Below are 57,671 nucleotides of genomic sequence, written 5' to 3' on the forward strand. Positions count from 1 at the left end.
CTTTATAAATAATGAATAGATTATTTATAAAGTTTTGTAAGTTTTCTGTAACGGATGATTATGGCAAAGCGTTTTTTGTTCATCATTGTTACAGCAATGATTGTATCATTTTCATTGCTATTTTCTTTTTTTTACTTTAATAGTATGAACAATGCTCAAAAGCAGCTGCACAATCAAGCAAAATCGCTAGCTGCCCAACTTAACGATCCGAGCACATTCATCCAAGTACATACGAATCAAATTCGTTTAACACGTGGGGATGAACTTGGTGATGGGGTCGGCTTACGTTTGCGGCAAGTTGGCGTTCCTGGCTTTATTCGCAATGAACAAAATGCCCCAGACGATTTTGAAAAACAAGCCATCCAAACATTTTTATCTAATCCGTCGACTACCGAATATGCAGCACTAGCAAAAGTAAATGATCATCTTGTTTATCGATATGTCGAGCCATTACGCATGGAGGCTGCTTGTCTTGCATGTCATGGTGAACCACGAGGGCAAACAGATATGTTTGGCTTTCAAAAAGAAGGATTGAAAGTTGGCGACTTGCGTGGAGCAATTACTGTTACTGTCCCCGCTGAACATGTCGTTCGCTCCGTTAGAGAAAATACAATGGACTTAGTCATTGGCGGCACGATAATTATTATCGTACTCATTTTCATCGTTTTTTTGACTATTCGTCGGACGATTGTTTTACCAGTCCGAAACATTGTCGGTGTATTTCAAAATATTTCAAAAGGAAACTTGACTGGAAAAGATATGATTGTTGCAGGCAATCATGAAATCGCTCTACTATCGAAAGCAGCAATTGACATGAAACGTCAATTGCGCTCGCTGATTTTTAAAGTAAAAGAAAGCTCTGAGCAAGTGACTGCTTCCTCGCAAGAATTATCTTCCATATCTCATGAGACAAGCATATTATCAAAGGAAATTTCGCAGTTTGTTGATATGGTCGCCGAGCAAGCAAATAACCAATCCGTTAAAACCGAATATGCTTCGCAACAAGTTGCTAAGCTGACCGAGCACGTTCAACAAATCGCACATAAAACGTCGGTGATGCAAACGCTCGGGTATGAAGCGGAAAAAGAAGCGATAAGTGGAAAACGCTCCGTTGAAAATACAATTCACCAAATTCATGTGATTCGCGATACAGTGAAACATTTATCGAACATCGTTATCCAATTGTCTGAACGTTCGCAGCAAATTAGTACGATCGTTTATATGATTTCAAACATTTCCGAGCAAACAAACTTGCTTGCGTTAAATGCCGCTATTGAAGCGTCACGAGCGGGTGAGCATGGGCGTGGATTTGCTGTCGTTGCTGAAGAAGTGCGCAAACTGGCAGAACAATCGTCGCAATCGGCTCGAACGATTACTGAACTGATTCAACATATTCAAAGCGATATTTCTTCTGTTGTCAAACAAATGGAAGCTGGTTTTCTCGAAGTTCAAAAAGGGGAGGAAATCGTTGAAAATACAGGCGAATCATTTGAACGCATTTTATGCGCTTTAAAAACAGTCGTTGATGAAATTACGCAAGTGGCTAATGGCGCAAAACAAATTGCTGAAAGCGCTACCATGGTAACAGAAGAAATTGATCACATTCGCTCTCAAGCAAAAGAAGGAGCCTCCAGTTCATTGGAAGTCGCTACAAACATCGATCGGCAAAATGAATCTGTTCATCTCATTAGCGAATCTGCAAAGCAACTTGCTGATTTATCAATGGATCTACTCTCTTCTGTACAAAACTTTAAAGTATAGGAAAAAAGAACTTCTTCGCTAAAGATGATAAATATATCAATGCACATTGTTTCACATGGGCAAGCATGATTTTTCGACTGTCGAGCAATCGAACAACATCGCTCCCAAGCAAATGAATTCGTCTGGGGAGCGTTCAGTTGTTCGGTGCTTTGTCACAGGAAGGCGTGACGAAAGCAAGCCAAAAGCTTGCTTTCGTCAGTCGAAAAAATGAAGTTAAACTTCCCGATTGTACGTATATAGATGAACGGAAGTATTTTTTATTTTGCAAAAAAATCACTTTCCCCTCGTAATATTTCTTCACCACGCGGCGCGATAATCGGGCCATTTAACAAATCAACATCGACAATATAGCGCGGTCGCTGTTTCGTTTCTTGATATACTTTCCCGACATATTCCCCAACTAACCCGATCGCAATGAGCTGCAGTCCTCCGACAAGCCAAATCGACATCATAAGCGACGTCCAGCCTGTTTGTGTATGACCAGTCATTTTTAAAAATAACACGTACATCGCAAACAATATGCTCACAAAAAACGAACAAAAGCCGAGAACGGAAACGAAGCGAATCGGCACCATACTAAACGATGTTAACCCGTCAAACGCAAAACGAATCATTTTCATGAACGGATATTTCGTCACGCCTGCTTTTCGCTCTTTTCGGTCATAATATACCGTCGTCGACGGAAAACCGAGAAGTGAAACAACGCCACGCAAAAACATATTCACTTCACGAAACTGCGCTAACGCTTCAACTGCCCGTCGACTCATGAGACGATAATCGGCATGATTATAAATAAGCTGTACACCGATACGATTCATTATGCGATAAAACATTTCAGCCGTCCGCCGTTTCATATACGAATCGACATTACGCTTTCTCCTTACACCATAAACGATGTCATATCCTTCATGAAATTTACGCACAAACTCACGAACGACATATATATCATCTTGTAAGTCAGCATCCATCGTCACAATACAATGCGCCATTTGTTTGGCAGCAAACATGCCAGCTAACAGCGCATGTTGATGCCCTGCATTTCCTGCTAGTTTAATTCCTTTAATTTCTTCATAGTGCAAACATGCTTTATAAATGATCGACCACGTCCGATCGCGGCTTCCGTCATCGACAAACACAATTTTACTTTTCTCCGAAATAATTCCTTCCTCAACGAGCTGTTTTCTGAGCGAAAGCAACTGTTCGATCGTCTCTGGCAACATGTCTTCCTCGTTATAACAAGGGACAACGATCGCTAAAATCGTCATGTCGTTTCACTCCTTTCTATTTCGTATAAATAAATTGTCCATGCCGATTCATCGTGTTGAAACGTGCGCAATAGCTTTAATTGATTTTGTTTCGCATTGTCAATGGGCAGGGCAGAAAATATATAGCGCCCTCCCATGTCGTACAATACGTCTGTATGAAGCTGTAAATGGCGAATGCGTTTGTTTGATTGTTTCGTAAACATATACTTTTTCCCAAGCTCAGCGACAAAGATGTAACAACGTCCGCCCCATTCATCGAAATATTCCTTTAACTTTTTATTTTTGCTTAGCTCGCTCGCAATCACTTGCCGAAATTGATGTTTGTACGAAAGCGGATAAAAATTATTGTACGTATCTAGCGTGTAAAAGCCGTTATATTGCGCAATCGCTGGATGAATGCCAATGCTGACGACGCGATACGTATGTACAGGCTTTCCGATATATTGTTTTACATCGTCAAATTGCTTTTCCGCATAAAACGCACGAAACGTCGGTTGATTGCGATACGCAATTTGCTCATGAAATAACATCGCCACAACGAGTTGAGCTGCGAGCGCAAATGAAACGATGCGCCGATCCCATGCGCGCCAAATGATACGAAGCGACAAAGCAAACAAGATGTAAATGACCATCGGGCGTAAAAAATGATAGCGCGCAAAATTAAATCGATCTAAAAACGGAAACGCTTCTGTCGCAGGTAGCCATCCTTTATAAAACCAAAACGCGTACCAAAGCGATAGCACAACATTTAGCACATGAAGTTGCCAAAATAACGTTTCGCGCTGCCACCATTTTCGTTTCCATACGATATATAGTGCGATAAACGTCACAGGTAAAATAATGAGCGTATGAATCGTCATCACATGCGTATGACCGAACATGTAGTTTTTAAATGTTAAACGAAGCGACCGCCATAACGACAGACGGGCATGGAAATATTCGTCGCGACTCGTCGGTTCTGTCGCAAATAAAAACGAATGAACGAGCCGATATTCGATCAACAAATAAAGCGTGGTCATATATAAAAGCGCCAATAAAAATGGCACGTTAGGACGGCGGCGCCACGCATCAATAAGCCAAAAGAAAAACATGGCGCTTAAAAAAAAGAAAAAGCCGAGCACGAAGCTAGAATAGAGTGGGAGAATCGTCAGCACGACATAGTTTTTCAGCGAACGATCGCCCGCACGAATGTTAAGTAACGCCCATAACGCAAGGGGCATGCCGAGCGTGCTAAGCATCCCTGACGGCCAAAACGGCGTCAGCGCAAACGCAAGCGCCACTCCAACGCGAATCCACTCCGCCTCTTTTTCCTTTAATACGTGCGTTTTCAACAACAAATACATGCCGATAAACGCAAATATGCGCGTCAATAATTGACTAAGCCCGTATGCATAAACGGACGGAAAAAGCGCATGAAGCCACACGATGCCGCTAAACTCTGTTCCGTATGCGTTGCGCGGCAGTCCATTAATGACTTGTGGAATGGTCGCATCAATGGAGCCAAATAGCTCGCCGCTTCGTGCGAGCACACGATACCAAGCGATATTGGAATCTAAATTATCGTGCACGCGCATATGCGCATCTTCGCCAAGAAGAAAATACGGCAACGCATGTAAACAAACGATCATCACGCCAAATGAAAACAGTTTCATAATGCCCCTCCATTCGCCATTATTTTTTAACAATAGATGAAAAATATGCATAAAAAAACCTAAGCTATATAAGCTCAGGCCAAAGTTGTTTACAAAATTTACGTATGAGACGCGGAACGAGATGATCGCGCCGATATACGAGCGTATGAACGAGCTGCTTTTTTTCTTCTTCCGTCATCGGCCAGTCTTCAGGCATATGTTTCATCATTTCTTCAATTAAAAGTGTCGGCATCGTTTGAATGACCGCAATCGCCTGTTCAAATTGTTGTATAGTTGTAAACGACGCCATTATGCGATGCATTTTGCTGTCTATGGGCGTTTGCGGCAATTGTTTTAGTCGTTCAACAGTCCACGCAAATGAGCCACATATATCCGCATGGTCGATGATCCATAACGTTTGGTCCGTTCCGTTTTGTTCAATAATGACATTTTTTCGCGTCCGATCGCGATTGTACAACCAATAATCAAAAACGATGACACTTGCCAATTGCGAAGTATTTTTCATGTTTTCTATCGCTATTTCATGAGCGTTTTTCCCTTCAATATACGCGCTCGCAAATTGCGTTTTCATTTTGATCACTGTCGTTTTGTCTGGAATAGGTAAAAGCGTATGTGGTAAAGAAACGAGACGAGCATGTGGAACAGGAAGGTGCATATATTTTGCAATTTGATAAGCGAGCCATTCGTTGATGAGCGCTTTCGGTTTTGTTGTATCGTAACATTTGACAACGTATTTCTTCCCATCATCAAATGTTACAAGATGGGAGTTATGTTTATGAGCCGCAAACGTTCGTTCATACTTCATGTTTGATCCCTCACGATATGATGTAGTAAATCGACATACGTTTCAGCGCAACGTTCAATTGTAAATCGGTTGAGCACATGCTCCCGTCCTGCCTCACTCATATACGTATATTGTTGTTTGTCGTCAATGATTTCAGCAATCGCGCGAACCGCTCCGCGCGTATGGTTCTCACGAAATAAATATCCTGTTTTTCCGTGAACGATAATTTCTGGCATCGCCGATACACGTGGCGCAACGACAGGCACACCGCACGCCATTGCCTCAATAAATGTATTGCCGAACGATTCGACTTTCGTTGTCGCTAATAAACATCCGCCCGATTGACGAATTTTCGCATACATCTTAGGCATGTGTTGATACGGAACAACCGGAAACCATTTTACAAATGACGTCAGTTGCTTTTCCTTCCATTCTGCTTCAAACGTTTCTTTATCTACACTATGTTGTCCGCCAATGACCCAACATTCGATATCATCCCGCTCTTTTTTCAATAGCGAGGCGATACGTAAAAATGCACGCCAATTTTTACGCCCATCTAACCGTCCGACGTATGCAATAATTTTTTTGTTCGGTACATCATCGCATGGAAACGGGCGGAAAAAAGATGCATCTAAACCGTTATAAATGACCGTAATCGGTGCACGTTCATCGCTCAATATAGAGAGAAGACGTTTTTGATAAACAGAAGGAACGATAAATTGACGCGGAGTAATCTTTTCCACTCCTTGCAAGTTTCGTTTCAACTTTAACAATTCCGGCGTGCGCGCCTCAACAATAATCGGTCCATTATATCCGCCATCGCTCAACCAATCGTACGCTTGGCTCGTATCGACGACAATTACTGCATCATATGATTTTCGTAATATGTCGTATATGTCTTTTTTCTTTTTCGCGATATAAACATTTGCGACATCTTCCATCATATGCATGCCACCGAGATCTTTCGTATATAAAAAGTCTGTCTGAATGCCATGTCGTTTAAAATATATTGCTCGATTGCGCCATCCAGCATTCACGCCACCTACGGTCAACAACCGCCAAATGACTAAAATGTTCACCTCTTCTCCCCCTCTCATATGCTCTTTTATTACTTTATGTTAAACATAGAGAAAAGTTGATGACCGTTTGAATTACCCTATTGTCGCATGAAAGATAAAACGTTAGAGTGCGTGGATTGGTATTTCTGCAAAAAAAAGCTTATAAGGATGTGACTGACGATGGCTTGCGTCAACGATAATCAAACGGTAACAGCGACTATGCAAGCAATTTTACAAGCACTTGATGCCCCGGCAACGGCGGAACAATTAGCTGAAAAAACAGCGTTACCACTATTTAAAGTACGTAGCACATTGCGCGAATTAGAGCAACGTCATATGGTGAAGCAAAACGAGGATATATATGAGAAAAACTAGGGATGCGTTCCCTAGTTTTTCGTTTTTATATACACACGCCACCCAGCAAGTAGCGGCAATATAGCTGTCAACCCAATCGCCCAACGAAACCCAAGCCAGTCGGCAATAACCCCTGCTATCATTGCCCCAATCGCATAGCCGCTATCGCGCCAAAACCGATATACTCCCATCGCCGAAGCACGCCACTGCACGGCAGTCACATCACCAATAGCCGCCTGCAACGTCGGATATACGATTGCTGTTCCAAGCCCTAACAACACCGCTCCAATGATCCATAGCACGATATGATTAGCAATAAGCATAAACCACATCGCCAACGCCTGCAACCACATACCGTATGCAATCATCTTTTTTCGTTCAAACCGATCACTCATAATACCTGTAAACAGTTGACCGATACCCCATGAAGCTGGATAGATGGCAACAATTAGCCCCGTTTGTGAAACGGACAGCCCGATCGACGTAAAATATAAAGGAAACAATCCCCATGCGACGCCATCTTTCAAATTTGTCGCAAGCCCCGCTAAACTAAAACTAGATAACGTTTTATTTTTCCATGTCGTCTGTTGAAATATTTCTTTTTGCGATAACGTTTCTTTCGGTTGTTCGTTTTTTTGTTGTCGATGCAGCTGAACATGTTGTTTCGTATCTTTGACGATGATAGATAAACTTATTCCAATAATCGCAACCACAATTCCGATGTAAAACAATTGTAGATGGAGGGAAAATGTCGAAGCGAGATAACCTGATATGGCTGCCATCGTCGCAACACCGAAATAACCAGCAAACTCATTTAAACCAACCGCTGTGCCACGTTCTGTTGGCTTGGCGATGTCGATTTTCATATTGACCGTCATCGACCACGTCAATCCTTGATTTATTCCAAGCAACACGTTCGCCAATACGACAACGAACCATTCATGCGCAACGAGCATGCAAATCGGAACGAATAGCCCGATGACCCATCCTACTAACAATATGCTTTTTCGACTAAACCGATCAGCAAGCTGACCAGCAAAATAGTTAACAACTGCTTTGGACAATCCGAAGCTCGCAATAAAAGAAACGGCCGCGCTCATCGACGTAAGTCCAAACTGCTTTTCGCCGATCATCGGCAAAACCGTTCGTTCTAAACCGACCATCGCTCCAACAAATACGTTTATGATGACTAATAATGAAAATGAAATGATATTTTCTTTCATTCCTAAACGTACACGCATCTCATTCACCTCTCGTAAAAATAAACATGGCCATTATTGACCATGTTTCACTACAATTCCATATACGCTCGGATGGAAATGAACGAGCTCGACATGCGCAAACGTTGCTTTCATTTCATTGAACAGTTGATGAGATGGAATACGTTCATGAATCGGTGGACCCATTTCACTTTCGACCGCTTCCCATTCGATCAATATAAACGTACCGTTTGGCTTTGTCATACGAGCCATTTCTGCAAATGCCGCCTCACGATCGTCAATTTCGTGAAGAACAAACGCCATCAATGCTTTATCAACAGATTGAGTAGGAATCGTTGTTGCTGTCACATCGCTAACAATGTATGCAATATTATCTACTCCTTCTTGTTCCGCATGTTGCTTCAGTAAATCAAGCATTTCTTGTTGCACATCAACCGCATATACCGTTTTTGCCGCTTTGGCGATCGGCACAGTAAAATAGCCATTTCCTGCCCCTAAGTCCGCCACGACATCATGTTCGCTTATATGCAATATGGAGACAACTTTTTCTGGCGCAATCAACTCCCGCCTTTTTGGATTCAACAACTTTTCTGCTTTCGAATGATGAAACTGATGTCCTGCCATTTATCATCCATCCTTTTCTTTTTTATACCTGTATGCGTATTTTACTCTTTTTTTCATTGCCTGTCATCTGTTTAAAAAAAGTAATTAATATACTATTTTTTTTTGTTTTTTATGAACTAAGCAAAGACGAACAAACAAAAATTGTCGTCGATCCCCCGAGATTTTTGCAAGATCGGAGGTCGACGACAGCTGTGAAATGATGAACAAATTACTTATTCCTTCTCTAACAACTCCCGTACTTCTTCTTCAGAGAGATCCGTGACGTTCGCAATGTCTTTTGCACTCATTCCTTTCCGCGCCATCGTTTGCACAAGATGCTTCATCGCCTGTATCATCCCTTGTTTGATCCCTTGTTTGATTCCTTGTTTGATTCCTTGTTTCATTCCTTCTTCTCTTCCTTTTTCCAACGCCTTTTGTTCATATGAAATAATGAGTTCCAACACTTGTTCTTTTTCTTTCGTCTCCATTTCATTCACCTCGCTTCGTAGTTTTCGTTCTTCTTCATCGGATAGTTTCACATATGTTTCAAAAAAGCCAAACAATAACCGTTGTTTCGCTTCGTCTAATTCCATTCGGACAAGCATGCGTAAAAATTGTTTTTTCAACTCTACCCGTTCACTTTCAGTATACCCCATTTTACTTAGTAGTGCAGCGGCGATCGGATTGTCTTGACGAATGTAGTTTCGCCAGTTTTGTTTGCGAAGCTCCACAGTAAAAAAGTGAAAATCAAGCACATGACCAAACGGAAATTCGAGGGTAAATGTCGATGGTTCATCGCGGATCGTATCGTAGCTAAAGACGGCAATCGGTACAATGTGTTTACGATATTTTTCAAACAAGCGGCTAAAGTAAATAAACATTCGTTCGGGAAACGACGGTTGGACGTAGCTTTGATTTTCGATATGAACGATAATCAAACTATCCTTGCCTTTCAGTTTCGTTTCGACTAACAAATCGACGCGATATTTCTCCCCTGCCGTTACATCGGTGAACAGCTCCTCCGACAAAAACGATACGTGGCGAAAGTCAATATGCTCATGCATCGTTGGGAAAAAGAGAACGATAAATTCCTCAAAAAACGTTTGGATCAACTCTTTAAACAGACGGTCGTGGTCAATGGACATACATTCACCTCGCATACTTTTTTCGACGTTTTTATTCGACAACACCAGCCATTTTCCTGCATAGCATTCTAATTTTCACAGCTGGCTCCTGTAGAAAAAACTTTTCTTTTCCATCAAAAATTCAATTTTCATCGCTAAAAATTCCCCTTCCCCCTCTAATAGTGCACAAGTTGCTTATTCCTTCAGCAACTCCTATGCTTCTTCAATAACGTGCACAATGTTCTTTTACCTTCAGATGTTCCACCTGTTCACTTATAAACACAGAAAATAAGGGTTGTGCGTCAGTGGTCTATCTTCCAAAAGTCCCCTATGATAGAAGAATACGGACAGAAACGGTTGAAAGGGGCTCTTCACCACAAGTTGTACTTGATCATTGAAGATCGGTGTGCATAGAGGAAATAGGGTACAAAAAATGCGAATTTTCCTGTATGGTAAAGGTGACCAAACCAAACCATTGGAGGAAAATTCGCATGTACGCTCAGTTTATCAAAGAACTCATCGATTTACCAGATGTTTTGATTCAAAAGGGGCGAAAAGAAGGGGAACGTTGGATTTTCGAACTTTCTCTACCCGAACAATGTCCGTTATGTCCTGTCTGCTTGAAGCGCACGACCAAAATGACAGACAAAAAGAAACAATGGATGCATGGCTATGCTGAGCGAATCGGAATCTTTTGGATTGAACTCCCTGTCGAGCGCAGACGTTGTGGTACATGTGGCATGACGTTCAGCACGTCCTATCTAGGAATCTTCCCTCGAAGTGTGGCAACAGATGCTTTTCAGAGATGGATAAATCTTGCATTGGAACATCCATTCAGGCGGTAGCTCGTATGCTCAATCTTCCTTACACGACCGTGGAACGCTGGTTTTATACCGATGCTTCTTCTTTCCTATCGAATGACATCCAACCAAAGGCGGTTTGTGTCGATGAGTTTGCGTTTCGAAAAGGGCATGCCTACGGAGTGTTGGTCATGGATGCCAAAACGGGAGAAGTGTATGCCATTGAAGCAGGAAAGAACGAGGAAGCCATTGGACGCGCATTGGCTCATGTGTCTCGTTCCGTTCAGTATGTCGTGAGTGATTTGGCTCCAGCGATGAAAAAAGCAATTCACGAGATTTGTCCAGAGGCGACACACGTGGTCGATTATTTCCATGTCATTCAGCTGTTTACGGATGCTTTAGATCGTTGTCGCAAATATTTGGACAAAGGAGGCAAGAAACACGGAAATGCTCGTTACGTTTGCCGTTTATTGAGCCAATGCCCAGAGAAATTGACGGAGAAAGAACGCCAAATCGTACGGAAATGGTGCAATGAAAGCGATGACTTAAAGTCGGTCTACCAATCGCTCCAACATTTTCGCTATGTGTCCAAAAGCAAAAACGAAAAACAGGCGAAACGACGTTTGGAGACTTGGATCCATCGGTATTCGGTTTGTCCTTGTTCGGCTGTACGCGCCATCGCAAAATCACTCGTCAAACGAACAGACGAAATGATATTGTGCATTTTATCCCCTTACTCGAATGGGAAGATGGAGGGAACGAATAACAAGATCAAGCTGATGAAACGTCGGGGATATGGATACAGAAATATCCAGCGTTTTGCATTACGCGTTCGGTTAGAAACAGCTAACATACTTTAATGGCAGGTGCAAGTACATCTTTTGGTGATGAACCTTTTTTTAAATTACACGCAAATGAATTTCCACACAAAAAAGCTGTCCGTAAAAAACTGATTAGTTGGTATTTTGCCTTTTGAATTTGATCGGTTTCCGAACGATGCGTCTTTTCCGACCAATCGCGCGTCAATCACCCTGACGCCAGCGGGCTGTACGGAATCACCGCAACCTTTTCTTCTTTACTTCTTTACAAAGCGGTATCATTTCCCGCTCTTGCTCCACGATAATACTGCACTACGATATTTTAAATTTTTGAATCAGCTCTTTCAAACTTTCTGCCATGTTCGCAAGGGCATGCGCTGAAGCAGAAATTTCCTCCATCGAGGCAAGCTGTTCTTCGGTAGCTGCTGATACTTCTTGCGTTCCTTCAGCCGTTGATTCTGCCACCTTTTTCATCATCTCCATAGCACGTACAATTTCATTCGCTCCTGCTGACATTTGTTGAATAAAAGATGACACTTCTTCAATTTGGCTATTGACCACTTCGACTGCTTCTTTAATTTCTCGAAATGATTGACCTGCGGTTTGAATGACAGAAATACCTTTTGACGTTTCATGAGTGGTCGTTTCCATCGACTGCACAGCATCGCCCGTTTCTTTTTGAATCGAGGCAATAAGTAATGAAATTTGTTGGGCAGATCGAGCAGACTGTTCTGCCAATTTCCTCACCTCATCCGCCACAACCGCAAATCCACGACCTTGTTCTCCTGCTCTAGCGGCTTCAATCGCTGCATTTAAGGCAAGCAAATTTGTTTGTTCCGCAATGGCTGTGATGGCATCAACGATTTGTCCGATCTGATTTGATCTCCCTCCAAGTCCTTTTATACTGCTAGATAAATTCACTACTGTTTCGTTAATCGTATTCATTTGCATGATAGCCGTTTGAATAATGTTACTTCCTCCAAGCGCTTTTTTCGATGCTGTTCCAGCCATTTCGGCTGCTCGCTCTGCTCGATGAGCGACATGATCAATACCTTGAGACATTTCTCGAATCGTTTCGGATGTTTCTTCGACACGTTGTACTTGCTTTTCAACTCCAACTGATACATCTTGAATAACCATTGTAATTTGCTCTGTTGCTTTGCTCGTTTGCTCAGCGCTGGCAGTTAATTGTTCCGATGAAGCAGCCACTTGTTCAGCATTCAATGCTACCTCTCGAATGATATTTCGTAAATTCGTGGACATTTCTTTAAATGAAACAGCAAGTTCCCCAATTTCATCTTTGTTTTTAATCCGTATTTCCTGTTCTGTTAAATCTCCCGCTGCCACTTGCTTTGCCATTTTCGACAAAGCACGAACAGGTCTTGAAATAAGAAAGCTTATATAAAGCGCAACCCCTATGCCAATAATCAGTGCAATTATCCCCCAAATGATCATCCAACGTTGTACAGAAGCGACTTGGGCAGAATTTACGTCACTTGCTTTTTCTAACATACGTTGCTTAAAATCTGCTAAATCATCAGCCGCATCATCGAATTGTTTCATCAATTCTCGACCTTCTGTTGCAACTAGTTTTGTATAGTGCTCCACATCACTTGCGCGCTTTAATTGGAAAACTTTCTTTCCAAACTTGTAAAATTCAATTTCCAGCTTATTTAACTGTTCTAACTTTTCTTTCACTTCTGGCTCCACTAACGTATTTGACAATTCGTCACTTAAGTGTATATATTCCTCATGTGCTTTTTCAAAGTTTGTTAACGATGTTTCATCCCCGACGATTAAATATCCTCGCATACTACCCTGTTCCTTTTTAATTGCAATTTCTAGTTGTTTAACGAGTAATAATTGCTTGACATTTTCATCAAGTAGCTGAGAATATTTCGAATCAACGGTTTTTATTTGGAAATAACCAACTGCCACAACAATACACAAAACTAGTAAAACCGCTGAAAAACCTGCAAATAATTTTTTTCTTACTGTCATTTTCAACACCCATCCCTTTCAACATATCATATTCCCTCGCAACACCCTATATGCGTTCATCTTACTATAAAGCAAGCAGACGAAACAAAACTTATGCTCGAAATGGTACATACCATAAACAAACAAAACAAAAAAACTGTCGTCGCCCCCTTGTTTCCAAGATTGGAGGCCAACGACAGTGATCACTGTTCGAGCGAATACTTCACATGCGTTTCCTAACATTGTTTCGTTGCTTTCTTCCCTTTACTCTAATTTTTCAATGGATTGCTTATATAAACAAGCTAATTGCAAATACGACCGAAAAACCGACCAAGGCAATAATGGTTTCCATTACTGTCCATGATTTCAATGTATCTTTCACTTCTAAACCAAAGTAACGATTGACGAGCCAAAATCCTGAGTCGTTGACATGCGAAAGAATCGTCGCCCCTGCCGCAATTGCAATAGTAATTAACCCTAATATCGGGCCAGTGAGTTGCAATGTTTCGATAAATGGAGCCATTAAGCCCGCAGATGTAACCATGGCGACCGTTGCTGAACCTTGTGAAACACGAACAAGTGCGGCGATAATAAACGCAAGAACAATCGGTGGCAACGAAGAGGTTGACATCATATCAGCAAGCACTTTGCCAACGCCTGAATCGACTAAAATTTGCTTAAATACTCCCCCAGCACCTGTGACAAGAATAATAATTCCTGCTGGTTCTAACGCCTTCGTTGCAATATCTTGTACTTGTTGTTTAGAGAGACCGCGCTTTCTCCCTAAGAAATAAAAAGCAAGTAACGTAGCGATCGTTAAAGCAACAAATGGATGACCTAAAAATGTGAAAAATGATCGAAACATACTTTTCTCTGGCAAAACAACACTTGAAACCGTATTCATTAAAATGAGCAACAATGGAATAAAAATGATCGTAGTAATCAAACTAAAACTTGGTAAATCTTTTTCGTCATCCCGTTCTTTCCATTCCATATATGTTGGGATCGAGGCATAAATTTTCTTTGAAATATACTTTCCAAACAACGGGCCGGCAACAATCATCGCTGGGATGCCCGCAATAAATCCAAATAAAATGACCCAACCTAAATCGGCACCAATTAAGTTGGCAACCGCGATCGGTCCTGGTGTCGGTGGAATAAAGCTATGTGTGACGGCCAAACCGGCAAGCAAAGGAATGCCGTAGTACAAAAGAGAACGTCCAGTCTTTTTTGCTAATCCGTAAACAATCGGTACGAGAATAATAAATCCAACGTCAAAAAATACAGGAATGGCAACGAAAAATCCAGTAATGCCAAGCGCCCACTGCGCTTTACTTTCGCCAAACTTTCTCATTAATGATTGTGCTAAACGTTCAGCTCCCCCTGATGCTTCAAGCATTTGACCGAACATCGCTCCTAATCCAACGACAACCGCAACAAATCCAAGCGTTCCTCCCATTCCGTTTTGAATGGACTCAATGACACTTTTTAAAGGCATGCCTGCCGCAATGCCAACAAGTAAACTGACGAGCAGCAACGCGACAAATGCATGCAACTTTGAACGAATAATGAGAAATAATAACAAACTAATGCCAGCAATAACAATAAGAATTAACGAAGACGATGCCATACACTCCACTCCCCTTTGTTTTTATTTGAGTAAACGCTTACAATTACTAAACCGATTTAGTTATGAAGTGAATCACCCCCCTTAGTTATACATATTTCCTTTGAAAAGAAGAAATGATTTGAAATTCATCTTTTAGCTGACTATATAGCCTTGTATATAAATCAAATAATTCCGCATAAATCGCTGTATGTTGTTCATTTGGTTCATGACGTGACGAAATGCGCAGCCACGATTTTACTTCTTGCAATGAAGAAATGTCTCCTATCGCATAAAGAGCTAACGACGCAGCTCCTAACGCCGATGCTTCATGCGTCTCCGGGACGAGCAACTCTTTCCCCATCATATCGCATAACATTTGGCGCCAAAACGGCGACTTCGCAAATCCACCTGATACGCGAATTTCTGATAACGATCCGATCACATCACGAACAGCAAGCGCAACAGAAAATACGCTCATACATACTCCTTCCATGATTGCTCGAATAAAATGTTCACGCTTATGTTGCAAGCTAATACCGAAAAATGTGCCACGTGCATGTGCATCCCAATACGGTGCACGTTCCCCTGATAAAAATGGCAAAAATAACAATCCTTCTGATCCTGCTGGTACACGTGCAGCATATTGCGTTAATAAATCATATGGATCGATACCGAGCCGTTTCGCTACTTCTTTTTCTTGTGCTCCAAATTCATCGCGTAACCAGCGTAATAAGATGCCTCCATTATTTGTCGCTCCCCCGACAACCCATTTATTTTCTGACAACACATAACAAAACGTTCTCCCTTGTTCATCCGTTTTTGGAGTAGATGAAATCGTTCGCACCGCTCCGCTTGTTCCAATTGTAATTGCCGCTTCATTCGGCAATACGGCACCAACCCCGACATTTGCAAGCACACCATCGCTCGCTCCAATCACAACAGGTGTGTTTCGAGAAATTCCGAGTTGTTCAGCCCACCTTCTCCCTATTTCTCGAAATGTATATGTCGTCGGAACAAGTGATGACAATTGGCTACGTTCAATGCCAAGAAACGTCAAAATTTCTTCGTCCCAATCAAACGTCTGTAAAGAAAATAAGCCGGTTGCCGAGGCAATTGAATAATCGACAACATACTGATGAAACCACTGATGTAATACATATTCTTTAATCGAAATAAACTTATGGGCTCGTTCGAATACATGTGGCATATGCTCTTTGAACCACATTAATTTTACAAGCGGTGACATCGGATGAATCGGTGTGCCAGTTTTTTTATATATTTCGATTCCTTTTTCGTTGTTTCGCAATTGTTCTGATTGTTTACTGCCGCGATTGTCTGTCCAGATAATACAGTTCGTCAATGGGCGATGATGCTCATCAACTAAAATGAATGAATGCATCGCTGCACTAAATCCTATCGCTTTTACTTGTTCCGCTGAAACATTTCCTTTGTACATAGCTCCTCGTATACTTTGCATGACAGCTGAAAAAAGAACATGTGGGTCTTGTTCCGCCCACTCTCGTTGGGGATGAAGCATCGGATATTCTACCGCATGCATCGTGCGAATACGCCCGTCTTCTTCAAAAATGACAGCCTTTGTACTTGTCGTACCGATATCTATTCCGATGACTACTTGACTACTATTCACCTTTATCTCCTCTTTTCTTTGCTGAATCTCTTTCTATTAGCTTTGGAGCAAGACGAAACATTTGTGGACAAGTTCCACCATCCATTTGCATAAACAATCGTTCGACCGCTTTTTTGCCCATGTCAAAAGCTGGCTGGGCAATCGTTGTTAATGAAGGAGTATAAACGGATGCAAATGGAACGTCGTCAATACTAATGAGTGCCACGTCATTTGGGATAGAAAGTTGATGTTTTTTAACAAACGTCAACACTTCCATCAATGTTAAGTCATTAATCGCAAATATCGCTTCAGGAAGTTTGTTTTGTCGCAAAAGCGCATCCAATCGCTCTGGAATACGTTTCACTTGCTCGGTAACAATCCATTCTTCTTCAATTGGAAGATTTGCCGCACGTAACACATGCCGAAATGCATGTATCCGCTCTGTACGTGGAATGACGTGTGAGGCAAATGGCGGTGCAACAAGCCCAATATGTTTATATCCTTGCTTAACGAGGTAACACACAGCTAACTGCACAGCTCCCTCATTATCTAATAAAACAGCATCTACGTCGATTCCTTCAACCGTACGGTCAACAAATACAAGTGGCAATCGCGCCTCAATCATTTTTTTGTACAAATCTACATTTTTTCCTGTTGGAAAAATAATAAACCCATCCACTTGCTTCGCCCATAGCATATCAATATATTTTTTTTCCTTTTCAGGATCGTCATCTGTATTACAAACGATGACATGAAAATCATGTTGTTGACACATATCCTCAATCGCCCGCAACACTTGTGTCGTTAACATATGTAAAATGTTAAAAACGATCACACCGATGGTTGCTGTTGATTTTTGCTTTAAGCTACGCGCAATGGCATTCGGACGATACTGCAACTGCTCAATCGCCTCTGCAATGCGCTTTTTCGTTTCTTCGCTCATATATTCATATCTTTTATTTAAATATTGCGACACCGTACTTTTTGAAACATTTGCCAATCTTGCTACATCAGCCATCGTAACTTTCCGCAACGTATTTTTCCCCTTTACTAAATCGGTTTATTAGTATTATACATGAAAATGAAAGCGTTTTACAATTGTTTTTTTAATGATACGAAAATTAAAACAAAAAGAGTGGTTAAAGCACGCTTGCCGACATGTTGTTTTAATTTATTCTCGATTTCTAAAATAAATTCAAGATCAACCCCATCAAGTGGATATGTTGAAAGTTTCAATAATACAACCCTAAAAAGTGCCAATGTATGAACACATGGAAAAGCTATACATCATCATTATACATACATCCGAAAATTCAGTGCATTTCTTTGATACGTCTAAAAAACTTGCAAAAAGCAAATTGTCGTCGATCCCCCGAGATTTTTGCAAAATCGGGGGTCGACGACAGCTGTGAAATGATGAACAAATTACTTATTCCTTCTCTAACAACTCCCGTACTTCTTCTTCAGAGAGATCCGTGACGTTCGCAATGTCTTTTGCACTCATTCCTTTTCGCGCCATCGTTTGCACAAGATGCTTCATCGCCTGTATCATCCCTTGTTTCATTCCTTCTTCTCTTCCTTTTTCCAACGCCTTTTGTTCATACGAAATAATGAGTTCCAACACTTGTTCTTTTTCTTTCGTCTCCATTTCATTCACCTCGCTTCGTAGTTTTCGTTCTTCTCGCTTTAGCTCGAATACGCCGAGCGTATAGGTATTGATTGTCGCTTTAGGTAGCGCCTTCGAGTTTGTCCTACAACCTTGAAGGCGCTGTTTTGTTATTTGTTTTTAGGAGAAGTATGACCGCCCAAAGGATACATCGATGCTGCACTTGTGCTTTTTAGCATTCGTACGGGGAAACATCTTGCGCGAAAGCTATACCTTTCGAAAAAAAACAACGCCTCATGCGCTGGCTTGTTTATGCCGATGTTTTTGTCGGGAAACGACCGTTTTTTTCATCCGTTTGTACATACTTTTTTTGAACATATGGGGACATCATAAGCGAAATCATCGCACCATAGTCAACGGCAAAGCGAATGTGATCACCGACTTGAATATCGGTGCATGTGGCATCAACAATAATATGGTCGCTGCTTGATCCGATGATGTCAACGGGCGCAAGGGGCGTTAATCCGTTGACGTGCACATCTTGGCGACCGATGCCGATAATCGCGCGTTTCATCATACCGCGTTCTTGAAACATCGGCGTTTCGCCAAATGCGTTGCGGCTTTGCACACCGTACGGAACAGACGGCTTCGTTTTCACTTCAATGACTTCGGCTACTAAACAAAACGCATCTTGATATAAGTCACGGATCGCAGCCCCACGAATCGTCTCGCGTCCTAAAAAAATGGCTTCTCCTAATCGCAAATGGTTAATACATCCGACGTCTTTCGTTTGTTTTAGCCAGTAATAGTTTGCGGAGTTGCCACCGGATACGTATCGTAACAATAATGAATACTCTTTTTGAATGTATTTGGCGAGTGATGAAAGTTCACGCATTTTTTGATCGGTCGGAATAATGCCACCGAAGCAGGCAAAATTCGCTCCGATGCCGACCACTTGAATGTTTGGCAATCGCAAAATTTGTTCAATAAACGCCGGCAAATCTTTCGGCATAACACCTTCACGCAAATCGCCCATTTCAACCATGACGATAATCGCATGCGTTTTGTTTTGCTTCACCGCTTCTAAAGAGATGGCACGCACGACGTCGATTTCCGATTGGACGCTGACATCGACATGTTGAACGACTTGGCTCACTTCGCTTAGCGAAGGCGTGCGAATAAGCATATATGTTGCTGGAATTTGCGCTGATTTTAATTTTGCGATGCGCTCGACTTTCGTATCCGCTAAACTTGTAATGCCGCTATCGACAAGGGCGCGCGCAATTTGCACATCTCCGTTCACCCCTTTGACGACAGCTGTCATTTGAACCCCTTTTTCTTCACACCATTTGTTTAACATTGCAGCATTATGACGAATTTTCCGCAAGTCAATTTCGACTCTCGGCGTCATGATACTGCCACCCCATGTTTTTGTAAAGATGGGAAATAGCCGATGAGACGATCAACGACTTTATCCGCCCCGTATTGTAATACATCCGTTACTGGCATACGGAATTTTCGTTCGTATTCGTCAATCGTCTGTTTCAATTCGTCATCTGTCATGCCCTCATGATTTAACGTAATCGCAACGACTTTCGTCTTTCCGAAATGTTCAATTAATGCTATTTCACTTTCTACCGTCGGCATCTCAACAAACGGGAAGTCGCCAAGCACTTTTCGCTTCGGTGGGTGTTGTAAAATAACGGCTTGCGGCCGCGCGCCCTTTAAAATGCCTGCTGAGCTTACGTAAGCTGGGTGGCTAAGCGCCCCTTGCCCTTCAACGATAATCATATCTGGACGTTCCGTTTCATATGCGCGCACGATTTCCCGCTCAAGTTCGCCGATCATATATTGGAGCGGAAACGCGTCCATCGCAAATCCGTACGATGCGCCTTGGATTAAACCTGTTTGTCCCGTCGCAACGAATGCCGTTTTATAGCCGCGCTTTTGTAATGCTTTATCAACAATCATCGCCGTCGTTCGCTTTCCGCACGCTCCGTCTGTCCCAAGCACCGCCACAATGGGCGTTTTCACTTGCAAAATACGTCCCGTAAATAACGTCCATTCTTTTTTCGGACGCGGTTTGCGAATGTCACGAATCGTGACCCCATATCGCTTCGCTAGCGTCATCATTTCTTCGTCTTCTGTTAAAAACTCTTGAAGTGGATTAATAATATGCATACCTGCTTCCATTGCTTCGATGATTACTTGACGTTCTTCTTTTTTGAGAAAAGCGTTCGCTGGAGCAATTCCTAAGATGAAGTAGTTCGGTTTTTCTTTTGAAGAGGCGATTGCATCTTGAAGGTTTTTACAAATTGGAATGCCATTTTTCTTTTGGTCAAGCACTTCTCCAGCATCTTGACCAGCTTTTGTCGAATCGATAACTGCGACAATCTCATACAGCCCAGAATCGCGCACGAGCCCATTCGCTGTTTTTCCGTCCATGGAACCGAATTGATGTTCACAATACACAATGGCGTATTTCTTCATCAGAAATCCCTCCATTTCTTTGTGAAATCAATATTTCCATGAAAAAAAACATCTCGCTTTACCATCATTGGAAAGAAAGATGTCTCTAGTTCATATTATAACCAATTTTGAAGAAAAAGTAAAATGATACCTATCAAACCTATACGAAAAAAGCCAGCACATAAAGGCTGGCGTTTGAACTGCTCATAGGTGCGGTACAAACGAGTGACATATTATACTGTGGTATACGCCGACATGGCGGTTTCAATTCCTCATAGGTACGATACAAACAATAAATCGTAAGCCTTCGGGTTTTTCTTTTTATCGAAGTTTCAATTCCTCATAGGTACGATACAAACATGCTTCTTTTTTTCTTTTTTTTCTTTCTTAGGCTCGCTGTTTCAATTCCTCATAGGTACGATACAAACTTGGTCTTTCATATGGTTGAATTGTTTGGCGAGTCGGGGTTTCAATTCCTCATAGGTACGATACAAACTTAGAAAAGTGTGATTTGACTTTTGATGAGTTGGAAGAGTTTCAATTCCTCATAGGTACGATACAAACGGTTTGTGAACTTAGAAGGAGAAAAACAAATTATTCATGTTTCAATTCCTCATAGGTACGATACAAACACACTCCCCGAACGAACCGTCGCGGTGTACACAAGCACGTTTCAATTCCTCATAGGTACGATACAAACCGCATAGGAATACTCGTGGTAAGCGGGGATAAACGATTGTTTCAATTCCTCATAGGTACGATACAAACCTCGACCCCGTATACTTTTGCCCAATCGTTCACGTAGTGTTTCAATTCCTCATAGGTACGATACAAACGATGCTGATGATTTTGCAATCAGCACATACGATGAGTTTCAATTCCTCATAGGTACGATACAAACAATCGAAACACTAACACACATTGAAGATGATTTTTCGAGGTTTCAATTCCTCATAGGTACGATACAAACCCGCTGCAACAACCAAAATCCCCTTTTCTTCTGTTTTCTGTTTCAATTCCTCATAGGTACGATACAAACGGTACTTTTACCACATTAGATTTGCTAGTTTTAGACTTGTTTCAATTCCTCATAGGTACGATACAAACCGAAAATATATTCGGTACCGAAATCCCGTTCGTATTCGGAGTTTCAATTCCTCATAGGTACGATACAAACTTGAAGTGTTGTTAAAAGATGTAGAGGATTTTGTTGAGCGGTTTCAATTCCTCATAGGTACGATACAAACTTGGAAGTAGAAAACGTTACATTTGGTTTTTGAAGTTTCAATTCCTCATAGGTACGATACAAACCTTCCGGTTTCGCCATTGTTGCAATCTCTGTCCAGTAGGTTTCAATTCCTCATAGGTACGATACAAACGTCGATAAATCGGACGATACGCGCCCATTAGCTCCTGTTTCAATTCCTCATAGGTACGATACAAACTGAAATTGGCGGCAATGTAATCACGCTATCACCCTAGTTTCAATTCCTCATAGGTACGATACAAACGTTATACTAATGTATACGATATGCGTTATCAGTTGACAGTTTCAATTCCTCATAGGTACGATACAAACCCCAAAAAGTGCTGATAAATCAACACATGGAAAAGCTATACAACTTCATTATACATACATCCGAAAATTCATTCAATACTCTTTGCACGTTGATACACCTAAAAAAGTCGCAAAAAGCAAATGGTCGTCGATCCCCCGGAGTTTTTGCAAGATTGGAGGTCGACGACGGTTGTGAAGTGATGAACAATATAATTATTCCTTTTCTAACAGCTCCCGCACTTCTTCTTCCGAAAGATCCGTGATGTTCGCAATATCTTCTACACTCATCCCTTTTTTCGCCATCGTTTGTACAAGGCGCTTCATTCCTTGTTGTTCATACGAAATAATTAGCTCCATCACTTGTTCTTTTTCTTTCGTCTCCATTTCATTCACCTCGCTTCGCAGTCTTCGTTCTTCTTCATCTGATAGTTTCACATATGTTTCAAAAAAGCCAAACAATAACCGTTGTTTCGCTTCGTCTAATTCCATTCGGACAAGCATGCGTAAAAATTGTTTTTTCAGTTCTACTCGTTCATTTTCAGTATAACCCATTTTACTTAACAGTGCAGCGGCGATCGGGTTGTCTTGTCGGATGTAGTTGCGCCAGTTTTGTTTACGAAGTTCCACAGTGAAAAAATGAAAGTCGAGGACTTTGCTAAAAGGAAATTGGATGGTAAATGTAGATCGTTCGTCGCGGATCGTATCGTAGCTAAATACGGCAATCGGTACAATATGTTTACGGTATTTTTCAAACAAACGGCTAAAGTAAATAAACATGCGTTCTGGAAATGACGGTTGGACGTAGCTTTGATTTTCGATATGAACAATAATTAAGCTATCCTCCCCTTTCAATTTCGTTTCGACCAACAAATCAACGCGATACTTCTCCCCTGCCACTACATCAGTAAATAGCTCCTCCGATAAAAACGATACGTGGCGAAAGTCAATATGCTCATGCATCGTCGGGAAAAAGAGAAGAATAAATTCCTCAAAAAACGTTTGGATCAACTCTTTAAACAAACGATCGTGGTCAATGGACATATATTCACCTCACATACAGTTATTTCGGTGTTTTTATTCGACAATACCATTCCTTTTCCTGCATGCCATCATAAAAAGCCAACTCCTAACGAGCTGGCTTTTTTTATCGCCGGATCGGCAAGGTGATGACAAACGTCGTTCCTTTCTCCGAACTATCATGAAGCGCAATCGTTCCACCATGGTTTTCGATGATTCGTTTCACAATCGTTAACCCTAACCCTGTACCTGATGATTTCGTCGTCATAAACGGTTCAAACATCGTCTTTTGCATCTCTTTCGGAATTCCACGACCGGAGTCGTATACGTACATGTTGTATGTTTCTGTAACATCAGAATAAATACAAATCGTGCCGTTTTCTTCGATCGCTTCGATGCTGTTATAGAGTAAATTATACAACACTTGCATCATTTGTTTCGGATCGATCGATAACGGAACCGGGTCAAGCCGAACGTGCACACGTATATTTTTGGCCTCTAACGTTTGTTGTAACAATGAAAGAACGTCTTGAACGATCGTTTCCATATACGTTTCTTTCAACATCGGCGCGCTCGGCTTCGCCATGAGAAGCATATCTTCAACGATCGCATTGATGCGGTCAATTTCTTGTAGTAAAAGCGGAATGTGGTATTGTTCCCGTTCGTTTTTCGCTAAATTTTCGTTCATAAACGCTAAAAAGCCATGAATGACTGCAAGCGGATTGCGAATTTCATGCGCCGCTTTCGCCGCCATTTCCCCTATTAACGCCAGCTTCTCCGACTGATGTATGCGTTTTGTTAGTTCCTCCATTTCGGTGATGTCGAGAAAATAAGTAATTTCCCCAATACATTCATCATACCTATTTTTTAACTTTACTTTCGAAATCAAAAAAGTCTTCGTCTCTAATGTTTTATAAACGATTTTCTTATTTGTCAAAGGAGAATTAGCTAAAAGAAGCTCCCAAAATGCTTTATTCTCTTCCGGTTTCTTCCTTTTATCCAGCATGTGCTCTATATCTTTTTTTTCTAAAGAAAGTAACGTTGTTGCGGATTCGTTAATAAAATAGCTCCCTGCCAACTGATCATTCATAATAATTCCGCTCGGTAAAGCATTCAGCAATTGTTCAATAAATACTTTATCTTTCAACACTTCTTCATACAAATATGAATACTTTCTAAAAATGATCGACAAAACAACAAGAACGGAAATAAAAATCGTTAATCCAAACATCGGATAGAAAGGGAGAAAGAGCGTCAACATGACCGCCCCACCTAGTATGATCATATACTCAAAAAACGTTTCTTTAACAATATTTGTTACGATTACATGCATTCGTTGCGATGAGTTAAGGAAGAAATAAAAAGCCATAACAAACGCATTGACTGTGTAATATGCGACAAAAGAAGCGATATACGCCAAGGCATAAGTAAAATTAAACGTCCCAATCTTCCCACCGAAAAAAAGAAACGCACAATAAGCACTAGAGATCATAAGGACATACATTGAAAAATTAAATATATGCTTCCACCAAACCATTTTTTTATGTTGAAAAATAAAAATAAATATCGTACTCAATAATAAACTGAATAAAACATATTTCATCCCAAATACAACGAGCACTGCTAAATGTAGCGAGGAATCAAAAGACGTCCCATTTCCGTTCGGTGGAAGTTTAATGTCATAATAATTAAGGAGAAGAACTCCGATCGTTAACAACATCGTAAAAAAGAATCGCTCTTGATCGAAGGAAAAAGAATAGAAAAAAATGATCAGCCCACTGAAACAAACGATCGAGGTATATAATGGTATGAACCTCTTTCTCCACGTTGAACACACTGATAAAACCTCTCTTCAAATAAACAAATAAGCCCTGCGTTTCTCTTCATTTCATGTTCTAACTCTCTCATTCTATTCTAAAAACCATCAAGAAGCAACGAGGCCCTATTCAAAAAATAACTGATAAAGGCTGATGAGGTAAATAATAAAGAAGTGACATGAGTGGAGATGATTGGCTAGCGTTTAAGCAACATGATAAATGAATTGTACTTCCATCGATGAGCATACTCCCACAACTTCAATTCATATCAAAATAAAAATGAAGTTCAAACGCGAACTTCATTTTTATGTAAAAGTGCTTCTAAACTCTCCAAATCTACAATTGAAGGAACAACTTTTTTTCTCTCTCCCTCAAAAATCAAAGAAGGTCCAATGCTAAAAAGAATTTTTTCCGTATATATTTTCTTTAATACACGGAAAAATCGTTCTTCTAATAAAAAAATCCCTAAATCAAGTCCGTAATTTTTTCGATGTTCTATGAAAAATTGAACTAGCAACTCCATGAATCCTTTTCCTCGATGCGCAGGTAAAATGCCTACTTTATCAACTTCCCAAATGACTTTTCCTTTTTTTAAACCTTCTAAAATTTTTTCGTGTTTTGAGAAAGAAAAATCTTTTTCTATACTATATGGAGACTGAGGGTCGAAAGGATAGAGCTCTAGTGTCCCTACTGCTTTCCCTTCTTCAAAAAATAAGTATTTTTTACTAAAAGGAGAACTTTGTTCCTTTTGAAAGCCTACCTCCTCCCAGATTTGTTCATAAATCCTTTGAAACAACTTTTGTTCTTCTGCTGTTTCGACTAACTTGTAATACATCATATCTCTCCTCTATTTTAGATTACACAATCAATATTATACAAAAAATATTTATTGTATGTTTTTGAATTAAAAAGAAATTTTATTATATAAAAGAAAAAAAACCAATGAGTGGTTTACAAACAAAAAAGACGGATCCAAAAGGACGTCTTTTTTTTAGATGAGATACAATATATACAATTTCATCCTTTACATTGTACTTTTGTGCTGTTACCTTAAAGGAATCTACCCCTTCAAGATAAGCACTAACTGCAGCTAATTTAGTTTCTAAACTGTATTTAGTCATATAAAAACTGCACCTCCAATGGTTAGTTGTGTCTAACAATTGGGGTGCAGTTCATTTCAGGACACCTTTTCTTTATCGAAACATCATATCGTCTTTACGGGCGACGCCGGTTTTGTATGCCGCTTTCATGACGGCTTCGCGCACGCGTTCGGCGACTTTGTTGTTAAAAACGCTTGGGATAATGTACGTTTCGCTTAATTCCTCGTCCGTGACGACGGAAGCGATCGCTTGGGCTGCGGCGAGTTTCATTTCTTCGTTAATTTCGATCGCGCGGCAGTCCAACGCTCCGCGGAAAATGCCTGGGAAGCAAAGGACGTTATTAATTTGGTTCGGATAGTCTGAACGTCCTGTCGCCATGACACGAACGTACGGTTCGGCAAGTTCTGGATCAATTTCTGGGATCGGGTTTGCCATCGCAAAAACAATTGGATCTTTCGCCATGTTTTTCACATCTTCTACTTTTAAAATGCCCGGTGCTGATACGCCGATGAAGACGTCCGCTCCAGCGATGACATCCGAAAGCGAACCGCTTATATTTTCAGGATTCGTCAATTGCGCGTATTCGTTCCAATACGGATTGTCGTATTGTACCCCGCGGTGAATCGCCCCTTGGCGATCGACGCCGATAATGTTTTTCACCCCAGCCGCAAGCAACATTTTCGTGCAGGCGATCCCTGCCGCACCGATTCCTGTTAATACAACTTTAATCTCTTCAATCTTTTTATCTACAATTTTTAACGCATTTAATAGCCCTGCAAGTAAAACGACCGCTGTGCCGTGTTGGTCGTCGTGGAAAACAGGAATATCGAGTTCTTGTTTCAACCGCTCTTCAATTTCAAAACAACGCGGGGCGGCGATATCTTCTAAATTAATGCCGCCAAACGCTGGCGCAATCGCTTTGACAATTTGCACAATTTCATCTGTATCTTTCGTATCTAAACAAATCGGAAATGCATCAACGCCAGCGAGCTGTTTAAATAACATCGCTTTTCCTTCCATAACAGGCATCGCCGCGTACGGTCCAATATCGCCAAGTCCTAATACCGCCGTTCCGTCTGAAATGACCGCAACGGTATTTCGCTTAATCGTTAACGAATACGCTTTCGTTTGATCCTCGGCAATGGCCGTACATACACGCGCGACCCCCGGCGTATACACGCGCGCTAAATCGTCGCGCGTTTTAATCGGAATTTTCGATTTCACTTCGATTTTTCCGCCGATATGCATTAAAAACGTGCGGTCAGAGACGTGAATGACTTTCACACCTGTCGTTTTCCGCAACGTATCGACGACAACGTCCGCATGTTTCGAGTCAAGAACGCTCACCGTAATGTCGCGCACCGTATGTGTTTTGCTTGAAGAAATGACGTCGATGCCGACAATATCTCCGCCCGCTTGTCCAATCGCTGTGGCAATGTCGCTGAAAGAGACGACGTTTTTCGCAAATTGTAGTCGAATCGTAATGTGCATGTTTGCTCCGCTTGACATGTTGTAACCTTCCTTTTCATCAATGTTTACCAGCAATACCCGGACTTGTCATAGCATACGGGTCTAAAATATCATGTAATTGCTTTTCGTTCAACAAATCGTACTCAATACATAATTCACGCACCGATTTTCCCGTACGAAGTGCTTCTTTCGCGATGCGCGATGCCGCTTCGTAACCGATGTACGGATTGACGGCTGTAATGATGCCGATGCTGTTTTCGACATGTTGTTTCATTCGTTCTTCGTTCGCTTCAATGCCAGCTAAACAATAATCTGTAAATGCCTGAAACACATTGTCCATCATATGAAGCGACTGAAGCAAATTAAACACGAGCACCGGCTCCATGACGTTTAACTCTAGCTGTCCTGCTTCTGACGCTAAACAAATCGTTTGGTCGTTACCGATCACTTGAAATGCGACTTGGTTGACAACTTCCGCCATGACCGGATTCACTTTCCCCGGCATAATGGACGATCCCGGTTGACGAGCAGGTAACGTAATTTCTCCGAGCCCTGCGCGCGGACCAGATGCCATGAGGCGAAGGTCGTTTGCGATTTTTGACATATTGATCATACATACTTTTAATGCAGCTGACACTTCCGTATATACATCGGTGTTTTGTGTCGCATCAACAAGATGTTCCGCCCGTATAAGCGGCAAGTTCGTCAACCGAACGAGATAAAAAATGACGCGCTCAATATAGACCGGATCGGCATTTAATCCCGTGCCTACTGCCGTTGCGCCGATATTCACTTCATATAAATGTTGACGCGCTTTGGCGATGCGTTCGATATCCCGTTTTACAACGCGGCGATACGCTTCAAATTCTTGACCGAGACGAATGGGAACAGCATCTTGTAAATGCGTCCGCCCCATTTTAATGACATGATCAAACTGTTTCGCTTTTTCGGCAAACACATCGTGCATACGTTCCATCGTCTGCAGTAATTTGTTCACCATATTTAATACCGCGATATGAATCGCTGTCGGAAAGACGTCGTTTGTCGATTGCGACATGTTTACATGCGTATTCGGGCTAATGATATGGTAATTTCCTTTCCGCTCTCCTAACCATTCGAGTGCGCGATTCGCGATCACTTCGTTCGTATTCATGTTGATTGACGTACCTGCGCCGCCTTGAATCGGATCGACGATAAATTGATCGTGCCATTGTCCTGCGATAATTTCTTCCGCTGCTTTCACAATCGCTTTACCGATGCGCATATCGAGCTGTCCTGTTTCCATATTCGCAAGCGCTGCGGTTTTTTTTACGATCGCCATCGCTTCAATGAGCTCACGATGCAATCGGTACCCTGTAATCGGGAAGTTTTCAGCCGCGCGCATCGTTTGAATGCCGTAATACGCCTCATACGGAATTTCTTTTTCGCCAAGCAAATCTCGTTCGAGTCGTACCGCTTTCGTTTGCATCATTTACGCATCCCAACCTTCTTCTTGTTTTCGTGTCATGTCGTTTGCGATTGGCGTTTCCATCATTTTTTTCACTTCAAGTACATTCGTCGTTTTTCCTAACGCCCACATGAGCTTCGGTACGATCGCTTCCGTATTCATATCTCCTGATAAAATGACTGTATTTTGCGCCACTTTTCGTCCGACTTCATATAATGTTAAATCTTCTCCTTCTTCTAAACATTGCGTTGTAATAACAACCGCCATCCCATCGTCAATGAGTTCTTTGATTTTCGGCAATAAATTGCGCCCTTGAAACGGCACACCTCCGCTGCCGAAGCTTTCGATAATGACACCGCGATATAAATGGCGAATGTAATCAAATATTTCTGGCTTTGTGCCCGGATGAAGCTTCAATAAAAACACATCCGGACAAAGCGACGCATCAAACTGCAGTTTTCCGCTCGGTTTCGGAAGCTCATATTGATAATCAATCGTTTCTCGATGAATGTAAGCAACATACGGATGGTTAATGCTTTCAAACGCATCATAGCTTTTCGTCCGCATTTTGACTGCCCTCGTCCCTAAAATGACGCGCCCATCGAAGACAACGAACACCCCACCGACGTCTTCACACGCAAAACGAAGCGCATCGCGTATATTTTTTTTCGCATCTGTCTTCGGAAAACCAATCGGCACTTGTGAGCCGGTCAATACAATCGGTTTCGTGCTGTTTTGAATCATATATGACAACGCAGCTGCCGTATAAGCCATCGTATCTGTTCCGTGTGTGACAACAAATCCGTCATAGTTGTCATAATGTGTATAAATCGCCTTCGCGATATCGCGCCAATGTTCCGGTTGCATATTTGTGCTGTCGATGTTCATTAAAATTTGACTATGTAACCGATACGGCTGATTTTCAATCGTAATATAGCTCGTCAATTCTTCTGCCGTCAGCTTCGGCGTCAATCCTTCTTCGCTTGGCACGGAAGCGATCGTGCCGCCTGTTGCGAGCAACAAAATATTTTTCATCATCGTCACCCCAAATATGGCGATTTTAAGTCATCTATTGTATTCTTTGTGTCATGTAGTGTAAACTATAAATAAAATTGTTCGCGATTCGCGTACCTTTATTTCAATTATATGCAGAAAAAAAGAAAATAACAAGCACTTTTATTCGTTTCGCGAACGAAGCGAGAAGATCAATAAGGGAGAGAAACACGATGATTTCAAAACGATTGTCGGAGTTGAGAAAAAAGAAGCAATGGTCGTTACAATATATTGCCGATCAACTCAATATCGCCAAAAGCACATATGCTGGCTATGAATCGGGATACCGCCAGCCGTCATTAGAAGCTGTAAAAGAGCTGGCGCAATTGTTTGGCACAACAACCGATTATTTGCTTGGTGCCACAGACGAAGAACAGCCGACCATTGAACTTACACATCCAACGGTTCATATGACAGTCGACGGAAAACAAGTAACGGAAGACGAAATCATTCAACTGATTGCGTTCATTCGTGCCAAACGTGAACTTGAGAAACATAAAAAATAGGCGTCATAAAACGCCTACTGAACGACATCGCGCGCCAGCTGTTCAACGGATGCATACGGCACATCAAGTTGCAACATACGTCGCAACATCTGCCAACAACGAAAACACCTCTTTTTCCCTATGCGTTTATTTTTGTCAAAAATCATTGTTGCGATCGTATCGCCATCAACATATTCCAAGACAAGATGTGGCATACCACACACATCAAACGAATGATACAACTTCAGAATTTGTTAGTGATCAAGCTTTTTAATATGATCGCTTCTCGTGCAAACGATGCTAGCCGTTTCTTTTTTCGTCCGCTTCATTTGTTTTACAATAACCATATATATTAATCTGCAATAAAGATTTTCACTTGCGAAATAGAAAAAATTTTATGAAAATACAAAAGAAGGGGGGATACATATGTTTCGTCATGGTATAAAAGCAGGAGTTGCGATTGCGATTGGATACGCACCTGTTGCCCTTACGTTCGGTTTGTTAGCGAAGTCAACAGGTCTTTCCATCATCGAAACGACGCTGATGAGCATGATCGTATTTGCCGGGGCGGCGCAATACATTTCGCTCAATTTACTATCTCTTGGCACAGGCGCATTTGAAATCATTTTAACGACATTTATTTTAAACATTCGCCATTTTTTAATGTCGGCATCCCTAAATGAAAAGGCGGAACACGACGCGCTTTGGAAAAAAGCGCTATACGCGTTCGGCATAACAGACGAAACGTTTTCTGTCGCTGCGATGAAAGAAGGAACGATCTATGCTTCATATATGTTCGGACTTATTTTTATTTCCTACAGCAGTTGGGTTGTCAACTCTGCCATCGGACATATCGTCGGCGCATATTTGCCAGAAAACTTGCAATTAAGCTTATCTGTCGCCCTTTATGCGATGTTTATCGGGCTGTTAGTTCCTGCCGTCAAAACAGAGCGAAAAGCGCTTTGGCTTGCAGTGAGTGCCGGGCTCATCAACTGTATACTTCTATTATGGCTTCACGTTCCAAAAGGATGGGCGATCGTCATCGCTACGATTATATCGGCTATTGTCATCCAATGGCTTGCCGAAAAAGGAAAGGAGACGGAATAATATGCGCAGTGACATTCTTTTCATTATTCTCGGCATGGGCATCGTCACATACATTCCACGCATGCTGCCGTTGACGCTTTTTCACCGCATCAACTTGCCGCCATTTTGGCGCGGTGTATTGCGAAATGTTCCATACGCCACGCTTGGCGCTTTAATTATTCCAGGCATGTTTCTTATCCAAGATGATCCGTGGTTTGGCATCCTCGGTTTTGTAAGTGCCGTACTTGCTTCATGGCTCGGCGCTAACGTCATGATCGTCGTTTTCGTATCCGTGCTTGTTTTAACGGTGTACACAATGTTGTAAAAGCCCTTGCGCATGCACAAGGGCTCATTGTTATACATCCGATGGTTTCCTCTCAAACACCGCAACAATAACTCCAACGATAATGAATGCTCCGCCGATCCAAAACGAAACATGTAATTGCTCATGTAAAAACAGCCAGCCGAACAGCGAGCCAACGAGCGGCTGAAAAAAGAAAAAGAGCGAACCGACACTAGCATCCATCATTTCCATCCCTTTGTTCCAAAGAAAAAACGCCCCCGCCGTCGACACAACACCGAGATAAATGACCCCAAGCACAACAGGAAACGAATATGTTATAGACGTTGCTTGCCACCATTCCCACATCATCAATGGCGTTGTGCCGATGAAAGCAACGAAAATCGCATAAGTCGTAATGACTAACACCGACAGGCGAGTCGATGCAATTTTAACGAGCACCGATAAAAGCGCCCACGTGACTGCCGCTCCGACAAGTAACACGTTTCCGAAAAATGACGTCGTCTCTTCCCCACCAAATCCAACGACGACAACAACCCCTGCCGTCGCAAGCGAAAGCGCACTTAGTTTTCGTAACGTCATTGCTTCATTCAACATCCAACGAGCAAAGATGACAATAAACGCAGGCGTCGCCGAAGTAATAAGCGAAGCCGTATGCGCATCCGACCATTTCGTACCGACAAACTGTAAAGAGATTGAAACGACATATCCAACAATCCCAATCAATATGATATGCTTCCAATCTTGTTTTTCTTTTGGCATCGGCATATGCCGCATGTGTAAAATGATCCATAGCACAAAAAAAGCAACCACATAGCGAAGCCACACGAGCGTAAATGGCGGAACGTAATCGAGCACGTATTTACTAACGACATACATGCCACCCCAAATGCTCGCAGCGAGCGATAAATACAACGAACCAAAAAATGTTTGTCTCATCTTTTTTCCCCCGTCTTTTTTGTTCTCTGCAAGACGGAGCGAACCCCTGCCCCGTCTTAGAAGCAAACGACGGGCTGATCGTTTTCAAACAAATACATATACATGATCCTCACTCCTATACGATAGTTATTTCTTATTGTATCAATTTTCTTTGATTTTTCTATTTTTATCTTCAATTTGATGCATGTAAAAAAACTGTCGTTGACCCTAATAGATCGACGACAGCTATGACTTTATCCCTTTACATCATGACGTTTCCAAACGAATTGTAAAACGAGCAAAATCACAAAACATCCGAGACCGATCGCATCTGACCAAATGGTCGGCTTAATGAGCATTACACCCGAGCCAACCGCAACAATTCGCTCAATCCAATGCAAGCTGCGCATCCAATATCCGATCATCCCTGCACCGATCGAAACCATCCCTATGATAGATGTAAAAACAACCCAAGCTAACTCGGTCATCGTTGTATCAATCATAAGTAGTTGTGGAGATAACACAAACATGTACGGGATAATAAACGCTGCAACCGCCAATTTCGCTGACTGAATTCCAGTTCGAAGCGGTTCTCCACCTGATACACCAGCAGCCGCAAAAGCCGCGAGCGCAACAGGCGGGGTAATATCCGCAATAATCCCAAAATAAAACACGAATAAATGAGCCGATAAATCGGGCACACCAAGCAAAATAATTGCTGGTGCAGCAATCGTTGACGTAATGACGTAGTTCGCTGTTGTTGGCGATCCCATTCCTAAAACGATCGCAGCAATCATCGTTAAAAATAACGTTGGCAATAAATGACCGCCAGCAATATCAAGCAATCCGTTTGCGAGTTTCAACCCTAAGCCCGTTTTCGTCACGATGCCGACAATAATTCCGGCAGCTGCAGTAGCGGCAGCGACCCCTAAAGCCGTCCGTGCTCCGTCTACAAGCGCATAAACGATATCGACGAGTTTCATATTCGAGGCGCGATTTATAAATCCGACGACAATGGCGATGGCGATGGAATATAGCGCCGCATGCGTAACAGTCACACCTGACATAAGCAATACGATGACCGAAACGATCGGAATAAGCAAATAAATTTTCTTAAACACTTCTTTTCGATTTGGCATCTCTTCTTTTGACAGTCCACTTAAACCGATGCGCTTCGCTTCAAAATGCGTCATAATCCAAATGCCTGCAAAATATAAGATAGCCGGGATCGTAGCTGCCTTTGCGATATCCCAATAAGTGAGTCCGCCGCCGATAAACTCGACCATAAGAAACGCTGCCGCTCCCATAATTGGCGGCATCAACTGTCCACCTGTTGACGCTGCAGCCTCGACCGCTCCAGCAAACTCTTTTTTATAGCCGAGCTTTTTCATCATCGGAATTGTAAAAGACCCTGACGTCACGACGTTTGCGACAGAACTTCCACTAATTGTCCCTTGTAGCGCACTAGAGAAAATGGCCACTTTTGCTGGACCTCCTGTGCTACGACCGGCAATCGCCACTGCTAAATCGTTGAAATATTGCCCAACACCTGTTTTCACGAGGAATGAACCGAACAATAAGAATAGGAAAATAAATGTTGACGATACACCTAATGGCGTTCCTAAAATTCCTTCTGTCGTAAAAAACATCGTTTGCACGAGACGTTGCAAGCTCAAGCCGCTATGGCGCAAAAAGCTCGGCATCATTTCCCCAAAATAACCATACAGTAAAAATAAGGTGGCGATAATTGTGATCGGCAAACCAACCGCGCGACGCGTCGCTTCTAACACAAGCAAAACTGCCAAAACACCTGTGTAGAAATCTTGATCGGATAACATACCGACACGCATGACGATCGCATCAATATGAAGCGGCCAATATAAACCGACGTAAATGCTTAATAGAGCGAGCACGATATCGTACCATGCTACTTGAAGTTTCCCGCTTTTCCTTTTTCCGCGTCGAGCAGGAAATAAAAGAAAGATGAGGGCTAAGGCAAATCCTAAGTGAATGGAACGTTGAATTTGCGCAGTAAAGACGCCAAAAATAGCCGTATACAACTGAAACAATGAAAAAGCTAACAATCCCGCAAACGCAATCTTTTGAAAGACCCCAGTCAAATTGCGTGTATTCGATTCAGGATCGTATTTTTCTAGTATTTTTTGTTGTTCTTCAGCTGATAATACGTCGATCTTTTCATTCGTCAATGATGTTCACTCCTTTCAACTGTTGCCATAAGCTCATTCGAGTCGGAACAATTCTCACCCACTTGCCTTTCCCTAGTTTCTCACCGAGTGCAATTTCTCTTCCCTTATAAATGAGGCGATGATTGGCACGAACTTGACCGATGCGGAGATCAATCGCTTGAAAACGACGGTTCATGTTTGTAATGACGTACTTTCCGCCTCTTTGTTCGAACACTTCATTCCCTTCCGCATTTGATGGCATTCCAACCGCAAAGTTTTCATACATCAACTCTGTTAGTACGAGCTCCTTTTTGAATATCGTATATGTTTCGACAACATCGGTGAAATGAATCGAATGTGTATAAACGATTTGAAACGTTTGCGATTCATCGATTGGAAGAAATGCGATGAGACGATCGGAATCTTCGAAATAAAACGCAATGACTTGCTTATAAGGAAAAAAAAACGAGCAAGCAAGGATGATGAGAAGGGACAAAAAAAGGAAACGTTTCAGCAAAGACATAATCATTCACCTTTAAACAAAATGAAACGATAGACCGAACAACGTCGGTCTATCATCGCCTCTCGTTATTTTACGCCTTTTTCAACAAAGTATTTTTCCGCACCTGGATGTAACGGTATGTTACCGATGCCATCAAGCGCTGTTTCAGCTTTAATTAACTTCCCTTTTGCATGAGTAATTTTGTTTGTGTTTTCAAAAATAGCTTTTGTAATATTGTATACTGTCTCTTCATCTAAATCTTTACGAACAACAAGCATCGCTTTTACCGCCACAGTTGTAACATCTGAATCAATTCCATACGTACCAGCAGGAATTGTATCTTCCGCGTAGAACGGATATTTTTCAATCAATTGTTTCACTTTCTCAGCAGAAATCGGTACAATTTTCACTTCTTTTTGAGCAGCTAACGCTTCAACTGCACCTGTTGGCGTGCCAGCGGTAACGAACGCTGCATCGATGCTGCCTGATTGAATGCCGTCGACAGACTCGTCAAAAGATAAGTTTTGTACTTTAATGTCTTTTAAAGAAATGCCGTGAATTTCTAAAATTTGTTGTGCGTTTGCGCTAACTCCAGAGCCTGGCGCACCAATCGATACTTTCTTTCCTTTTAAATCTTCAACTGACTCGATGCCGCTACCTTTGAGCGTCACGATTTGAACCGTTTCCGGATAAAGCGTACCGATCGCTTGTACGTTTTCTACTTTATTTCCTTCAAACATTAATTCCCCATTCAATGCGTAAGAAGCGATATCCGTTTGTGCAAACGCCATCTCCGCTTCTCCTTGTTTTAACGTGTTCATATTTTCCGCAGAAGCACCTGAAGATTGTGCGTTCGCGTTAATTCCTGTCTCCTCTTGAATGATGCTCGCCATCGCTCCACCGAGCGGATAATATGTACCACCTGTACCACCTGTTAAAATGCTAATGCTTTTTACTTTCTCTCCTCCGCTACTTCCTTGCTCGTTCCCCCCGTTACATGCCGTGACAATCATTGTAAACGCTAACAACACGACAAACAACATACTGCTACGTAACTTTCTCATCATAACCACCCCTTCTTTTCTATTTCAAAAGTCACAGCACTATAATATCATAAACTACTAGAAAAATGTCAAATCATTTTTTATTTTTTTCCAAATTATCGGAAATTTATCATAACTAGAGGACAATTGAAGTGGGAGAAATACGAACAGCACCCGACACCGTTCGCTAATCTCCCAACCGCTCCCGTACTTCCTCCTCTGTCATGTCGAGAATATGGGCAACGTCTGTTATACTCATTCCTTTTTCGACCATTTTTCCCTTCTTCTCGACCTTGTTCTAAGCCTTCTTTCAATCCTTCTTCCCGACTGCCGCGAATGTTTGAGAGTTGATCAAGGAGCCATTTCAGCCGCATTTCGTACGCGTAACGGTTTTCGGGGTCGACACTTAAGCTTTGCCATTCTTCTAGCGCTTCTAAAATGTCTTGTTCTGTCATGGCTATTCCCTCCAATTCACGAAACATCTCTTCATTCATTTTTTTCGTTCGTTCATCGACAGCCGACAACATCGTTAGCCATGGCCATTCCGGTGACTGTTTCACTTCTCTCCGATATTTCTTCCATTTTACCATAAATTGTGACAAGTCGAGTACATGAAATTCAAGGTGATGGCTCCAAAGAAATTGTTCTTCGTCTTCACGAATGTGAAAAACGGTATGGAAGCGATCCGTTTCATGTGGGAAAAGGGGATAATTTAAGATGGCGATCATAATCGTTGGAGGGAGGGTGTTGTACCGTTCTCCTTTCGATAGTGAAGATGAAAACAACCTTGCCCAGTAATACAATAGCCGTTCGGGCATAACGTATTGTGGGATGATTTGAATTTCAACGTGAATGCGCTCGCCGCGATTTGTGCGAACGATGACATCTAATCGTCCAGTCTTACCGTCTTCTGTTTCTTTCGTTAGTTCGGTGTTTTCAAACTGTACGTCGATGATGCGATCATCTCCAGTCCGATGTAGCAAAGCATTTAAAAACGCCATGGTGATTGACTTTCTGCTTGGGTGGCCGAACAGTTGTTTAAACATAAAATCCATTTTTAAATCGAGGTATTGCATACAGATCATCCTTTCGTAAGAATATAGGGGACAACTTGATTAAAATCGGGAAATAAGGGAAATGCAAAAGTGGAAAATTGAATTTTGCGGAAAATTTTTATGACAAATGGGGTGAAAAAGTGGGAGGATGAACCGTTTTTTAGGTTGAAAATTTAATTTTTGAAGGGAGAGAGTGATTAAAAGATAAAACAAATCCCAACTGTTTAAAAACAGTCGGGGAACGAACTATATTTTTCAAATTCATCGTTTACCGATTGACCTTTTGCTTTCCCAAAGATAAAATGGGAGACAATTAAAGAAACAAAGGAGTATGTATTTATATGCCTAGCTTTCAATATGGCAGGACAACGATAGATTATGCATTAGAGTATAAGCCGAAAAAGCGGGATGTGACGATATCGGTTGAATGGTTAGAGGGGGTAAAAGTCGTAGCCCCTATGGGAATAGAGGATACACTTTTACATTCTATCCTCTATAAAAAAGCTCCATGGATTATTGATAAATGGCAGGCGTTGAATCAAATTTCTGATTGCCCTGCTCCGAAAGAATTTGTAAGCGGAGAGAAATTTGCTTATTTAGGGCGCAATTATCGATTAAAAGTATATAAAAGCGAGGAAGTTACAAAGCCGGTTCTTATGTTTAAACAAGGGAAATTTATTGCCACGGTGCCACCGCATTTAACAGAAAAAGAAAGAATCCCATTTTTTCAACAAGCGTTCAAAGATTGGTATATTCTGTACGGGGAAATGAAACTACAAGAACGTTTAAAAATTTATTGCCCTAAAATGGGAGTAACCCCTACGAAAATGAAATTAAAAGAACAAAAAATGCGCTGGGGAACATGCACAAACGAAGGAGCCATATACTTAAACTGGAGAATTATGATGGCTCCTGTACCGATTATCGACTATTTACTAGTACATGAATTAGCGCATCTTAAATATCCAAATCACTCCAATGATTTTTGGCATTTTGTTAAATCTATCATATCAGACTATGAACAAAGAAAAGAATGGTTGCGGATAAATGGCCCAACCTTAACTTTATAGACATGGAAAAGAGCCTCTTCTTACATAGTGAGGCTCTTTGCCCTCCTCTTTACTTTTTATAATGAACCATCGCTAACGACATAATTTGTTGTGTAATGTTTTCTATCTGATCTTTAGGAATAACACTTGCCCGTAACTGTTTCTTGATTTTCTTCCGCATTTCTCGCTTTACATCTTCTTTGTTTACCCAATCAATGACTTGACTTTCCTCGGCAATCATGTCCGTTACAAGATGAGTCAACGCATCGATCGCATCTTTATGTTCTTCATCTGGAAGAAACTGTTGGAACAGCTGGTAAAATGGATATTGTTCTCGTGTAAAGCCGAGATTTTGTGCTTGTTGGTTGACGTTTCGCATATCATTAACCATGCTGCGTAGCTTTTCTACCAATTCAGCAATATCCATCATTTTTTTCCGTCTTGCTTCGATTAATTGTTCTAGCTTTTCTTTTAACGATGTATAGTAGACAGGGTTTTCTTCCAGCTTCACTTTAATTTCATGGCGAATCGCATGTTCCATCTCCGCTGCTTGTGCTTCTTTTGAAGGGGCTTTTTCCAACCGCTCATCAAACTTACTGGACAAAATATCAATTGGTTCATGGATGACTTCTACAGACTCCGCGTATAAATGTTCTGCAATTAATTGTTTTACCTTCTCGCCACACTCAGAAATATCCATTTGTTCATCACGATATAACGTTTTTGCCATTTGCCGTACTTTCCCTAAAAACTTTAAGTCTTCTACATATGGAGAAGCTTCAGGGTTCGGTAAAATCATATCCATTCGCTTGGAAAACTCTTTAAACGCTTTTTCAAACTCGTGACGCACATCTTCAGGCTCTAATACTTGAACGCATGCATCGGCATCACTTCGGTTGATATAGTCAAAAAAGCTCATTGCTTTTCGATGGGCTTGTTTTAACTTTGGCAACTCGCTTTCAATCGGCAACAACGCTCCTTGAATATCTTGTTTAGAGAAAATCGCTAACGCTTTTTCCAAAAATTTTGATACCCCAAAGTAGTCAACAATGAGTCCATATGTTTTTCCTTCATATGTACGATTTGTACGAGCAATTGCTTGAAGAAGGTTATGCTCTTTTAACGGTTTATCTAAGTACATCACTTGCTCGATTGGTGCGTCAAAGCCTGTGAGAAGCTTATCACAAACAATTAAAATCGCTAGTTTATCTTCTTCAAATGGCTTTTTGAATCGCTCAATGAATTGCTTTTCTTCTTCACGAGAAAGGGAGTAGTCTTTTAATAGTTCATTGTTTTTGTCTTCTTGTCCTGTTGAAATAATTAATGCGGTTTCATATTTGCCATTAATGAGTTCATCTAGCTTTCGTTTATAAATCGCTGCTGCTTCGCGATTCACCGCCACCACTTGTGCTTTAAAACCGTTTGGTAAGATATAATTTTCAAAGTGTTCTACAATATCTAAAGCAATTTGTTCAATACGGCTCGGAGCGGCTAAGATTGCTTCTTCCTTTGCATATTTCTTTTTAATACGCTCACGGTCTTCTTCGCTATAATCACTAAATTTACGATCAAATAAGCGATCTAGTGACTCGCCTTGTAAATGAAGGTTAACCATTCGAGCTTCGTAGAAGATTGGAACGGTTGCTCCATCATCGACCGCTTGCTCAATCGTATATTTGTCAATATAAGAACCGAACGTTCTTGTTGTACTTTTATCTTCTTTATCGATCGGTGTTCCTGTAAAGCCTAGATAACATGCATTCGGTAAGCCTTTCCGCATGTTCATCGCTAGACCTTTATATTGCGTACGGTGCGACTCGTCGACTAACACAAAAATATTTTCCGACCTTGAAAGTTCTGGATACTCGTCTTGCTCCTTATCTGGTTGGAACTTTTGCACAAGCGTCATAATCGTGGATCCTGGACCTTGCTGTAACAACCTTTTCAAATCTTTGACGCTTTCCGCTTGTTGCGGATTCGGGAAACCGCACTTACGGAATGTTTTTGTAATTTGATCATCCAAGTCTTTACGGTCGGTGACAACGACAATCGTTGGGTTTTGCAACTCTTTAATTCTTCTAAGTTTTACAGCTAAATATAACATTGTTAACGATTTACCTGAACCTTGTGTATGCCAAATCACTCCGCCACGATCTTTTGGTGTTTTTGCATGTAAAATGCGATGAATCGCTTTATTGACAGCACGGAATTGTTGATAGCGGGCAATCTTTTTAATCACCCGTCCGCCATCGACTTCAAAAACGATGAAGTTTTGGATCAAATCAAGCAAGTTTTCTTTTGCTAACATCCCTGCAACTAAGATGTCTTGTTTTGTTGGAGAGTCGCCAAGTTCAGGCGCCGTTCTTGGATACGGATCTTTCCACTCGCCGTAATGTTGCACTTTTGCACCAATCGTTCCCGCTTTCGCCCGATAATTGCTTGTCGCAATCATGAACTGGTTATAGTAAAAAAGTTGCTCATGAGTTTCTTGATAGCGGCGTAATTGATTGACCGCTTTTGAAATTTGCGCATCTTCTTGTAGCGTCGGGCTTTTACATTCGACGACAACCAAAGGTAATCCGTTTACAAAAATCACAACATCCGGACGAATCGAACCCCTTGCATCTTGAATACGGAATTGGTCAACGACAAGAAATTCGTTGTTATAAGGGTTATCAAAATCAATGAGCTTAACAGTCTGATTCTTTTTCCCTTTTCCTACATCTTGCTGAATCGAAATATAGTTCACAAGCATCTCATGGAACTTTTCATTCGCTTGCATGAGACCCGTCGCTTCAATGTGAGTCAAATTATAAATGATACGTGCAAGGTTATTTTCATCTATCCAAGGATTTAACCGCTGAATCGCTTTCCTTAACCGTTCCTTTAAAATCACTTCACTTAACGACTCGCGTTCCAACTCAAGAGCTGAGCCTGTGACATGCTCATAGCCCAACTCTCGAAGCTGCTCAATCAAACGTTTTTCTACAAGATTTAACTCATTCCATTCACTTGAAGTGGTCACTGTGACATCACCTCATCATCGACTTTAACACGAACTTTGCCTGTTAATAGGACTTGCATAAGGGCTTTTTTGATTGTTTGAAGTTGATTCTTCCATCTTTTTTCGTGATCTATCTTCTTATCATAATTGTATAAAATTTCACCTATTTTCTTTTGTTCATCTATAGGTGGTAAAGCAATCATTAACTCTTGTTCAAATACTTCTTTTGGAACACGTTGACGACCTGTTGTTCCCGTCATTCTACTAATAGCGTAATTTCTTACTCTATCTGACTTAACAAAGTAATATAAGAATTTTGGATCAAGAATTTGCTTTAAAGGAGATAATACAATAAATTCTGTTGAACCAAGTCCTACTTCAGACTCTAATTTTGGAACCAAAGCAGTTTTGCCATTTTCCGTACAAGGAGTAATTCTCGCAAATAACACATCATTTTCTTTAAATCTCGAACCGCCACCTTGTCCAGCTTCTCTTTTACCAAAATAAGATATATGAGGGGAGTTTTCATTAACTGCACCCATTTCTACGTAGGAACAAATAGTCCCCTTTCCAATTCGATAAGTAGGATTGACTACACATACTTCAGCTAATTGCTTTACTTCCCACCCCTCAGGAATTTCCCCAATCTCCGTCTTTTTAAACTTCATATGTCCAATTCCTTTTGTGAGCAACTGCTGCATAAGCCCCTTTTTCACTTTTTCTGTTTGCTCGATAATGGCTTCCGTTTTCTCGATCGCTTCATCGACGGATGAGAGAATGGCTGCGATTTTGCGTTGTTCCCTTAAGGGAGGAGTAGGAATCTCCAAGTTCGATAGATCATTCTTATTAATGGCTTCAAAGGTGCTTCCTTGTTGTAAAGTTGCCCATTTAGGCTTAAAGTGTTGAAGAAAATAAAAAAGAAACATTTTTTCTACATTTGTAGGGCGAATGGCACTTAATCCTCTCCCTATTGCAGACATTTCCTGAGCTATATTTACATCACCAACAGGAGCACGCACACTAATTAAAATATCACCTGCTTCTGCCACCTTCTTTGGTTTCACACAATAACGCTTTGGAATAGGATACATATATCCAAACTCTGCATTCCCTTGATAAAAAGGTAATCCCTCACCGTATTCATTACAATCGGATGATGCAGGTGATTGTCCCATTGTTATCTCTGCAACTTCTGATAGAAAAGCATTTTTCCATTCACTCACCATACCCCAACTCCTTCAAATAGCCGTACATTACCTTCTCAATTTCATCCCGTTCTTGTTCGAGTTGGCGAAGTTGACGAAGAGCTTCTGCCACATCAATTTCCTCTTCTTCTTCGGTTGTGTCAATGTAGCGGGCGATGTTTAAGTTGTAATCATTTTCTTTAATTTCTTCTAATGTAACGACACGGCTATATTTCTCAACATCTTTCCATGCATCGTATGTGCTGACGATTTTTTGAATGTCCTCATCTCGAAGAACGTTTTGATTTTTTCCTTCTTGGTAGTCGTTAGATGCGTCAATGAAAAGAACTTTTCCTTTTTTATGCTCTTCTTTGTTTTTATTGATGATAAGGATACATGCTGGAATACCTGTTCCATAGAATAGGTTCGCCGGCAAACCGATAATGGCTTCAATTAAATCTTCTTCTAAGATGCCTTGACGAATTTTCCCTTCCGCCCCACCACGGAAAAGAACGCCGTGCGGCATGACAACTCCCGCTTTCCCTTCATCATTGAGTGTGGCAATCATATGCTGAATAAACGCATAGTCTCCTGCGTTTTTTGGCGGTAAACCAAAGCGAAAACGGTTAAATGCGTCTGCTTCTGCCTCCTCACGTCCCCAGTTTTTTAAGCTAAACGGAGGATTAGCAATGACGCGATCATATAATAGAAGCTCGCCGTTTTCGTCTAATAGTTTCGGTTCACGAATCGTATCACCTTTTTTAATTTCATGGTCGCTTAATCCATGAAGTAACAAATTCATTTTACAAATCGCCCATGTATTTAAGTTTTTCTCTTGTCCGTGCAATGTAATGTTGCGTGGATTGCCGCCTTTTTCTTTTATGTAGTCAACAGCTTGAATGAGCATCCCTCCAGACCCTGCGGTTGGGTCGCACACACGCATCCCTTCTTCAGGTTTAATCAGTTTTACAATTAATTTCACGACTTGGCTTGGCGTATAAAACTCACCGCCTTTTTTACCTGCATCATCGGCAAATTGTTTGATAAGGTACTCATAAGCACGACCAAGGATGTCAGGTTCTGATAAGTTTTCATTGCGTAAGTCAATTTGTGAGAAGTGCTGTACTAATTGAAGAATCGTTTTATCGGATAATTTTTCTTTATCATTAAAATCAATATTCGCTAAAACGCCTTGTAGCGATGGATTTTCATCTTCGAGTAGCTCAAACGCTTTGTTAATGACCGCCCCCACATCTTGGGAGTGAGATTGAATATAACTCCAACGTGCTTTTTCAGGTACGAAAAATTGATGTTCATCGCGATCATACCAACCGTAATCTTCGCCTTCTTCTTTTTCAATCCGCTCAGCCGTTTCGACAAACACGTCGTTTAATCGTTTCAAAAATAACATGCCAAAGATATAGTTTTTATAGTCCGAAGAATCAATACTACCACGCAATATGTTTGCTGATTCCCATAAATGAGATTCAAGTTGTTGTAACGTTAACTTGCCCATCGTGCTGCCTCCGTCTTTTCCTGTTCTTTCATCTCTTACAACTTTAACTATAACAAAAATTCCTATTGTAAACTACTGTCATTTAACAAGCGAGCAAATATATAGTATACTTACTCATTGGAAAACAAAAAAACTGCCGTCGCCAAAAAGGTCGACGGCAGTACCCCCCTACTCCAACAACCGCTCTACTTCTTCTTCCGAAAGGTCCGTGACGTTCGCAATATCTTTTACGCTCATCCCTTTTTTCGCCATCGTTTGTATAAGGCGCTTCATTCCTTGTTGTTCATACGAAATAATTAATTCCATCACTTGATCTTTTTCTTTCGTTTCCATTTCATTCACCTCGCTTCGTAGCCTTCGTTCTTCTTCATCGGATAGTTTGATATATGTTTCAAAAAAGCCAAACAGCAACCGTTGTTTCGCTTCGTCTAACTCCAATCGGACAAGCATGCGTAAAAATTGTTTTTTCAGTTCTACTCGTTCACTTTCAGTATACCCCATCTTGCTTAACAATGCAGCGGCAATGGGATTATCATGTCGAATGTAGTTTCGCCAGTTTTGTTTGCGCAATTCGACAGTGAAAAAACGAAAGTCTAGCACGTTGCCAAAAGGAAATTCGAGGGTAAATGTCGATGGTTCGTCGCGGATCGTATCGTAGCTAAATACAGCAATAGGTACAATGTTTTTACGGTACTTTTCAAACAAACGGCTAAAATAAATAAACATCCGTTCAGGAAACGATGGTTGCACATAGCTTTGGTTTTCGATATGCACAATCACAAGCCCATCTTCGCCTTTTAACTTCGTTTCGACAAGCAAATCGACGCGATACTTCTCCCCTGCCGTCACATCGGTGAACAGCTCCTCTGATAAAAACGATACGTGGCGAAAGTCGATATGCTCATGCATCGTCGGAAAAAAGAGAACAATAAATTCCTCAAAAAACGTTTGGATCAACTGTTTAAACAGACGGTCGTGGTCAATAGACATATAGTCACCTCGCATACAATGGTCTCGATGTTTTTATTCGACAACATCGACCACTTTCCTGCATACGAAATGCGGCTGAACTCTCAAACATTCGCGGTAGTCGGGAGGAGGGGGTAAACAACGAAAAACCCGAGCTCCTTTACAGAACTCGGGTTTGCGATGATTCCGACTGGGCTCGAACCAGCGACCTCCACCCTGTCAAGGTGGCGCTCTCCCAGCTGAGCTACGGAATCATATATTGTTGTCCTATCGAACACATTTTTCATTATACTCACCTCTATCCACATTGTCAAATGCTTTTTTAAAAAATTTTTAGCCATCGCACATGCAATGGCTAATGGCGGATAAAGTCGATGTGGGTACCTTGAAAAAGGCCATCTTTATATTCGTATGTGACGATTAAACTGCCGATGTATTCACCTTTTTTTCGTTCGAGGAGTAAAACGGCTTTCAGCTTTTGTTTATCGAGCGCGTATTTTAAAAAGCGGTCGAATGTCGTTTTTACCCCTTTTTGTTCTTCGCGTGCGTACGGAATGAAAGCGTGAACGTGATCAATGATTAGCTCTGTTCCTTCGTTTGTCTCTTTCATTTTCATGCTTTTTAAAACGACGGTGCGCGGATCTTCGACGATCATTTCTTCTATGCCGTTTTCGTGATGTGCAAATACGTGCACTTCATTTTTATACGTGCCGTTGCCGCGCGCTTTCACGAGAAAAACGACGACATCTTCCTTTCCATCGTCCGTCACATCAACAGAATACAATTGCGGAGTCGCTTTCGGGTCATTGATATGTTCCCATTCTGGAAACGCATACGTCGCTTTTCCGACGTGAAGCGTAAAATGACGCACCCAATCTCCATCTTCTTTTCCACACAGTTGCACATTTGCTTCATCCAATTTTTTCGTGCAAGCATGCCCATTGAACGAAAACGCTGTCATCATTGATAATAATAATGATAAAAACATATGCGTCCTCCAAACCTTTTTTCACTTAGTATGAAGGAAAAATAGAAAAAATATGTATTGCTTTCCTTAAATAAAACATGGTATGATAATTAGAAAAACAAAAAAGGGGGCATGCACGATGAGACGTGTCACATTAACTGACATCTTCCTCCACCCCATCACTCAAAAATATTTGAAACGTTCAGGCGTCGCGCACGCTATTGCGACCGCATATCATGCGTATCGCCTTGCCCTGCAATATGGAGTCAATGTTGATTTAGCGACAAAAGCTGCATTGCTTCACGATATCGGTCATTATGAATGGTACTCAAACGGAACATGGGACTACGAAACATATAAACAAAACGACATTCATGCGATTAAAGGGGCGGAGCGAGCGCACAAATTGCTTATTCGACTCGGTGAACATCCTCAACATGCGAAAGAAATCGCCCTCGCCATTTTGCTTCATACCGATTCGTATCTTCCAGAAGGAGAGCTAAAACGAAAACCGCTTCAAACGATCGTAAAACTCGCCGATGAAGCAGATGAAGAACCGGGTGGTAAACATCATTATCGCCAAATCGATGACGAACTCGCTTTGAAAAAAATCCAACAACTCGATCGCATGGTCGAGCAACAGCTACAACGCGGTGCCCTCGACCAAATTAGCTAAGGCTAGGCGATATGCCTAGCCTATACATATGATAACGCCTGTTCAAAATCAGCAATTAAATCATCGATCGCCTCGAGTCCGACGCTTATGCGCAACAAGCCGTCTGTAATGCCGCGGCGGTGGCGTTCTGCTTTCGGCATCGCCGCATGCGACATTTTTGCCGGGTACGATAAAATCGACTCCACAGCTCCTAAACTGACCGCAAATACCGGAATGTGCGCATATTTGACAAACGTCCGCACCGCTTGTTCATCTTCCAGTTCAAATGACAACACCGCACCAAACCCGCGCGCTTGATCGCGATGAATGACGTGCCCTTCATGATGCGAAAGCCCTGGATAATACACGTGCGCCACTTTCGGATGACGATGTAAAAACTGCGCAAGCTGCATCGCCGAACGGGAAGCGTAATCGAGCCGAACGTGCAGCGTTTTTAGCCCGCGCAGCACAAGCCACGCATCTTGCACGCCAAGCACCGCCCCGAACGAATATTGCAGTTTGCGCAGCTCTCTCGCCAAGCGCGCATCTTTTACAACCGCTAACCCTGCCACAACATCGCTATGCCCCGCTAAAAATTTCGTTGCGCTATGCAAAACGACATCGACACCGAGATCAAGCGGCCGCTGCAAAATAGGCGTCGCAAACGTATTATCTAAAAACGTCAAACAACCGTGCGCTTTGGCAAGCTTCACAACTCCGCGAATATCTGTAATTTTCAATAGCGGGTTCGATGGCGTTTCCATATAAATGACTTTCGTATTCGGACGAATGTGACGCGCTACCGCATCTAAATCGGTCATATCAACAAACGTATGCTCAATCCCAAATCGGCTCAATACATCGGTGAAGATGCGATACGTTCCGCCATACACATCATCGGTAATTAATACGTGATCCCCTTTTGACAACAACAAAAATGCTGTTGAAATGGCAGCCATGCCAGAAGCGAACGCAAAACCGCTCACTCCACCTTCTAATTCCGCAATCGTCTCCTCTAACGCCTCGCGCGTCGGATTGCCCGAACGGCTATAATCGTACTTTCCAAACGTATCAAAATCGAACTGATGAAATGTTGACGCATGATGAATCGGGACGCTCACCGCGCCCGTTTGCGCGTCAATCTGCCATTTATTGTGAACGAGTTGCGTTTGCACATCCATCTTTTACACCTCTTTCATGCGTTGAAACGCTTGTGTTAAATCGGCAATTAAATCGTCAACGTGTTCAATGCCGACCGAAAAACGTAACAGTCGATTACACACCCCATTGGCGATGCGAACATCCTCTGGAATATCCATATGCGTTTGCGTCGCTGGATACGTAATAAAACTTTCGACACCGCCTAAACTTTCCGCAAACGTAATAAGCTTTAAGCTTCGTAAAAAAGCATTCACCCACTTTTCATCGCGCACGCGAAACGACAACATTCCCCCTCTTCCCGGATACAATACGTCCGTCACATCTTCATGTTCGACTAAAAATTCATATATCGCCTTTGCGTTTTGTTCGTGCTGGCGCATGCGAAGCGCAAGCGTCTTCATGCCGCGAATTAACAGCCATGAATCAAACGGAGACAACACCGCACCGATGGCGTTATGATACATCGCCAGCTGTTCACACAATTGTTTTCCTTTGGCGACAATGAGCCCGGCAAGCACATCGTTATGTCCACCTAAATATTTCGTCGCGCTATGAACGACGATATCGGCTCCTTTTGTGAGCGGCTTTTGCAGTACAGGGGTGTAAAACGTATTATCGACGATAAGAAGCAGCCCATGTTGTTTCGCAAACGCCGCGACCGCTTCGATGTCCGCTTCTTGCATTAAAGGGTTCGTTGGCGTCTCTAAAAAAATCGCTTTTGTTTTTTCAGTCACATATGCCTTTACCGCATCAACATCGCGAAAATCGACGTATGTAAACGTCATGCCGCATTTGCGCCATCCTTTTTCAAACAAACGATACGTCCCGCCATATAAATCGGCAGAAACGAGAAAATGGTCGCCGCTTTCAAACAACGCAAACACCGTTTGAATCGCTGCCATGCCTGAACTACAAGCGAAACCTTGATCTCCTTCTTCTAGCTGTGCAATCGCTTCTTCGACAATATGCCTTGTCGGGTTGCCGGTTCGAATGTAATCGTACCCTGTCGATTGTCCGATTCCTTCATGACGATACGCCGTTGAAAAATATACTGGCGGATTGACCGTCCCCGTCGCTGTCTCGCTTCGATTGCCAATTTGCGCTAACCGTGTTTCGATATGACTCATTCGCTCTCTTCCTTTCTAAAAAATAAAAGCCTTCAAAGAAGAAGGCTTTTTTGTCCATAGACAATCGCTTCTTCTTATCTTCCGAATTGAACGCCAATTCGCTGGATTTAGCACCTGACCGTTTCCGGCTGGTTGCTGAAGCTTCATCGGGCCAGTCCCTCCGCTTCTCTCGATAAGAACGCAAAACAATATCGAATTTTCTGATTTTTAATTAATGTACATCATTTCCAACAAAATTGCAACTGTTTTTTATTCCCCTTTCAACAACAAACAGCATGCATCCCATCAAAGATATGGCACATATATTTGCACTTCACATGTAAAAATAGACAAATCAAAACGATATATGGTAAAGTGGGGGCAAAAGTGAAGGAGGAATATAATGACTGCTTTATTTCTCGCGCACGGATCACCAATGTTAGCTATTGAAGATAGCGCATATGCATCGTTTTTAACCACTTTCGGTAAACGCATAGATGCAAAAGCAATCGTTGTATTTACTGCACATTGGACGACGCGTCAACCGACCGTTTCATCGATTGACGGAACGTATGAAATGATTTATGATTTTTCCAGTTTCCCACGTGAATTGTATGAAGTAACTTATGCTGCACAAGGTTCAGTCGAATGGGCCAAACGCGTCCAACATCATCTGAGGCACGTCTCCCCCATCGTCAATATCGACGAGAAGCGTGGACTTGACCACGGCTCATGGGTATTGTTAAGCCGACTATTTCCAAAAGCAAACGTTCCAATTGTTCAGGCATCCGTTGTTCCTTCGTGGACACCAAAGCAGCTATTTCAACTTGGTAAAGCGTTACGCCCGTTGCGTGACGAAGGTGTCATGATCATCGGTAGTGGTGGCACAGTGCATAATTTAATGGCGCTTCGTTGGGAAGAACGGACAAAAGTAGATTGTTGGGCTGTCGCCTTTGATGATTGGTTGCTTGCCCAGTCATCTGCCCATAGTGAAGATGTGTTTCACTATGAAGAAAAAGCCCCTTATGCTAAACAAGCCGTCCCGACTCAAGAACATTTAGCACCGTACTGGATTGCTTACGGAGCCGGCAATCGCTCGCCACATGTTTTATTCCGAGAATACGAGTACGGAAACTTAAGCCTTTTAGCTGTATCATTTTAATGGAGGGATTCCGATGTGGAACGAGTTTAAAAAATTCGCTATACGAGGCAACGTCATCGACTTAGCTGTCGGAGTGATTATTAGTGGGGCATTTGGAAAAATTGTTTCTTCCCTCGTCAATGACATTATTATGCCCCTTGTCGGTCTCATTTTAGGGGGAATTGATTTCAGCAAGTTATCTTGGAAAGTCGGAGAAGCAGAAGTGAAATATGGGGCTTTTATATGATTGGGCGTAAAACCCCTATGCCTTTAGGCTAGGGGATGTAAGCCCTAGCCGCAGGAACTGTGGGGATCGCCTACTAAATAACCGAAGGGGACTTCGGTGTTCGTAGGAATCCGCTATGGCTTTAGCCTAGCGGTAGTTCAATGAAACGACAAAAAGAAATGTCGTAAAGAGCTGTCCGAAAAGTCGCATGTCATCCTATCAAGAGCTTATTGGACAATACAAGTAAGAGACTTGAGGCATCGCCCCAAGTCTCTTATCGTTCTGCCGCAAGGGCATCTGCTTTTGTCGGATGCACCGTTCCAGCTGGGTGTTGTGGTGGGGCATAAATCGAGTACAGTTTAAGTGGAACGTTGCCCGTGTTAATCAAGTTATGCCACGTTCCTGCAGGCACGAAAATGGCAGAACCATCGCTGACTCGCCGCTCAAACGTCCATTCATTTTTCCTTTTTCCCATGCGCACCATGCATATAGCTCGGATAGTAATAATACACATTCCCACCTCTTTCAATATCATCAATCGCTATGTTATGCGCCATGGATAAATTCGACAAGGCTGTTGGCTTTCTTCGTTTGGAGAAGGTCAAGTCCGGTAGAGACGTGACAGTTCGCCTCGAACATACTGTACACATAAGCCAGTTGCACTCTTTCGTAAATATTAAAAAGACATCGGTTTAAATCTAACCGATGTCTTTAACTAAATCCTACAACTAACAATAACTATTCCTATAACTAATTAGTTAATGGAAAAACCGCGTAAAATCAATATTCGAGCAATTTTTATAACTAATTTTATTAACTAAACCTATAACTAATTTAAAACTAAGTTTAACTAATTAGTTAATGCCCATTTTGGATAGCGGGCAGAACCTTGATTTACAATAGTTCTATCCTTCTTAGACATTTCTTGAAGCAGGTTTCCGATGTACCTCTTTTTTTGCTTTTCATTGAGAGCATCAGATAGTTTATCTAGCAACAAATCATCAATATCTTTCCTACTTGCCACTTTATACTGACGCAAAAATGAGATAATCAGTTGCTTATAATGCTCTTTATCAAAGGCCCTGTTTTTAATATAGGTAGTTTTATCTCCTGTAATTTCAGCGATTTTAGCGGAAACATATAGGTTTGGATATCTGCCTTCCACTAATTTTAATGCCCTTAATTTTTTTGCTTCTTCTTGTGTGATGCGTTGCTTTTTTTGCACCTTATCTAACGCAATCACTACACTCAAATCGAGATCTGTATGGCTGATAAGCATACGAGTATAGTTATAATCCAATATTTTGCCGTAAATGGTCACTTTTACTTTATTCGGTTCACTTAAATCATAATCCGGCATTGGAAAGAATCTTTTTCGTTGCTCTAAAAACATTTTCTTAATTCCCGAACCAATTGTATCAATCATATTCAGATTGACCATTGCTTCGGCTAAAAAGCGATTTCGATAATATTCTTGAGGTGCATCACGTTCAATCACATTCTCAATCGTTTCAGGAATAAATTCACCAAGATTTGTAAAAATTAATTCCTCTGGTTTTTCAACAACATTAATTCGTCCTTGAAGAGTGTAATCTTGATGAGCAATACAGTTATGCAATGCTTCACGAATGACGTAAGGATCATACTGATTCACTTCAATTGGGAACAAACTTTGGTCCGGCATATAGCGATATTTTAAATTGCGGATTTTTGCAAAAAGTTCATTTGTGTTTAAAATAAATGGCGGTCCAAAATGCTCATAATCCCTCTCAATATTATGTTCGTCTTTCAAAATCCATGTCATTTTTGCAACAGCCGGCGCCAAAAAGTGTTCGGATTCAGGTTTACCAAGCAATATAATGGCTGCTCTCGTAATTTGTCCGTTAATCGTTACCCTTGCTTTATTCAGAAACGTTATATCATCCCATTTATCGACATCTTCGGCTAAACGTGGATTTTTCTTTTTATACTCTTCTCTTGCCTTCTCAATGGCCGTTTTATCTAAGTCATCAATCGTAGCACCGGGACAAATCACGGCCGACCAATCTTCTTTCATACGTTGGTTGCGAATACTTTCGATTTCTTGTATGCTGAGTGGAACCTTCGACTCACCATTTCGGCCAAAATAATGACCTTTCCAAGATGTTGGCATTCCTTTCGGCGCAGCAGGAATTTGAAACATAATCACCCTGCCCTCTGGATAAAAAAGTTCATAAATCTCAACAAACGACAGACCACCGTTTGTATGCCTCGATATCTCATGTTTAAGTTTATCTAAATCGGCTCTATTTTCTCTGTATTGTGTTCCAACAATTTCTTTATTTTTATCTTTTACTCCAAAAATAAGCCACCCATAAGGCTGATTTTTTAAGTTAGCCTCATTGCTTAACGCTGAAAAGTATTCACCTAAATCATCAAAACCAAAATTATTTTTGGCTTCTTTAAACTCTACCCATTCATTTTCGGAGGGGAGGCTTCTAAATTTATCCAATAATTTTTTTAGTTCTATTTCATTCAATATCGTCACCTCCGCAAATACGATTATAGCAGTAGAATTTACTTTATGTATAACATATCGCAATTTTTCCTTATTTACTATATATCACACATTCAACACATATCCTATTTTGTCCTTTCTGCAAAAGACAACGTCTATAAAAAATTAAAAACAGAGTGATTCTCCCATTTTCAATCTTCCATTATATAAATAGCCTCTTCTTGATTTATTTCCTCGCTTCCCATTGTTAAAAATTCCATTAACTACTTTCATCATTAATAAATGTCGTAAAGAGCTGTCCGAAAAGTCGCATGTCATCCTATCAAGAGCTTATTGGACAATACAAGTAAGAGACTTGAGGCATCGCCCCAAGTCTTTCACTGTTCAGCCGCAAGCGCATCGGCTTTCGTTGGATGGACGGTTCCCGCTGGATGTTGCGGCGGCGCATAAATGGAATATAGCTTGAGCGGAATATTTCCGGTGTTGATTACATTATGCCACGTTCCTGCAGGCACGAAAATGGCAGAACCATCCGTCACGCGTCTTTCAAACGTCAGCTCGTTTTTCTTTTTGCCCATCCGCACAATTCCTTCTCCTTGTTCAATACGTAAAAATTGATCCACGCCCCGATGTATTTCTAAACCGATATCTTCCCCGACACGAAGGCTCATTAACGTCACTTGCAAATGCGGCCCTGTCCATAGCGCCGTACGAAACATATTGTTTCGTTTCGTCGCTTCTTCGATTTGAACAACAAACGGGCTCGGTCCGTAATCTTTCGTATTTTCCCTCGGAAGCGGATACATCGGATACGGATACATCGGCATATACACATAATGCGGATAATAATACATGTTCCCACCTCTTTCTTTATCGTCATCGCTATGTTATGCACCATTGCTTGAACATGCGCCTCATATGCAAAAAATCGACAAATAAAAGGCGGATGTGCTACATTGAAAGCAAAATCATTTTTAAAAGGAGGGATTTGTATGTGGCACGAGTTTAAAAAATTTGCGGTGCGCGGCAACGTCATCGATTTAGCCGTTGGGGTCATTATCGGCGGAGCGTTCGGGAAAATTGTTTCTTCCCTCGTCAACGACATCATTATGCCGCTCGTTGGTTTCATTTTAGGTGGCATTAACTTTAGCAATTTATCATGGAAAGTTGGCGAAGCTGAGGTGAAATACGGATCATTTATCCAAACAGTCGTAGATTTTTTCATCATCGCCTTTTCCATCTTTCTATTCGTCAAACTTTTGAACAACTTATATGAACACATGAAAAAACAAGAAGAAACGAAAGAAGCCGCATCAACGATCACAAAAGAACAACAACTACTCACAGAAATTCGCGATTTATTAAAACAACAAAAAGACATGTTGTAGCCCCCCAAAGCATTTTTGAGGGGCTTCATTCCCATAATAAGCAAGCCGTTTATATTTCACATCTTTTTCGTAAAAAAGCCGTAAACCCATACGGATTTACGGTCTCCTTTTTACGCATTCAACGCAGCTTCTTCCTCGTCGCGCAAGTTGTGGGCAAGGCGACCGGAGGCGCTTGCGGCAACGCTGGCGACTAAGTCGTCTAAAAACGTATGCACGCCTTTGCCACGCTTCGTGTCAAGCTGCTTAATAATCCCGACTTTATTTTTATCTAAATGACCAAACGTTGTTACCGCGATGCTTCCGTACCCGAGCACTGCGCCGAGCGCCAACGTTTCATCGACGCCAAACAGTCCTTCATCCGTCTCGACAATCGTTTGCAGCGGCTCGGAAAGCATGCCTTGTTCGGCTAGTTTATCGAGCTCGATGCCAACTAAAATCGCATGTTGCACCTCGCGTTTTTGCAGCACTTTTTCGACGCTTTCTATACATTCTGCCATCGTTAGCTCTTTGTTGTAAGGACTTTGCATTTCATATACAATCTCAGCAATCGCTGGAATCGTCACCCCACGTTCCGTTAATAGCTGCAACGTTCTTTCATACACTTCTTTGCTTGATATACGCTTCATGTGTTATTCCCCCTCTCGTTCTCTCATTATATCACGCAACGACAAAAAATGCAGAAATGTGGTACGATAAGAAAGAACAACGTTGAAAGCGGAGGGCATCACATCAATAGCCCTTCGCCTCGAAAAAGACATATATAAGGATGGGAGAACATGCAAGAGTTAAAACTTCACAGCCAACATTTAGACGAGGAACTATCGTTGCGTGTGTATTGTTCAAAACCTGTCACACCGCTTTATAAACATCTCGTCATTATCGCACAAGACGGGCAAGATTATTTTATGTTCGGAAAAATCGGACGCGTCATCGATGAGCTTCGTGTGCGTGCTGTCGTGATCGGCGTGCCGTATCGCGATGTATTCGATCGCTATGAAAAATATCATCCAAACGGAAAAAAACGAGAAGCGTACATGCGCTTTCTCGCCAATGAGCTCGCGCCACTTATCGATGAACATTTTTCGACATATCAAATGGGAACAACGCGCATTCTCGTCGGCGATTCGCTCGCCGGAACGGTTTCGCTACTTACTGCAATGACATATCCGCATACGTTCGGAAAAGTCGTCATGCAGTCACCATACGTCAACGATGATGTCATAGCATATGTCCAATCATTTACCGATTGGCATTTACTTGCGCTTTATCATTCGATCGGCTTACATGAGGCAAAAGTGAAAACGACAGACGGAGCTGTCCGTAACTTTATTGAACCAAATCGTGCGCTGTCTCACGTCCTTCAAACAAAACAAGTTCGCTACCATTATCACGAGTTTGACGGCGATCATTCATGGACATACTGGCAGCCAGATTTACCTATCGGATTAAAAAAAGTTATTGAAATGTAACAGTATTTTCCGAAAATTTGTTATAATATATAGATATAATGATGAAAGGAGGAAACGTCGCATGAAATGTGGTATCGCGATTTTTCCATCGAAAAAAATTCAAGATTTTGCAAATTCGTATCGCAAACGGTATGACTCTCATTACGCTTTAATCCCACCGCACATCACGTTAAAATATGCGTTTGATGTGGAAGAAGACAAACTTGAGGAACTCGTGCAACAACTTCGCAACGTCGCGCTTGAAACGGAACCGTTTTTGTTGCGCGTCACGAAATTTAGCTCGTTTTATCCTGTCAACAACGTTATTTATTTAAAAGTAGAAAAGACAGAGCCACTCGTGACACTACATGAAAAATTACATCGTCCACCGTTCGTCGAACAAACAGACTATGCGTTCGTACCGCACATTACGATCGCACGTGATTTATCAAACGACGAATATTCAGACGTATTCGGACGCTTCAACATGCAGTCTGTTCATTTTGAAGAACAAGTCGATCGCTTCCATCTGTTATATCAGCTTGAAAACGGATCATGGTCCGCATATGAAACATTTCATCTCGGAAAGGAATAATCATATGGACGTAAAATTCGGACAAGATGAAGCGCTTTGGCACGATGCTCTTTTCGTTCGCCGCACCGTCTTTATTAATGAACAAGGCGTATCAGAAGAAGAAGAAATTGACGTATTCGAACAACAGTCCGTTCATTTCGTCATATACGATAACGACAAACCGATTGCCGCAGGTCGCTTCCGAACGATTGACGGCATTGGTAAAGTCGAACGCATTTGCGTCCTTCCAGCTTATCGCGGACGCGGCATCGGCAAGCGCATCATGGAAGCGATCGAACAATACGCCAAACAGCACGTCTCAAAAGTAAAACTAAACGCCCAAACACATGCTGAACCGTTTTACAAACAACTCGGCTATGAAACGGTATCCGACGTCTTTCTTGATGCAGGCATTCCACATGTGACGATGATCAAAACGATCGACATGCGATCATAACGGTCGCATGTTTTCTTTTTCGCTTCACATACTAACAAAAGAAGCGAAAAAGAAAGGATATCGTTATGAACGAATTCGGACAAATTGCAGTCGAATTAATTGTCGGTTATATTGCCTTGTTTATTATGGCGAAAATACTCGGACGAACACAAATTACGCAAATTACACCGTTTGACTTTATTTCCGCCCTCGTTCTCGGAGAGCTTGTCGGCAATGGGCTATACGATGCCGAAGTTGGGCTTTCTAAAGTGCTATTTGCAATCGCACTTTGGGGACTGTTAATTTACGCAACAGAAATGATTACGCAAAAGAAAAAGGAGCTTCGCGAATTATTAGAAGGAAAACCGGTCATCGTCATTTCGAGAGGGAAAATTTTATATGAAGCGTTAAAACAAACGAAGCTCGATTTAAACCAACTGCAACATTTGCTGCGCGCGCGCAACGTCTTTTCCGTTCGTGAAGTGGAATACGCCATTTTAGAAACGGACGGAACAGTGAGCGTCATGAAAAAATCCCCATACGAACAACCGACGCGCCAAGACCAAAACATTTCTGCATCTG

General features: G+C 41.7%; 49 protein-coding genes, 1 tRNA gene, 6 pseudogenes, 1 CRISPR repeat array and 1 riboswitch (1 of these 58 running past the window's edge). Of the genes and pseudogenes, 15 read left to right on the forward strand and 41 right to left on the reverse strand.

Going from position 1 to position 57,671, the window contains the following annotated elements; translation table 11 throughout:
• Positions 1–60 precede the first annotated feature (60 nt).
• The gene (locus ACYQY7_RS03525; protein WP_461200757.1) at positions 61–1,761 is read left to right on the forward strand and encodes a methyl-accepting chemotaxis protein; all 1,701 of its coding nucleotides are present in this window, start codon (positions 61–63) and stop codon (positions 1,759–1,761) included.
• Positions 1,762–2,018: 257 nt separating this feature from the next.
• Here the strand turns inward: ACYQY7_RS03525 and ACYQY7_RS03530 are convergent, their stop codons facing one another.
• The 4 genes from ACYQY7_RS03530 to ACYQY7_RS03545 form a co-directional block, all read right to left on the reverse strand.
• Positions 2,019–3,026, reverse strand: a complete 1,008-nt coding sequence (locus ACYQY7_RS03530; RefSeq protein ID WP_461200758.1) for a glycosyltransferase family 2 protein — start codon at positions 3,024–3,026, stop codon at positions 2,019–2,021.
• Positions 3,023–4,678: a DUF6044 family protein gene (locus tag ACYQY7_RS03535; RefSeq protein ID WP_461200759.1), complete on the reverse strand. Its 1,656-nt coding sequence runs from the start codon at positions 4,676–4,678 to the stop codon at positions 3,023–3,025. Before ACYQY7_RS03535 ends, ACYQY7_RS03530 begins: the two co-directional genes overlap by 4 nt.
• Before the next feature lie 64 nt (positions 4,679–4,742).
• Complete coding sequence (locus ACYQY7_RS03540; RefSeq protein WP_461200760.1) at positions 4,743–5,483, reverse strand: HipA family kinase; 741 nt, start codon at positions 5,481–5,483, stop codon at positions 4,743–4,745.
• Positions 5,480–6,541, reverse strand: a complete 1,062-nt coding sequence (locus tag ACYQY7_RS03545) for a glycosyltransferase family 4 protein (RefSeq protein WP_461200761.1) — start codon at positions 6,539–6,541, stop codon at positions 5,480–5,482. The genes ACYQY7_RS03540 and ACYQY7_RS03545 overlap by 4 nt, the downstream gene beginning before the upstream one ends.
• Positions 6,542–6,700: 159 nt before the next feature.
• Here ACYQY7_RS03545 and ACYQY7_RS03550 point away from each other — a divergent pair, with 159 nt between their 5' ends.
• The gene (locus tag ACYQY7_RS03550) at positions 6,701–6,895 is read left to right on the forward strand and encodes a hypothetical protein (RefSeq protein WP_461200762.1); all 195 of its coding nucleotides are present in this window, start codon (positions 6,701–6,703) and stop codon (positions 6,893–6,895) included.
• Positions 6,896–6,906: 11 nt separating this feature from the next.
• On the opposite strand, the gene ACYQY7_RS03555 is transcribed toward ACYQY7_RS03550, so the two are convergent.
• The 3 genes from ACYQY7_RS03555 to ACYQY7_RS03565 form a co-directional block, all read right to left on the reverse strand.
• Complete coding sequence (locus ACYQY7_RS03555; RefSeq protein ID WP_461200763.1) at positions 6,907–8,115, reverse strand: MFS transporter; 1,209 nt, start codon at positions 8,113–8,115, stop codon at positions 6,907–6,909.
• A gap of 33 nt (positions 8,116–8,148) precedes the next feature.
• Positions 8,149–8,718 carry a class I SAM-dependent methyltransferase gene (locus ACYQY7_RS03560; RefSeq protein ID WP_461200764.1) on the reverse strand — a complete coding sequence of 190 codons (570 nt, stop codon included), beginning with the start codon at positions 8,716–8,718 and terminating at the stop codon, positions 8,149–8,151.
• A gap of 212 nt (positions 8,719–8,930) precedes the next feature.
• Entirely contained in the window at positions 8,931–9,842 is a 912-nt protein-coding gene (locus tag ACYQY7_RS03565; protein ID WP_461200765.1) for an Rpn family recombination-promoting nuclease/putative transposase, read from the reverse strand.
• 470 nt (positions 9,843–10,312) lie between these two features.
• Between ACYQY7_RS03565 and ACYQY7_RS03570 the strand changes: the two are divergent.
• Positions 10,313–11,481 (forward strand): annotated as a pseudogene (locus ACYQY7_RS03570) (ISL3 family transposase).
• 100 nt (positions 11,482–11,581) lie between these two features.
• On the opposite strand, the pseudogene ACYQY7_RS03575 reads toward ACYQY7_RS03570, so the two are convergent.
• From ACYQY7_RS03575 to ACYQY7_RS03650, 16 genes and pseudogenes are all read right to left on the reverse strand, one after another.
• Positions 11,582–11,736, reverse strand: a pseudogene (locus ACYQY7_RS03575) (aldo/keto reductase); the annotation flags it as partial.
• A 15-nt stretch (positions 11,737–11,751) separates the two neighbouring features.
• Entirely contained in the window at positions 11,752–13,440 is a 1,689-nt protein-coding gene (locus ACYQY7_RS03580) for a methyl-accepting chemotaxis protein (RefSeq protein ID WP_461200766.1), read from the reverse strand.
• A 268-nt stretch (positions 13,441–13,708) separates the two neighbouring features.
• Entirely contained in the window at positions 13,709–15,049 is a 1,341-nt protein-coding gene (locus ACYQY7_RS03585) for a GntT/GntP/DsdX family permease (RefSeq protein ID WP_461200767.1), read from the reverse strand.
• An 85-nt stretch (positions 15,050–15,134) separates the two neighbouring features.
• Complete coding sequence (locus tag ACYQY7_RS03590; RefSeq protein WP_461200768.1) at positions 15,135–16,676, reverse strand: gluconokinase; 1,542 nt, start codon at positions 16,674–16,676, stop codon at positions 15,135–15,137.
• Positions 16,669–17,688 (reverse strand): LacI family DNA-binding transcriptional regulator, encoded by a 1,020-nt coding sequence (locus ACYQY7_RS03595; protein WP_461200769.1) that lies wholly within the window; start codon positions 17,686–17,688, stop codon positions 16,669–16,671. The genes ACYQY7_RS03590 and ACYQY7_RS03595 overlap by 8 nt, the downstream gene beginning before the upstream one ends.
• 59 nt (positions 17,689–17,747) lie before the next feature.
• Positions 17,748–17,891: a hypothetical protein gene (locus ACYQY7_RS03600; RefSeq protein ID WP_461200770.1), complete on the reverse strand. Its 144-nt coding sequence runs from the start codon at positions 17,889–17,891 to the stop codon at positions 17,748–17,750.
• A 193-nt stretch (positions 17,892–18,084) separates the two neighbouring features.
• Positions 18,085–18,336: pseudogene (locus tag ACYQY7_RS03605) on the reverse strand (DUF4351 domain-containing protein); the annotation flags it as partial.
• Between the two features lie 235 nt (positions 18,337–18,571).
• On the reverse strand, positions 18,572–19,672 hold the full coding sequence (locus ACYQY7_RS03610) for an alanine/ornithine racemase family PLP-dependent enzyme (RefSeq protein WP_461200771.1): 1,101 nt from the start codon (positions 19,670–19,672) through the stop codon (positions 18,572–18,574).
• Positions 19,669–20,751 (reverse strand): DUF1611 domain-containing protein, encoded by a 1,083-nt coding sequence (locus tag ACYQY7_RS03615; protein WP_461200772.1) that lies wholly within the window; start codon positions 20,749–20,751, stop codon positions 19,669–19,671. The genes ACYQY7_RS03610 and ACYQY7_RS03615 overlap by 4 nt, the downstream gene beginning before the upstream one ends.
• A gap of 172 nt (positions 20,752–20,923) precedes the next feature.
• A CRISPR array of direct repeats spans positions 20,924–22,309; the repeat unit is 30 nt; unit sequence GTTTCAATTCCTCATAGGTACGATACAAAC.
• A gap of 192 nt (positions 22,310–22,501) precedes the next feature.
• Positions 22,502–23,329 (reverse strand): Rpn family recombination-promoting nuclease/putative transposase, encoded by an 828-nt coding sequence (locus tag ACYQY7_RS03620; protein ID WP_461200773.1) that lies wholly within the window; start codon positions 23,327–23,329, stop codon positions 22,502–22,504.
• 103 nt (positions 23,330–23,432) lie between these two features.
• Positions 23,433–25,025, reverse strand: coding sequence for a two-component system sensor histidine kinase NtrB (locus tag ACYQY7_RS03625; protein ID WP_461200774.1), 1,593 nt, complete (start codon positions 25,023–25,025; stop codon positions 23,433–23,435).
• A 383-nt stretch (positions 25,026–25,408) separates the two neighbouring features.
• Positions 25,409–25,957, reverse strand: coding sequence for a GNAT family N-acetyltransferase (locus ACYQY7_RS03630; RefSeq protein WP_461200775.1), 549 nt, complete (start codon positions 25,955–25,957; stop codon positions 25,409–25,411).
• 85 nt (positions 25,958–26,042) lie between these two features.
• Entirely contained in the window at positions 26,043–26,243 is a 201-nt protein-coding gene (locus ACYQY7_RS03635; RefSeq protein WP_461200776.1) for a hypothetical protein, read from the reverse strand.
• Positions 26,244–26,315: 72 nt separating this feature from the next.
• Complete coding sequence (locus tag ACYQY7_RS03640; protein WP_461200777.1) at positions 26,316–27,731, reverse strand: malic enzyme-like NAD(P)-binding protein; 1,416 nt, start codon at positions 27,729–27,731, stop codon at positions 26,316–26,318.
• A 19-nt stretch (positions 27,732–27,750) separates the two neighbouring features.
• Positions 27,751–29,163, reverse strand: coding sequence for an aspartate ammonia-lyase (aspA, locus tag ACYQY7_RS03645; protein ID WP_461200778.1), 1,413 nt, complete (start codon positions 29,161–29,163; stop codon positions 27,751–27,753).
• Positions 29,164–30,174 (reverse strand): asparaginase, encoded by a 1,011-nt coding sequence (locus ACYQY7_RS03650; protein ID WP_461200779.1) that lies wholly within the window; start codon positions 30,172–30,174, stop codon positions 29,164–29,166.
• Positions 30,175–30,365: 191 nt separating this feature from the next.
• On the opposite strand from ACYQY7_RS03650, the gene ACYQY7_RS03655 reads away from it, so the two are divergent.
• The gene (locus ACYQY7_RS03655) at positions 30,366–30,698 is read left to right on the forward strand and encodes a helix-turn-helix domain-containing protein (RefSeq protein WP_461200780.1); all 333 of its coding nucleotides are present in this window, start codon (positions 30,366–30,368) and stop codon (positions 30,696–30,698) included.
• A 14-nt stretch (positions 30,699–30,712) separates the two neighbouring features.
• Here the strand turns inward: ACYQY7_RS03655 and ACYQY7_RS03660 are convergent, their stop codons facing one another.
• Positions 30,713–30,892: a hypothetical protein gene (locus tag ACYQY7_RS03660; protein ID WP_461200781.1), complete on the reverse strand. Its 180-nt coding sequence runs from the start codon at positions 30,890–30,892 to the stop codon at positions 30,713–30,715.
• A gap of 211 nt (positions 30,893–31,103) precedes the next feature.
• Here ACYQY7_RS03660 and ACYQY7_RS03665 point away from each other — a divergent pair, with 211 nt between their 5' ends.
• Entirely contained in the window at positions 31,104–31,784 is a 681-nt protein-coding gene (locus ACYQY7_RS03665) for an AzlC family ABC transporter permease (RefSeq protein ID WP_461200782.1), read from the forward strand.
• Position 31,785: 1 nt separating this feature from the next.
• Entirely contained in the window at positions 31,786–32,088 is a 303-nt protein-coding gene (locus ACYQY7_RS03670; protein ID WP_461200783.1) for an AzlD domain-containing protein, read from the forward strand.
• 30 nt (positions 32,089–32,118) lie between these two features.
• Here the strand turns inward: ACYQY7_RS03670 and ACYQY7_RS03675 are convergent, their stop codons facing one another.
• The 5 genes and pseudogenes from ACYQY7_RS03675 to ACYQY7_RS03695 all read right to left on the reverse strand — a co-directional run bounded on the left by ACYQY7_RS03675 (position 32,119) and on the right by ACYQY7_RS03695 (position 37,789).
• On the reverse strand, positions 32,119–33,003 hold the full coding sequence (locus ACYQY7_RS03675) for a DMT family transporter (RefSeq protein WP_461200784.1): 885 nt from the start codon (positions 33,001–33,003) through the stop codon (positions 32,119–32,121).
• Between the two features lie 233 nt (positions 33,004–33,236).
• The gene (locus tag ACYQY7_RS03680) at positions 33,237–35,189 is read right to left on the reverse strand and encodes a TRAP transporter permease (RefSeq protein WP_461200785.1); all 1,953 of its coding nucleotides are present in this window, start codon (positions 35,187–35,189) and stop codon (positions 33,237–33,239) included.
• A complete protein-coding gene (locus ACYQY7_RS03685; protein WP_032100682.1) occupies positions 35,179–35,691 on the reverse strand; it encodes a DUF1850 domain-containing protein in 513 nt (170 codons plus the stop codon). Before ACYQY7_RS03685 ends, ACYQY7_RS03680 begins: the two co-directional genes overlap by 11 nt.
• Before the next feature lie 65 nt (positions 35,692–35,756).
• The gene (locus ACYQY7_RS03690; RefSeq protein WP_461200786.1) at positions 35,757–36,734 is read right to left on the reverse strand and encodes a TAXI family TRAP transporter solute-binding subunit; all 978 of its coding nucleotides are present in this window, start codon (positions 36,732–36,734) and stop codon (positions 35,757–35,759) included.
• Between the two features lie 166 nt (positions 36,735–36,900).
• Positions 36,901–37,789, reverse strand: a pseudogene (locus ACYQY7_RS03695) (Rpn family recombination-promoting nuclease/putative transposase).
• Between the two features lie 320 nt (positions 37,790–38,109).
• On the opposite strand from ACYQY7_RS03695, the gene ACYQY7_RS03700 reads away from it, so the two are divergent.
• Positions 38,110–38,838 carry a M48 family metallopeptidase gene (locus ACYQY7_RS03700; protein WP_461200787.1) on the forward strand — a complete coding sequence of 243 codons (729 nt, stop codon included), beginning with the start codon at positions 38,110–38,112 and terminating at the stop codon, positions 38,836–38,838.
• A 49-nt stretch (positions 38,839–38,887) separates the two neighbouring features.
• On the opposite strand, the gene ACYQY7_RS03705 is transcribed toward ACYQY7_RS03700, so the two are convergent.
• From ACYQY7_RS03705 to ACYQY7_RS03730, 6 genes are all read right to left on the reverse strand, one after another.
• Positions 38,888–41,842, reverse strand: a complete 2,955-nt coding sequence (locus ACYQY7_RS03705) for a type I restriction endonuclease subunit R (RefSeq protein ID WP_461200788.1) — start codon at positions 41,840–41,842, stop codon at positions 38,888–38,890.
• The gene (locus ACYQY7_RS03710) at positions 41,839–43,044 is read right to left on the reverse strand and encodes a restriction endonuclease subunit S (protein ID WP_461200789.1); all 1,206 of its coding nucleotides are present in this window, start codon (positions 43,042–43,044) and stop codon (positions 41,839–41,841) included. Before ACYQY7_RS03710 ends, ACYQY7_RS03705 begins: the two co-directional genes overlap by 4 nt.
• Positions 43,037–44,521: a type I restriction-modification system subunit M gene (locus ACYQY7_RS03715; RefSeq protein WP_461200790.1), complete on the reverse strand. Its 1,485-nt coding sequence runs from the start codon at positions 44,519–44,521 to the stop codon at positions 43,037–43,039. The genes ACYQY7_RS03710 and ACYQY7_RS03715 overlap by 8 nt, the downstream gene beginning before the upstream one ends.
• A 168-nt stretch (positions 44,522–44,689) precedes the next feature.
• The gene (locus ACYQY7_RS03720) at positions 44,690–45,511 is read right to left on the reverse strand and encodes an Rpn family recombination-promoting nuclease/putative transposase (protein ID WP_461200791.1); all 822 of its coding nucleotides are present in this window, start codon (positions 45,509–45,511) and stop codon (positions 44,690–44,692) included.
• A gap of 160 nt (positions 45,512–45,671) precedes the next feature.
• Positions 45,672–45,744: transfer RNA gene (locus ACYQY7_RS03725), tRNA-Val, on the reverse strand.
• 101 nt (positions 45,745–45,845) lie between these two features.
• Entirely contained in the window at positions 45,846–46,478 is a 633-nt protein-coding gene (locus ACYQY7_RS03730) for a hypothetical protein (RefSeq protein WP_461200792.1), read from the reverse strand.
• Between the two features lie 118 nt (positions 46,479–46,596).
• Between ACYQY7_RS03730 and ACYQY7_RS03735 the strand changes: the two genes are divergently transcribed.
• Positions 46,597–47,133 (forward strand): HD domain-containing protein, encoded by a 537-nt coding sequence (locus ACYQY7_RS03735; RefSeq protein WP_461200793.1) that lies wholly within the window; start codon positions 46,597–46,599, stop codon positions 47,131–47,133.
• 20 nt (positions 47,134–47,153) lie between these two features.
• On the opposite strand, the gene metC is transcribed toward ACYQY7_RS03735, so the two are convergent.
• Together metC and ACYQY7_RS03745 are read right to left on the reverse strand one after the other, a co-directional pair.
• Complete coding sequence (gene metC, locus ACYQY7_RS03740) at positions 47,154–48,293, reverse strand: cystathionine beta-lyase (protein WP_461200794.1); 1,140 nt, start codon at positions 48,291–48,293, stop codon at positions 47,154–47,156.
• 3 nt (positions 48,294–48,296) lie between these two features.
• Positions 48,297–49,400: a methionine biosynthesis PLP-dependent protein gene (locus ACYQY7_RS03745; protein ID WP_461200795.1), complete on the reverse strand. Its 1,104-nt coding sequence runs from the start codon at positions 49,398–49,400 to the stop codon at positions 48,297–48,299.
• A 71-nt stretch (positions 49,401–49,471) separates the two neighbouring features.
• A riboswitch (SAM riboswitch) is annotated at positions 49,472–49,579 on the reverse strand.
• Positions 49,580–49,782: 203 nt separating this feature from the next.
• Between ACYQY7_RS03745 and ACYQY7_RS03750 the strand changes: the two genes are divergently transcribed.
• Positions 49,783–50,541, forward strand: a complete 759-nt coding sequence (locus ACYQY7_RS03750) for a DODA-type extradiol aromatic ring-opening family dioxygenase (RefSeq protein WP_461200796.1) — start codon at positions 49,783–49,785, stop codon at positions 50,539–50,541.
• A 13-nt stretch (positions 50,542–50,554) separates the two neighbouring features.
• Positions 50,555–50,764: pseudogene (gene mscL / locus ACYQY7_RS03755) on the forward strand (large conductance mechanosensitive channel protein MscL); the annotation flags it as partial.
• 256 nt (positions 50,765–51,020) lie between these two features.
• Here mscL (ACYQY7_RS03755) and ACYQY7_RS03760 read toward each other — a convergent pair.
• From ACYQY7_RS03760 to ACYQY7_RS03770, 3 genes and pseudogenes are all read right to left on the reverse strand, one after another.
• A pseudogene (locus ACYQY7_RS03760) lies at positions 51,021–51,230 on the reverse strand (cupin domain-containing protein); the annotation flags it as partial.
• Positions 51,231–51,596: 366 nt separating this feature from the next.
• Entirely contained in the window at positions 51,597–53,273 is a 1,677-nt protein-coding gene (locus ACYQY7_RS03765; RefSeq protein ID WP_461200797.1) for an RNA-binding domain-containing protein, read from the reverse strand.
• A gap of 347 nt (positions 53,274–53,620) precedes the next feature.
• Positions 53,621–54,097 carry a cupin domain-containing protein gene (locus ACYQY7_RS03770; protein ID WP_461200798.1) on the reverse strand — a complete coding sequence of 159 codons (477 nt, stop codon included), beginning with the start codon at positions 54,095–54,097 and terminating at the stop codon, positions 53,621–53,623.
• 138 nt (positions 54,098–54,235) lie between these two features.
• Between ACYQY7_RS03770 and mscL (ACYQY7_RS03775) the strand changes: the two genes are divergently transcribed.
• A complete protein-coding gene (gene mscL, locus ACYQY7_RS03775; protein WP_461200799.1) occupies positions 54,236–54,631 on the forward strand; it encodes a large conductance mechanosensitive channel protein MscL in 396 nt (131 codons plus the stop codon).
• Positions 54,632–54,741: 110 nt separating this feature from the next.
• Here the strand turns inward: mscL (ACYQY7_RS03775) and ACYQY7_RS03780 are convergent, their stop codons facing one another.
• Positions 54,742–55,257 carry a phosphatidylglycerophosphatase A family protein gene (locus ACYQY7_RS03780; RefSeq protein WP_128999891.1) on the reverse strand — a complete coding sequence of 172 codons (516 nt, stop codon included), beginning with the start codon at positions 55,255–55,257 and terminating at the stop codon, positions 54,742–54,744.
• Between the two features lie 150 nt (positions 55,258–55,407).
• Here ACYQY7_RS03780 and ACYQY7_RS03785 point away from each other — a divergent pair, with 150 nt between their 5' ends.
• From ACYQY7_RS03785 to ACYQY7_RS03800, 4 genes are all read left to right on the forward strand, one after another.
• Positions 55,408–56,100 carry an alpha/beta hydrolase gene (locus tag ACYQY7_RS03785; protein ID WP_461200800.1) on the forward strand — a complete coding sequence of 231 codons (693 nt, stop codon included), beginning with the start codon at positions 55,408–55,410 and terminating at the stop codon, positions 56,098–56,100.
• 61 nt (positions 56,101–56,161) lie between these two features.
• The gene (locus ACYQY7_RS03790) at positions 56,162–56,674 is read left to right on the forward strand and encodes a YjcG family protein (RefSeq protein WP_183240314.1); all 513 of its coding nucleotides are present in this window, start codon (positions 56,162–56,164) and stop codon (positions 56,672–56,674) included.
• A 4-nt stretch (positions 56,675–56,678) separates the two neighbouring features.
• Entirely contained in the window at positions 56,679–57,110 is a 432-nt protein-coding gene (locus ACYQY7_RS03795) for a GNAT family N-acetyltransferase (RefSeq protein WP_461200801.1), read from the forward strand.
• 65 nt (positions 57,111–57,175) lie between these two features.
• Positions 57,176–57,671, forward strand: the 5' portion of a protein-coding gene (locus tag ACYQY7_RS03800) for a DUF421 domain-containing protein (RefSeq protein ID WP_461200802.1). It continues 182 nt past the right edge of the window; only the first 496 of its 678 coding nucleotides appear in the window; it begins with the start codon at positions 57,176–57,178; its stop codon lies off the right edge, out of view.

The sequence above is a fragment of the Anoxybacillus sp. TBDG-1 genome (genome assembly GCF_054815885.1).

Excerpts from the sequence above, each read along its gene's own strand:
- ACYQY7_RS03525 (WP_461200757.1), top strand. The coding sequence starts at position 61 with ATGGCAAAGCGTTTTTTGTTCATCATTGTTACAGCAATGATTGTATCA.
- ACYQY7_RS03530 (WP_461200758.1), bottom strand. The coding sequence starts at position 3,026 with ATGACGATTTTAGCGATCGTTGTCCCTTGTTATAACGAGGAAGACATG.
- ACYQY7_RS03535 (WP_461200759.1), bottom strand. The coding sequence starts at position 4,678 with ATGAAACTGTTTTCATTTGGCGTGATGATCGTTTGTTTACATGCGTTG.
- ACYQY7_RS03540 (WP_461200760.1), bottom strand. The coding sequence starts at position 5,483 with ATGAAGTATGAACGAACGTTTGCGGCTCATAAACATAACTCCCATCTT.
- ACYQY7_RS03550 (WP_461200762.1), top strand. The coding sequence starts at position 6,701 with ATGGCTTGCGTCAACGATAATCAAACGGTAACAGCGACTATGCAAGCA.
- ACYQY7_RS03555 (WP_461200763.1), bottom strand. The coding sequence starts at position 8,115 with ATGCGTGTACGTTTAGGAATGAAAGAAAATATCATTTCATTTTCATTA.
- ACYQY7_RS03560 (WP_461200764.1), bottom strand. The coding sequence starts at position 8,718 with ATGGCAGGACATCAGTTTCATCATTCGAAAGCAGAAAAGTTGTTGAAT.
- ACYQY7_RS03565 (WP_461200765.1), bottom strand. The coding sequence starts at position 9,842 with ATGTCCATTGACCACGACCGTCTGTTTAAAGAGTTGATCCAAACGTTT.
- ACYQY7_RS03580 (WP_461200766.1), bottom strand. The coding sequence starts at position 13,440 with ATGACAGTAAGAAAAAAATTATTTGCAGGTTTTTCAGCGGTTTTACTA.
- ACYQY7_RS03585 (WP_461200767.1), bottom strand. The coding sequence starts at position 15,049 with ATGGCATCGTCTTCGTTAATTCTTATTGTTATTGCTGGCATTAGTTTG.
- ACYQY7_RS03610 (WP_461200771.1), bottom strand. The coding sequence starts at position 19,672 with ATGACGCCGAGAGTCGAAATTGACTTGCGGAAAATTCGTCATAATGCT.
- ACYQY7_RS03615 (WP_461200772.1), bottom strand. The coding sequence starts at position 20,751 with ATGAAGAAATACGCCATTGTGTATTGTGAACATCAATTCGGTTCCATG.
- ACYQY7_RS03620 (WP_461200773.1), bottom strand. The coding sequence starts at position 23,329 with ATGTCCATTGACCACGATCGTTTGTTTAAAGAGTTGATCCAAACGTTT.
- ACYQY7_RS03625 (WP_461200774.1), bottom strand. The coding sequence starts at position 25,025 with ATGTTGTTAACGATCGGAGTTCTTCTCCTTAATTATTATGACATTAAA.
- ACYQY7_RS03630 (WP_461200775.1), bottom strand. The coding sequence starts at position 25,957 with ATGTATTACAAGTTAGTCGAAACAGCAGAAGAACAAAAGTTGTTTCAA.
- ACYQY7_RS03635 (WP_461200776.1), bottom strand. The coding sequence starts at position 26,243 with ATGACTAAATACAGTTTAGAAACTAAATTAGCTGCAGTTAGTGCTTAT.
- ACYQY7_RS03640 (WP_461200777.1), bottom strand. The coding sequence starts at position 27,731 with ATGTCAAGCGGAGCAAACATGCACATTACGATTCGACTACAATTTGCG.
- aspA (WP_461200778.1), bottom strand. The coding sequence starts at position 29,163 with ATGATGCAAACGAAAGCGGTACGACTCGAACGAGATTTGCTTGGCGAA.
- ACYQY7_RS03650 (WP_461200779.1), bottom strand. The coding sequence starts at position 30,174 with ATGAAAAATATTTTGTTGCTCGCAACAGGCGGCACGATCGCTTCCGTG.
- ACYQY7_RS03655 (WP_461200780.1), top strand. The coding sequence starts at position 30,366 with ATGATTTCAAAACGATTGTCGGAGTTGAGAAAAAAGAAGCAATGGTCG.
- ACYQY7_RS03660 (WP_461200781.1), bottom strand. The coding sequence starts at position 30,892 with ATGCCACATCTTGTCTTGGAATATGTTGATGGCGATACGATCGCAACA.
- ACYQY7_RS03665 (WP_461200782.1), top strand. The coding sequence starts at position 31,104 with ATGTTTCGTCATGGTATAAAAGCAGGAGTTGCGATTGCGATTGGATAC.
- ACYQY7_RS03670 (WP_461200783.1), top strand. The coding sequence starts at position 31,786 with ATGCGCAGTGACATTCTTTTCATTATTCTCGGCATGGGCATCGTCACA.
- ACYQY7_RS03675 (WP_461200784.1), bottom strand. The coding sequence starts at position 33,003 with ATGAGACAAACATTTTTTGGTTCGTTGTATTTATCGCTCGCTGCGAGC.
- ACYQY7_RS03685 (WP_032100682.1), bottom strand. The coding sequence starts at position 35,691 with ATGTCTTTGCTGAAACGTTTCCTTTTTTTGTCCCTTCTCATCATCCTT.
- ACYQY7_RS03690 (WP_461200786.1), bottom strand. The coding sequence starts at position 36,734 with ATGAGAAAGTTACGTAGCAGTATGTTGTTTGTCGTGTTGTTAGCGTTT.
- ACYQY7_RS03700 (WP_461200787.1), top strand. The coding sequence starts at position 38,110 with ATGCCTAGCTTTCAATATGGCAGGACAACGATAGATTATGCATTAGAG.
- ACYQY7_RS03715 (WP_461200790.1), bottom strand. The coding sequence starts at position 44,521 with ATGGGCAAGTTAACGTTACAACAACTTGAATCTCATTTATGGGAATCA.
- ACYQY7_RS03720 (WP_461200791.1), bottom strand. The coding sequence starts at position 45,511 with ATGTCTATTGACCACGACCGTCTGTTTAAACAGTTGATCCAAACGTTT.
- ACYQY7_RS03730 (WP_461200792.1), bottom strand. The coding sequence starts at position 46,478 with ATGTTTTTATCATTATTATTATCAATGATGACAGCGTTTTCGTTCAAT.
- ACYQY7_RS03735 (WP_461200793.1), top strand. The coding sequence starts at position 46,597 with ATGAGACGTGTCACATTAACTGACATCTTCCTCCACCCCATCACTCAA.
- metC (WP_461200794.1), bottom strand. The coding sequence starts at position 48,293 with ATGGATGTGCAAACGCAACTCGTTCACAATAAATGGCAGATTGACGCG.
- ACYQY7_RS03745 (WP_461200795.1), bottom strand. The coding sequence starts at position 49,400 with ATGAGTCATATCGAAACACGGTTAGCGCAAATTGGCAATCGAAGCGAG.
- ACYQY7_RS03750 (WP_461200796.1), top strand. The coding sequence starts at position 49,783 with ATGACTGCTTTATTTCTCGCGCACGGATCACCAATGTTAGCTATTGAA.
- ACYQY7_RS03770 (WP_461200798.1), bottom strand. The coding sequence starts at position 54,097 with ATGTATTATTATCCGCATTATGTGTATATGCCGATGTATCCGTATCCG.
- mscL (WP_461200799.1), top strand. The coding sequence starts at position 54,236 with ATGTGGCACGAGTTTAAAAAATTTGCGGTGCGCGGCAACGTCATCGAT.
- ACYQY7_RS03780 (WP_128999891.1), bottom strand. The coding sequence starts at position 55,257 with ATGAAGCGTATATCAAGCAAAGAAGTGTATGAAAGAACGTTGCAGCTA.
- ACYQY7_RS03785 (WP_461200800.1), top strand. The coding sequence starts at position 55,408 with ATGCAAGAGTTAAAACTTCACAGCCAACATTTAGACGAGGAACTATCG.
- ACYQY7_RS03790 (WP_183240314.1), top strand. The coding sequence starts at position 56,162 with ATGAAATGTGGTATCGCGATTTTTCCATCGAAAAAAATTCAAGATTTT.
- ACYQY7_RS03795 (WP_461200801.1), top strand. The coding sequence starts at position 56,679 with ATGGACGTAAAATTCGGACAAGATGAAGCGCTTTGGCACGATGCTCTT.